Raw genomic sequence first — 54,899 nt, forward strand, 5'->3', positions numbered from 1 at the left:
CCCCAGGTGAGTTTGTGGTTGCCAAAATTGATAACCGCTTCTTTTTCAGAAAGTTCAAAGCCAATGAGTTGGCTGCGGAAAACAGCGGTTCGTTTTCCCTTGTGCCGTTGAATGATGATTATGCGCCGTTGTCATCCAACCAGTATAACATTCAGATTGTAGGGACGTTGGTAGAGCATCGGATTTATCGGCGTAAGAGGTAGATAGGAAAAGCAGCCTACACACCAAATTCGGAAGTGCAGGCTGCTTTTTTGTAAAATTTGCTTGCCAGTTATAACCATTAAGGTTATAATTAAACCTGATTGGTTATATTGGATTTGTCGTGGAAAAGCGTACGCCGCATTGCAAATTGGAAATCGTGAAAGCATTGATTGCGGAAGGACGCGTTGCGGCAACGTTTTCTGCAAGGCGTACCGCACAAGAAGCGGGAATTGATTATGCCGCGATGGTGGAAATCGTAAATAACTTGAACCGTTCGGATTTCTACAAAAGCATGACGACCCATGCCGATCATACCGTTTGGCAGGATGTATACCGCCCGAACGTTGAGCCTTACGGCGGTTTATATATCAAGTTGACTGTGATTGATGATGTGTTAATTGTTTCATTTAAGGAGCGATAAAATGAAATGTCCTGTGTGCGGCGCAGCCGAGTTGGTGCACGATGTGCGCGATGTCCCTTATACCTATAAGGGGCAAACAACCGTCCTGCCCCATGTGGAAGCGGATTATTGCGATGCCTGCGGAGACCATCTGACCGGACCTGCGGAGGGCAAGCGGACAATGGATTTAATGGGTGCGTTTATCAAACAGGTAAACGAGCGGCAAGCCGACCCCAATTTCATCCGCAGCGTCCGTGCCAAACTGAACCTGACCCAGCGCGAAGCGGGGGATTTGTTCGGCGGCGGCGTGAATGCTTTTTCACGTTATGAGAGCGGGAAGGTCGAGCCGCCAAAATCCCTGTCTATCCTGTTTGCTTTGTTGGATGAAAATCCTGCTTTGCTGCAAAGGATAAGGCAGGCAGGCTGATTTGGGCTATGTGGCCGCATTGTTCAAATCAGCCTGCCTGCACGCCGAATTTGGATGTGCAGGCTGCTTTTTGCATTTCCGGTTTGTTTGTGCTATCATGCCAAGCATGATTTTAAAGGACGGATATGCGGATTTTCAAGTATCGGAATTTTGCCAAATTTGCCGATAGGCAGCACATTGACGATGAAGACTTGCTGGATGCAGTTCTCCGTGCCGAGCGCGGATTGATAGATGCCGACTTGGGCGGAGGCGTGATTAAGCAGCGGATCGCACGGCAAGGACAGGGAAAAAGCGGCGGTTTCCGCAGCATTATTTTGTTCAAGCATGAAAGTAGGGCATTTTTTGTGTATGCCTTTGCCAAAAACGAGCGCAGTAATATCAGCGGTAAAGAGCTGGCGGTGTATCGCGATTTGGCAGCGCAACTGCTGCACTTGGACGATGAAATTTTGGCAGAATTACTGGCACAAAACGAATATACGGAGTTAATCAAATGAAATACGAAAGCGATTTATTGGCAACTGCCCACGATATTGCAAGCAGCCTGCACCGTGTCGGTGCAATCGACGACCGCCAAATGCGGAAATATGACAAAGCCTGCCTGACCAAGGTGGAGCCGCTCAGCGGCGAGCAAATCCGCGCCATCCGCGAGAAGGAGGATTTGACGCAGGCGGCCTTTGCCATTCATCTGAACATCAGCAAAAACCAGGTTTCCGACTGGGAACGCGGCGTGAAAAAACCGAGCGGCACGGCATTGAAGCTGCTAACGATAGTGAAAAACAAGGGCATTGGGGCAATTGCCGGATAAGTAGTACGACAACAAAGGCAGCCTGAAAACCAAAAAATCGGTTTTCAGGCTGCCTTTTTTACGGTTATGGATTCGGGCGTTCCAGCGCGGCAATCGCTGCTTTGGCAAGAAAGCCGCTCCGGGTATCGTGGTGGGCGGCAACATATTCGTCCACACGGTTGAGCAGGTATTCGTTCCAACTGACATTGAAACGGACTTGTTTGGTAAATTGGGCTTCGTCCAAGCTGATGACGGCCAAAATGGCGGTGGGATTGTCTTTTTGGATTTGGGCAAGGCTGCTTGGCGTGATGGGTTGGAAGCCTTTATCCGCAATCATGCCGTCAATATGGAATAACGCCGCTTCATGGGCATTGGCGATGGCTTCGTCCAGCGTATCGCCATAGGAAAAGCAGCCTGCCAAATCGGGTACGGTTACGCCGTAGCCCGTATTTTCGTTTTTATGGATGATGATGGGTAAATTCATAGTAAGCCTGCCTGCTGCTTGTATTGTGGGACATATCACGTCCACATACGTTTAAACGGAAGCAGCCGTACCGGCGGCACGGAACGGCACGATATGCGCCAGCGTGGGGGCTAGGGCAATGCGTGCGGTTTCCGCGTCATAATGGCTTTGCAGGTTGAGCCAGCTTTGCGCGTCCGTATTGAAAAACGCACCCAACCGCAAGGCGGTATCGGCAGAAATGCCACGTTTGCCGAGGATGATTTCATTGATGCGGCGCGGCGGAACGTCTATGGCTTTGGCCAGCGCATACTGGCTGATGCCCAACGGTTTGAGCCAGTCTTCTAGCAGGATTTCGCCGGGGTGGATAAGGGGGATTTCTCTTTTGTTCATGGCTTTGTCCTTTTAGTCGTGATAATCGACAATTTCCACGCGGCTTGCGTGTCCGTTTTCCCAAATAAAGCAGATACGCCACTGGTCATTAACGCAGATGCTGTACTGCCCTTCGCGGTCGCCTTTGAGTGCTTCCAAACGGTTTGCCGGCGGGATGCGCAGGAAGTTTAAATCGGCGGCGGCATGGATTTGCTGCAATTTCCTTAATGCCACCCGTTCGATATTGGCAAAACGCTTTACGCGCTTTCCTTCCCACAAGGCTTGCGTGTCTTTGCAATAGAAATCGGTAATCATGTCCTCATAATAACGGAATCCGTTATTATAGTCAAGACAAAGCAGCCTGCACCTTGAATTTTGGGGTGCAGGCTGTTTTTGTGTGGTTATTCTACAAAATTAAATATATTTAAATTCATTTTCTTATCACTTAAATTTAAGATAACTAAAATATATCTTGATAATTTATTTAAGTTTGCTTAAAATTAAACCCAGTTAAGCAACACCGCTCTTTAACAACTTGGCCCACGCAGCAACCGCCCGAAGCAAAGCCGCTTCGGTGAAGGCGTATCAATGGTTGCAGGCAGTATCCGGCCTGCCGAAACACAATGCCGTGCATACGGGTAGCGCGTTCGCGTCCGTGGACAGGCGGCAGCCGGACGTATCTTTTCAATCGGGGCGTATCCCCGATGCGGGGGCGATAATCTGCGGACAAGCCCCCAGCGCAGTTTCCCTGTTGCGTCTTTGGCACAACACAGCCTGCGTGCCGTCTTCGGACGGTTTTCCGCGTTTTCAGGCTGCCGTAATACATCGGCAGCCTGAAAGTGCAAATCTACAAAATCAAGCCTGTTTTGCTTTTGTTGTTTTTTTGAAGGGTGGAGCAGGTTTCTTTGTGTGGGTTTTTTGGAGAGGAAGCAAATTGTTGTCTTTTCTGTTTTTTGCGTTTTTGCGGATGGTCGCGGCTTTGGCCGACTGGCTGGTTTGCGCCTGTTTTTTTGTTTTGTCTGCGGTGTTCAGACGATAGTGCTGTCTTGGTTGAATGCCGGTATTTCATAGCTTGAACGCCAAGGGAAAGATATGCTGAAAAAGGTGATTCTCAACCAAATATGCTGTTTCGACGGTGCGATGACAAACCAAAACCGGCATGATGCCGATGCGGCTAAGTCCGCATTAATCCAATAGGCAGGTTTGACTTTTCTGCTCGGAACCGGGTGTTGCGGTGTATTGGGGTCATAGCATCCCACCCCGTAAGCCAATATTTTCGGCGGCATCCAGCCCAGTGTGGATACGCTGCGGATGCGGTAGCAAAACGGCATCCGGCCAAGTTCGATTTCGATAACGGTATTGCCCCCGTTGTTTTGCACTTTGGTGATTTTAAGACTGGGGCGGATAGCATTTCTTGATTGGATTACAGTCAGGATAACTGCGGCAATGGCAATAATGAGGCCAAAAAATGAAATAATGATTTCCATGGGTATCTCCTTTGGGTGTGCGGATTGTCGGATTGAGAAACCCAATCTTAACACGCACGGCGGGATACCCGCCCCATGGCAAAGGCAGCCTGCAAACATAGTTCTGTTTTCAGGCTGCCGAAATATATCAGGCAGCCTGAAAGTGCAAATCTACAAAATCAAGCCTGTTTTGCTTTTGTTGTTTCTGAATAGTAGAGCAGGTTTCTTTGTGTGGTTTTTTTTGGGAGTTTTTATGAATAATCGTTTTGCCCTGTCGGAAGAGCAGCGGCTTTTGCAGCTATACGGCCTGATGGCGAAAGAAGCGTTTACCGCCATCCGCTATTTGAGTGCGGGACGGTCTTCGCTGTATCACGAAAACCTCAATCCGGTTTTGGACAATTTTACCGATGACCGATTGCGCGAAAATATGACGGCCATCGGGCAGTTGTCGGAAGCGATGCACAATCTGCCCGTCCATGCGGATGACCGCAACGACAGTGCATGTACGCTGCGCTGTATCGAACGGTTCATAGTATTGCAGCCCAGGTTGGCGGAGCGTTTCGGCTTTCCCGGGCTGGTGCGGCAGATTAGGGAATTGGATTCCGGTATTGATAATTTAATATTTGAAGATAAACCGCTATGACTGATTCATCCGATTTATACGAATACCGTTTGGAAACGGCAGATGCCTCTGACGGTTTATTCATGCTGGCAGCCTTAGTTATTTCCGCATTGTTCAGCACAGGCCTGATAACGGTTTTGATACCTTCCAATCTGTATAACAACATGCCGGTAGTGGTGTACGCCATAATATGCGGACTATGTACGATGTTTATATGGTTCGGTTTTATTCCCTTTTTGCCAGCAAGCAATCCGGAACGGTTTTACTTCGGACAACGGGGTTTTCGGTTTGAAAGCAGCCTTTACAGCAGCATAGCTTCGTTTTACCGTCCGGCCGATAAGGTTCGCCGGATTTCGCTGGGTCGGGACAACGTGCTGGAACTGACGGACAGTTTGGGCAACACGTTCCGCCTGCCGAAGGTGCGGTACAGCCTGCACAGCGAACGCGAGCTGGCGGAGTGCTTTCCGCACGCAATGGTTTGGCAGGCCGAACTGGAAACCGAAATACAGACAGAGGAACGGAAGCATTGGATAACCGCATTAGACAGCTATTTTGCCGACGGCACGAAATTTATCCGTCTGTTCCGTGCGCCCGCCTTGTTTGGGATTTTGTTCGTGCTGGCTGATGCGGCTCTCGGTAGGCAGTTTGACCTCCAGAAGTTGGCTGCCGTTTCTGTTCCGATATTTTTCCTTTGGTGGCTGGAATAGTTCAGGTCATGTTCTTTCAGTTTTTTATTTTCCATGGGTATCTCCTTCGGGTGTGCGGATTGTCGGATTAGGAAACCCAATCTTAACACGCACGGCGGGATACCCGCCCCATGGCAAAGGCAGCCTGCAAACAGAACTATGTTTTCAGGCTGCCCTAATTTTATGCGGTGGCAAATCCGTTTCAAATTCACGGCCTTGCCGCCTTTTTCCAACCCTTGTCCACAAAAACTGTGGACAATATCTAACGGAGTATCCTATGGCACATCGTTACACCCGCCGCTGGGATGAAGAGCGGCTGCTCGCGGTATTGGCCTACCGCCCGTTTGTCACGGTATCGCATTTCGCACATGAAGACAAAGCCAAACGGCGTTGTGCCGCTGCCGCTAAAAGGCGCGGTTTGGTGGTGCTGGAAGACGGCGGTACGGGCTACTTCACCGTGCGGCTCGCCAAGCAGCCTGCAACCGCCTATGCGCGGCGGAAGTACGGGTTGCAGGCTGCCTTGCCACCCGTCAAGAAATAAGGCAATATATCGAGCGTTATCCCGCAATCATCAGAAAGAAACAACATGAGCCGTTACCTGATTACCTTTGACATGGATACCAACTGCCTGAAAGACAATTATCACGGGAACAGCTATACCAACGCTTACGGAGATATTAGAAACATCTTTCACAAACACGGGTTTGAGAATATACAGGGCAGCGTTTACCTTGGACGTGAAGGAATCAGCGAAGCGCATGGAACGATTGCCATCCAAGAATTGACCGCCCGGTTTGACTGGTTCTATTCCTGCATTTCAAACATCAGGTTTTACCGGCTTGAAAGCGATTTGAACGCCCAATTTATCGCCGACGGGGTTTACCAAGCCAAACAGGCCTTTCTCCAACGTATCGAACAATTGCGCCTGTCCTTGGTTGAAGCGGGATTGTCTGACGAGCAAATCAAACAAGTTATTGAAAAACAAAAATTCGAATTAGAGCATAATCAGCCCGGCAACAACCTGTTATAAATCGGCAGCCCCCTGCAATGCAGGACAATAATCCAATTTCACGGATACCACCAAACCCGCTTCCCCACCGGCAGGCGGGTTTCCTTATTGACAAACCGCCGCAACGCAGGCATGATGGCCGCACTACTAAATCATCTAGCGGTTCACATCGCACCCGTCAGTTGCGGCTTTTTTACGCCTGCCTTTCAGGCAGCCATAGTCTCTATGGCGGGTCGAGAGAGCCTAATACAATACCCGCAAGGGGAATACGTTCCGCCGTCTAGATGCGGTAGTTGAAGCCCGCCCACCCAAAAACGTGGGCAATCACTAACTAAACATCTAGGAGTTCAGCAATGAACAATCAAAACCTTATCCCCGTCTTTTCAGGCAGCCTTTCCGATTCGGAAACCTTATTATGCGATGCGCGCAAACTGCACGAATTTCTGCAAGTATCCAGCCGTTTTAATGACTGGATTAAAAACCGCATTGAAGAATACGGTTTCGTAGAAAATCAGGATTTTTTGGTTACTAAAAATTTAGTAACCAAAAACGGGCGCGGCGGCAACCGAAAAGCCGTAACCGAATACCACCTCACCCTAGACATGGCCAAAGAACTCGCCATGGTCGAACGCAACGAACAGGGCAAAGCCGCCCGCCGCTACTTCATCGAATGCGAGAAAAAACTGCACGAAGCGCAAAGGCTGCCTGAAAAACGCCAAACCCCGCGCCTGCCCGCCAAAATCAGGCGGCGCATCCGCAGCCGGGACGACCTGTCGTTTACACGGCGCAAACCCAACGGCGATTTAATCAACTGGCAGCCGCCCTTGGACGAAAACGGCATGTACGACTGGTACGATGCCTACGCGGTCGGGCAGGAATGGTTCGGCGAAGTGGCGGAGCTGGCACACAACAATGCGGAAGAAGCCTATTACGCGCTCTACTATGCGCCGCGCCTGATGAGTGCCTATGCGCAGCATACGGAAAAGCAGGGCATGGGCTTTGTGGAAGGCTTCTTCTCCAAACTGGCGCGTTACGCGCTGGCGGCGGTGCTGACGCACACGGGCGGTGTGGTTTTTCCGTTTGCATCGGATTTGGAGCGCAGCGCGGATTTGGAACGCTATCTTGCCCAAGCCGCCCCGCTGCCCGATGACGAACTGCGCTGGCGGGCGTGGGAAGAAAGCGAACCCTGCCGCAGGGCGTGTTACGAAAACCGCCTGCGCGAGCTGATGGCGGCGGTGTGAGTTTTGAATTGGTTTTGATTTTACTTTGATTTTTTTAAACCCCGTTTCATTGTGAAGCGGGGTTTTGCCTTACAGGGTATCCCTGCACAGCGGCAGGGTGGTGGAAACCCAACCATTGTGGCGGCCGTGGAAAGCCGGAAACATTGTGAAATGCAGAAGGATACCCTTTCTTTTCAGGCAGCCTGCACATCAAACCTTCAACGTGCAGGCTGCTTTTTTGCCGCTACGCGCGGTTTAAAGATTTCCCCCCGTGTTTCCATTTTTCCACCAATAAGGAGTTTTTCCATGAAGACCAAAATACTGACTTTGCTGGCCGCCTCACTGCTGGCACCGACCATTGCCGCAGCGGAAGGCGGATTGAGCGGCGACGCCAAACTCGCCTGTGAAGCGATTTTATGCTTGTCTAGCGGTACGCGACCGGGTGAATGCACACCGTCACTCAACCGTTATTTCTCGATCAGCCATGAATATTTGAGCGACACGATTCGCGGCCGGTTGGACTTTTTGAACCTTTGCCCGACCAACAGCGCGGGTATGCCCGAACTGAAACGTGCGATTGCCAACGGGGCGGGCCGTTGCGACGCCAGGGAACTGAACCGTGTAATGAAGCGTACGATTACCGTGCGCCAATGCCATAAGGCTCCCGGCACAATGATGCGCAACAAAGAGCGCGAGGTTTGCGAAGACGTCCAACGGCGCGTCATCCTGAATCAAAAACCGTCCTATTGCAATGACTACCATGGCAATGAGATGTCGCGTTCCGGCGATACGGTGCGCTATCAGGGTGATCCCAAACAGGGGGGCAAATGGGTGGATGTGAAACAATAAAGTTCCACCTACCTCATATAATGACCATTTACTCCCTTATGGTTATCCCGCCATAAGCTTTGCCGTATCTGATGGGCATATCGGATACGGCTTTTTTGTTCCCAGCGTAAAAACCATTTCCGGATCCAAAGTGGTTTTTCTCGTGTGAATAAACATTTTGATACAGAGAGGTTTTTGATATGAAAGAAGTACATTTTGTCGTTCAGGGTAAGGGCGGTGTGGGCAAATCGCTGTGCGCATCTATTTTGGCGCAATATTTGCAGGAACGCAGTCCCTTGCCGCTGCACTGTTTCGATACCGATGCGGTCAATCCTACATTCAGCCGTTGGAAGGCTCTGAACGTGGAAACCGTAAAAATCCTGACCGAGCACAATACGATCGATACGCGCCCGTTTGACGAAATGATCGAGTCTTTGGTGGAACTGGACGGCATCGGCGTGATTGACAACGGCGCGGCCACGTTTGTGCCGCTGATTGCCTACATGAATGAGGGCAATATCGCCGAACTGCTTAAAGACAACGGCGTGCGCGTGGTGATGCACGTTCCCATGAACGGCGGTCAGGCGTTGGGCGATTGTTTGGCAGGTCTGTCGCAGACGCTCAAAAATGTGGATGCCGATGTCGTGGTATGGCTGAACGATTTCAAAGGCGCGGTGCAGGAAGGCGGCAAGGATTTTACCGATTTCAAAATCTATACGCAGAACAAACACCGCATCCTCGGTATCGTCCACCTGCCCAACCGCAATCCCGACACCTTCGGCAAGGATATTTTCCTGATGACGGAAAACAACCTTACCTTCAACGAAGCAAACAATTCTCCCGAACTGTTCAAACTGGCCCCGCGCTCGCGTCTGAAACGGGTGAAAGACGAACTGTTTGCCCAATTGGACAAGCTGGATTTAGATCAAGATGATGAAGCTTAATATGGTTTATCCCAACCGTAAAAGCAGCCTGCAAACTTTCGGCGGCAATGCCGGTGATAGTGCAAACAGCATTGCCGCATGGCAGCCAGAAAGCGAGCTGGCGCAGTTGCAGACGGAAGTGTTTGCCGTAACCGGCGTCAAAGTCAGCGCGGACGATCCGATTATGGCCGTGCTCGTTATCCAAAAACGCGATATGCAGGCCTACACCGCCGAACTCACGCGCAGGCAGGACGAGCAGCAGGAAATCTTTCTTGCCGACTTCAAAATGCAGGCGCAGGAAGTGTGCCAAGCCGCCGAAAACCTGGCCAAACAACAGCAGCAGATTGTGAATACCGTACTCAAAGCGAACAGCGATTATTTGGAAAGTATGGAAAACAAACTATTAGGCTCGGTTGCGGTCAAAATTAGAAATCAAAACCAAAACGAGCAGCAAATGTTTATCAGTAACTTGAAAAAATCCCTACTGCTTTTCGGGTGTGTATTTTTAGTAGTGCAGGTCGTCCTTTTGACCCTATTTGCCGTACTGTTCAAATAAGGTGGCATTCCAATGTTTGCTGACAAAAAAACCATCATTACCACCGTCAAAGTCAATCCCAACTTCGTCCCCAATGTACAGCGGCAGTATCCTCATTTCAGGATGTTTCCGCTGGTAACGGATACAAGCAGGTATTGCTGCCTGTATTTCTTCGTCTCGCCGCAGCACTACCTTTTGCTCGAAGCCAAAGCCAGACGGCACGAAATCATCCGGCGGCTGGAACTTTTGATAGAACACGCACCGTTTACGGTATTTGAAACGGTGCAAAGGTAGGGAAGGGAAAAAATGGAAACCTACACCGTCCCCGAAGCCGCCGCCTATCTCAAACTGCACCCCGAAACGGTGCGGGAAATGATACGTCAAGGCAAAATTACCGCCGCCAAAATCGGGCGGCGTTTCGTTATCCACCGCAGCACGCTTGACGGACTTTTGTCCGACAGTGAAAATAAGGGCGTGCAGGCATCTCCCTTGAACAGGAGTACATTATGCCCAAACAAAACAGTAAAAAACCAAGCAGACGGAGGGAGGGACTCTACCTCCGGAACGGTACTTGGTATATTGACATCCGGACGGCAGGCAGCGGCAGAATTAGACGCTCTACTGGCACCCAAGACCGCCAAAAAGCCGAAATCCTACTCAACCAATTAAAACACGAGTTATGGCAGCAGGAAAGGCTGGGTAAAAAGCCGGAACGGCTGTGGGATGAAGCTGCCGTCAAATGGCTGCACGAGAAATCCGCCAAAAAGAGCATCCGCTCCGACATCGGCCGCCTACGGCAGCTGGCCAAATTCCGAGGCAAACGCCTGAACGAACTGGACAGGCGTTTCATTATGCAGACCGTGGCCGGACTGCCGTGTAACGACAGCACCAAGAACCGTTACCTTGCCCTTATCCGCGCTATTTTGAACAAGGCGGTGCGGGAATGGGAATGGTTGGACAGCGCGCCGAAGCTGACCCTCTACCGCGAGCCGAAAAAGCGTATCCGCTGGCTCAAACCGGAAGAAGCGCAAAAACTGCTGGATGTATTGGCTGCCTATCCGCTATTGCACGATTTGGCGGCCTTCTCATTGGCCACGGGGCTGCGCCAGCGCAATGCACTGGATTTGAAATGGGAGCAGGTGAATTTGATCCGCCGGACCGCATGGATAAACGCCGACCAGGCCAAAGGCGGTCAGGCAATCGCCGTACCGCTCAACCAAACGGCACTCAATGTTTTGTCCGGCCGGCCGCGAAATTCTGTGTATGTGTTTGCCCAAGCCAACGGAAAAAGGTTGCACAGTATCAGCAGCCGGATATGGAAAAACTGCCTGAAAGAGGCGGGCATCGAAAATTTCCGGTGGCATGACCTACGCCATACTTGGGCGAGCTGGCTTATCCAGCGCGGCGTGCCGATAGCGGTGTTGAAGGAAATGGGCGGTTGGGAAAACGCCAAGATGGTAGAGCGCTATGCCCACCTGTCGTCCGAGCATCTGCTGGAACATGCGGATATTTTGGACACAATTTGGACACAACCGAAAGAAGAGAGTAAAAACTCCATAAAAGAAAGCCGCCTAAACGGTTGTTTAGACGGCATAAATGTGGCTCCCCGAGCTGGGCTCGAACCAGCGACCTGCGGATTAACAGTCCGTCGCTCTACCGACTGAGCTATCAGGGAATAAGTGGTGCATTATACAGCACGGCAAAGATTTGTCAATCGGTATTTGTTATGCCACGCCGTAACGTGCGCGATAAGCGTTCATCGGCTCGACAAACCGCGCCAGTTCTGCCGATTGGTTTTCTGCCAACAAAGTAAACAAATCCAGCAAATTGGCAATCGCCACCACCGGCAAGCCGTATTGATGTTCCACTTCCTGCACCGCCGAGAGTTCGCCCGTGCCTTTTTCCATGCGGTCCAGCGCAATGGCGACGGCGGCGGGTGTTGCGCCTTCGTTTTGAATCAGCCGCACCGATTCGCGCACCGAAGTACCGGCGGAAATCACATCGTCGATAATTAGCACGCGCCCTTTGAGCGGCGCACCCACCAACACACCGCCTTCGCCGTGGTCTTTGGCTTCTTTGCGGTTATAGGCAAACGGCACGTTAATGCCTTTTTCCGCCAGCATCATGGCCGTTGCCGCTGCCAGGATAATGCCTTTATAGGCCGGGCCGAACAGCATGTCGAATTCGACTTTGCTGTCGATGATGGCTTGTGCGTAAAAACGTGCCAGTTTGAGCGTGGACAAGCCGTCGTTGAACAGGCCGGCATTGAAGAAATAAGGCGACTGCCGCCCTGCTTTGGTGGTGAATTCTCCGAATTTCAATACGTTTTGCTGCAAGGCGAATTGCAGAAATTCTTGGCGAAACGACATGGGTTTCCCTTTCTGGATAAGGTGGCACAATAAAAAGCAGCCTGCACTTTTGTGCCGTCGGAAACAAAGTGCAGGCTGCTTTCGGGTTGGGATTATTCGGCAGCAGGTGCGGCCGCAGGTGCTTCTGTCAATGCCTTCATCGACAGGCGGACACGGCCGCGTTCATCCACTTCCAAGGCTTTCACCTGAACGGTTTGGCCCACTTGCAGATAATCGCTCACGTTTTTCACGCGCTCGTGCGTAATTTGGCTGATGTGCACCAAGCCGTCTTTGCCCGGCATGATGGTCACGATGGCGCCGACGTTGTTGTCCAGCAGTTTCACCACTGTACCTTCATACACCTTGCCCACTTCCACTTCCGCCGTAATCGTTTCGATACGCGCTTTGGCCGCTTCGCCCGCTTCGGCGGTGGTGGCCGCAATCGTAATCGTGCCGTCTTCGGCAATATTGATTTCGGTGTTGGTTTCGGCGGTAATCGAACGGATGGTTTCGCCGCCTTTGCCAATCACTTCGCGGATTTTGTCCGGATTGATTTTCATGGTGTACAGACGCGGCGCGTGTTGCGACAATTCCTGCGGACCGGACACGGCAGCCTGCATCTGACCCAGGATGTGCAGGCGCGCTTCTTTGGCCTGCGCCAGCGCAATCTGCATGATTTCTTTGGTGATGCCTTGGATTTTGATGTCCATTTGCAGCGCGGTAACGCCGTCGGTCGTGCCCGCCACTTTAAAGTCCATATCGCCCAAGTGGTCTTCGTCGCCCAAGATGTCGGTCAATACGGCAAATTTGTTGTCTTCCAAAATCAAGCCCATGGCGATACCGGCAACGTGCGCCTTCAAAGGCACGCCGGCAGACAGCAGGCTCAAGCAGCCGCCGCACACGCTCGCCATGGAAGACGAACCGTTGGATTCGGTGATTTCGGACACCACGCGCATGGTGTAGTTGAAATCTTCGGGTTTGGGCAGCACGGCAACCAGCGCGCGTTTTGCCAAACGTCCGTGGCCGATTTCACGGCGTTTCGGTGCGCCGACACGGCCCACTTCGCCGGTGGAATACGGTGGGAAGTTGTAGTGCAGCATGAAGCGGTCGGTGTATTCGCCGCTCAACGCATCGATGATTTGCTCGTCGCGCGATGTGCCGAGCGTGGCCACGGCCAAGGCTTGCGTTTCACCGCGTGTGAACAGCGCAGAACCGTGTGTGCGCGGCAATACGTTGGTTTGGATATTGATGGGGCGCACGGTGCGCGTGTCGCGGCCGTCAATGCGCGGCTGGCCGGCCAAAATCTGACTGCGGACCACATCGGCTTCCAACTGTTTGAAGATGCCTTTGATTTCGTTTTTCGCCAGCGTGTCGGTTTCTTCGTTAATCAACGCGGCTTCCACAGCAGCCCATGCTTCGTCTAATTTGGCGGTACGCGCTTGTTTTTGGCGGATTTTGAAGGCTTCGGCAATCAGGCTGCCTGAAATGTCTTTCACTTTCGCCACCAGTTCGGCGTTGGTTTCAGGCGCTTTCCAGTCCCACACTTCGGGATTGACTTCATCGGCCAATTCGTTGATGGCTTGAATCACTGCCTGCATTTGCTCGTGGCCGTACACCACCGCGCCCAGCATCACGTCTTCGGGCAGGATGTCGGCTTCGGATTCCACCATCAGCACGGCCTGTGCCGTACCGGCCACTACCAAATCCAGTTTGGAGCGGTGCAGTTGCTGCTTGGTCGGATTCAATACATAGGTATCGTTCACATAACCCACGCGTGCCGCGCCGATGGGGCCGGCAAAAGGTACGCCGCTCAACACCAGTGCGGCGGACGCGCCAATCATGGCGGGAATATCGCTGTCGATTTCAGGGTCGCAAGACACCACCATCGCCACGATTTGGATGTCGTGATAGAAGCCTTCGGGGAACAGGGGGCGGATGGGGCGGTCAATCAGGCGGCTGGTCAGGATTTCTTTTTCGCTTTGTTTGCCTTCGCGTTTGAAGAAGCCGCCGGGGATTTTGCCCGCTGCGTAAGTGCGTTCGAGATAATCCACGGTGAGCGGGAAGAAGTCTTGGCCTTCTTTCACGTCTTTATTGGCGGTAACGGCCACCAGCACCACGGTATCGCCCATCGATACTTTCACCGCGGCAGCGGCTTGGCGTGCGATTTCGCCGGTTTCCAGCGTAACCGTCTGGTCGCCGTATTGGAATGTTTTAATGTGTTTGTTGAACATATCGTCAGTCCTTATTGAAAAGATACGCCCTGCCCTAAAACACTATTGATGCACACTAAGCCCAATGTGCATGGGTAGTATTCCAGAGCGGCGGACGTGTTGGAAAATCGGGTTATTTTAGCACAATTCGGCAAATAAAAGCAGCCTGCACCATGCAAATTTGGCGGTGCAGGCTGCTTTTGGGTATGTGCCGCATTCTTAATAACGTGTCAGCAGCGTATGGTTTGCATGCCGCTCTTTCAATCCGGCGGCGTATCGGCAAGCGTTTTGTTTTGCCCATTCAAAAAGCAGCCTGCACCCTCTTTCAAAGTGCAGGCTGCTTTTGACACGCCGTGTTCACGCCGCAGAATCACGCCGCTGCCGCAACCGCTCTTCCAGCGACCGCGCGTGGTATTCGCCCAAGCTCTCCAAGCCGCGCAGAAACCGCGACAATTCCGTCAACGCGCCTTCGTACACATGCCGCTTGAACGCAATCACTTCGTCAATCGGCGCCCAGTATTCGTGCCAACGCCAGCCGTCAAATTCCGGCTGGCTGCTGGCGTTCAGATACACGTCGCTGTCCTGCCCCACCAGCCGCAGCAGAAACCAAATCTGTTTTTGCCCGCGGTAAGAGCCGCGCCATTCGCGGCGCACCCAGTTGTTCGGCACGTCATAGCGCAGCCAGTCGCGTGTCCTGCCCAGAATTTTCACATGCTGCGGCAGCAACCCCACCTCTTCCATCAACTCGCGGTACATCGCCGTTTCGGGGCTTTCCCCCGGCTTGATGCCACCCTGCGGAAACTGCCAAGAGTCCTCGCGCACCCGCTTGCCCCAAAACACGCGGTTATCCTGATTGGTCAGGATAATACCGACATTGGGGCGATACCCTTCCCTATCGAGCATTGCCGACTCCCAAAAAACAAAACGCGCAATTTTCCCACAAAACCCCCTAACCTGCCAAATGTAGGCTACAATACGCGCTTTTGTCCGGACGGTGCATTGATGAACTCCGAACTGACCCAGTCCATGCAGACCGAATCCTTCGGCGACATTCAGGAAACACTGCATTTCCTGCTGGAAGAATGCAGCATAGACGAAGCCCCGAGCATTGACGAAATACAGCAGTGGCAGCAAATTTTACAACAGCGCGGCGGCAAATTCGTCCGATTGGCGGAACAATGCCGCCGGTTTGCCGAAGAATATTTTCCGGACTCGCCATAACCCCGTTTTTCAACCCCAAAAGCAGCCTGCACCCTGCCGCGCTGCGCTTAATTTCGGTTTTGCCATTATTCAATTTAGGAAAACAACGTGGAATTGAACATTTTTTCATACGCCGCCATCGGCGTACTTATCGCAGGTATCGCCCTGCTCGTTTTCAGCAGCAAAAAACGCGGCAACAACGGCGAATGGAGCAACGCGCTGCAATGGGGCTACCTGCTGCTGATGATTGGCGTGTTCGGCATTTTGGCGGCCGGCCTGTCGTGGAGCTTCACCGCCGTCCTGCTGCTGTTCACCGTCGTTTCTGGCGCGATTTGGATTTGGCGCAAGGCCACCGTGAAAAAAGACCAAACCGACCACAATCATTTCCGCGACTATATGGCGGGCTTTTTCCCCGTCATCGGCATTGTGTTCGTGCTGCGCACCTTCATTGCCGAGCCGTTCCAGATTCCGTCCAGCTCCATGCGCCCCGGCCTGATTAAGGGCGACTTTATCCTGGTGAACAAATTTTCCTACGGCATCCGCGTACCCGTGCTGAACAACGTGCTGATTGACACCGGCAAAGTGGAACGCGGCGACGTGGTGGTGTTCAACTACCCCGTGCAGCCTGCCACCAACTACATCAAACGCATTGTGGCCGTGGGCGGCGACACCGTTGAATACAAAGACAAAGTCTTGACCGTGAACGGCAATATCGTGGAGCAGGACACCCCCGACGGCTCATATACTTACAACGACGACAATATTCCCGACAAAGTGCTGGAAGCACAACGTTTCCACGCCCAATTCAACGGCCGCCAATTCGACATCCTGCAAAACAGCATGGCACCTTCATTGAGCGCAAACGCACACATTCCCTACCTGACCGCGGAGCGCCATGCCGACTTCCTGACCCATTGCAGCGAATACAGCGAATCCGGCTTCAAATGCACCGTGCCGCAAGGCCAGTATTTCGCCATGGGCGACAACCGCGACAACAGCGCGGACAGCCGCTACTGGGGCTTTGTGGACGATAAATACATGGTCGGCAAAGCATTTATCGTGTGGCTGAACCTGCAAAGCTTCGGCCGCATCGGCACCGTTATCCGTTAAACCACCCGAAAGCAGCCTGCACGCTTCATGAAAACATTGTGCAGGCTGCTTTTTCTGCTAGAATAACATTATTTTACTTAAATTATTTTATTTTAAACCTACGCAAACCATGTCGCAGATTACCGTATCCCCCAGCCAAACCCAATTCGCCGCCGAAGACAGCGAAACCATTTTGTCCGCCGCCATCCGCCAAGGCATCAACCTGCCGCATTCCTGCCAAAGCGGCGTGTGCGGCAGCTGTGCGGCCACCGTGGTATCGGGCGACGTGGTGCAGAGCGCGGAATACGACGATTATGTTTTGACCGAAGAAGAAATCGCGGCCGGCACCGTGTTGTTGTGCTGCACGCAGGCGCGCGGCGACGTGGTTATCGAAATGCCGTCCTATGCAGGCCATAAAGCCTTAACCGTACGCACCCTGCCCGCACGCATTGCCGACATCGAAACCCGCGGCGACATGGCCGTGCTGACCATCGCGCTGCCCAAAGCGCCGCCTTTCGTGTTCCATTCCGGCCAATATATGGAAATCCTGCTCAAAGACGGCAGCCGCAGCTACTCCATCGCCAATGCGCCGCACGAATCGGGCACGCTGGAATTTCACGTCCGCCTGCGCGAAGGCGGCCTGTTTTCGCCGCAGCTGTTTGACGGCCGCCTGAAAAAAGGCAGCATTATCCGCGTGCGCGGCCCGCTCGGCTCGTTCTACCTGAACGAAGACGGCGCGCACAAACCATTGCTGTTATTGGCCACCGGCACGGGATTCGCCCCCATCAAATCCATTTTGCAGCATTTGGCGCACACCCAGCCCAACCGCCGCGTCCATATTTACCACGGCGCGCGCACCGCAGCGGGGCTGTATGACGAAGCCGCCCTGCAACAACTGCTGGCACAACTGCCCAACGCGCGCTACACGCCCGTCCTGTCCAACCCGGACGAAGGCTGGACAGGTGCCACCGGTCGCATTACCGAACATATTTTAAACGATTACAAAGATTTATCTGATTACGAAGTCTATGCTTGCGGCTCGACCGGCATGGTTTTGGATTGCAAAACCGCGCTGACCACCCAAGCCAAACTGCCGACCAACGCCTATTTCAGCGATGCCTTCACCGCACACGTTTAAGCCTATGTCCAAACACATCTTACTTGCCGTTACCGGCGGAATTGCCGCCTATAAAGCCTGTGAAATCGTGCGACTGCTCAAAAAACAAGGGCACACCGTTACCGTTGCCATGTCGGAAGCAGCCTGCAACTTCATTACGCCGCAAACCATGCAGGCATTGAGCGGCAACCCCGTGCTCACGCAAAACGGCGGCGCGGGTAACGGCATGACCCACATTCAGGCCACGCGCGCGGCCGATATCATGTTGATTGCCCCCGCCTCCGCCAACACCATTGCCAAAATCGCGCACGGCTTTGCCGACAACCTGATTACCGAAATGGCGGCGGCACGCAAATGCCCGTTGGCCATTGCCCCCGCCATGAATGTCGAAATGTGGAACAATCCGGCCAATTTGCGCAACATCCAGCAGTTGCAGCGCGACGGCATCCACATCCTCTTCCCTGCCGTCGGCGAACAGGCGTGCGGCGAAACCGGCATCGGCAGAATGCGCGAAGCGGAAGAAATTGCCGAACTCTTGCCGGATTTCTGGTCGCCCAAGCCACTGTACGGCAAAAAAGTGCTGCTCACCATGGGCGCGTGCTACGAAGCCATCGACCCCGTGCGCGGCATCACCAACCGTTCCAGCGGGCAAATGGGTGCGGCTTTGGCGCGTGCCTGCCGCATGGCCGGGGCGGAAGTGTATATCGTCCATGCCCACATGCAGGCTGCTTTGCCGGTGGGCATCCGCCATATCCACGCGGTCGAAAGCGCAAAGGAAATGTACGATGCCGTGATGCAGCACGTTGAAACCGGCATGGATGCGTTCATCAGCGTGGCCGCCGTGGCCGATTACCGCGCCGCCCAAGTTTCGCGGCAAAAGCTGAAAAAAGGCCAATGCAGCGCCGCGCCCGTCATCAAACTAACCGAAAATCCCGACATCCTGCGCAGCGTCGCCATGTTGCCCAATGCGCCGTTCTGTGTCGGCTTTGCGGCCGAAAGCGAAAATGTTTTGGCTAACGCGCGCACCAAACGCCAGAAAAAACACGTTCCGCTTATGGTGGCAAACGACGTTGCCGTGGCGATGGGGCAAAGCAGCAACCAAATCATCCTGCTGGACGACGAGCAAGAACGCGCCCTGCCGCAAATGAGCAAAGAGCAGGCGGCAAAATACATCGTGGTGCGCATGATTACGCTGATGCGCGCGCGTGCCGCCAAAGCCGCTGCCGCCAAGCCCAAAGCGCCTAACGAAACCGTCAAGCCCGTCGAGAAAAAACAACCTTGATTTTGCACCGCCAAAAGCAGCCTGCACTTTGAATAGGGAACAAGTGCAGGCTGCTTTTCGTAGTTGGCACTTTTTTTGCTATAATCATTATTTCCATTCTCAATGACACATTATGCAGACAGCGTTCTGGAAACACGCCCCTTCATGGGCGGCAAAACTGGCTTACGGCATACTCTCCCTGGTATTGGCTTACTTGGGCGCGTATGCCTCACTGTACCGTTTTGCCAACCACGACGTGCTGTCGCAGCGCGCCAACAGTGCCATGCAAAAAACGGGATACCGCGTCACGTTCGACAAAAACATCCAGCGCTCGCTGTTCCCCCGCCCCACCGTTACCATCCGCAATGCGCGCCTGCAAACACCGCAGGGCGAAACCGACCTGACTATCGGCGAAGTGCGCGTCGGCATGGCGTGGAGCAGCATTTTCGGGCAGCCGGAAATTGAAAAACTGGTCTTGAACCACGCGGAAGGCACCGTGTACCGCACGGCCAAAAACGAATGGAACGTGGCTTCGTGGCTGCCGCAGGAAGAAGGCGGCGAACCCATACCCTCGTTCAACCGCATCATGATGAACGAAAGCCGCCTGAACATTACCTACGGAGCGCACCATTTTTCATTGCAAAACATCCAACTGCAAGTGTATCCGGCCAACAACGGCCATGCCTACCGCATTCAGGCCGACACGCCCCATGCCGACTGGCAAAACCTGCATTGGCAGGCACAGGGCACGGCTTTTCTGCAACAAGGCAGTCTGCACCTGCCCGACATCCGTCTGCAATTCAACGGCAAGGCACAGGACTACACGTTCACAGGCAGCCTGCAATCCGCCATCCAGTGGCAGCACGAACAATTATCGGCCAAAAATATCCGCATCACGGCGGACGGCGAGCAATACCAAACCCATTTGAGCGCCACCATCGACCAGCTGACCCACCGCCACAAAGAACAGCAGACCCTGCTCAAAAACCTCACCGCCACCGTCAATACCGCAACGGACAACCGTCAGATTCGCGGCACATTGCGCACCGCGCAGGCACAGTTTGACGAACAGCGCGCCCACAGCGACGAAATCCAGCTCAACCTGAACCACAGCCGCCTGAACAACACCCCGATCGTGCTCACGCTCAACAGCGGTTTCGACTGGCAGCGCGACACCGGCGTGAGCCTGAACAATTTCAAGCTCACCACGTTGCAGGGCAGCGGCCAGGAATCGCGTTTTTCCAGCGAATGGGAAGGCAGCCTGCACTGGCAGGACCAACGCCAATGGCACGTTCAGGCACGCGGTTTGCTCGACAGGCAGCCTGCACAGATTACCCTGTCCCACCAACCCGAACGGCTGGACGGCATCATCAGCATCAACAAACTGGACTTGAACCCCTATGTGGGCCAATCCGACGCGGCAGACAGCCCGCTGGCCAGCTATCCCGAATGGCTCGCACATTCCGCACCGTGGCAAATGCAGTTGAGCATCGGCAACCTGATACTGCCGAAAACCGCGTTCAGCAATGTGCGCGCCACCGTCAAAGCCAACGAACGGCGCATTTCGTTCGACCCGCTCAAAGCCGACTGGTATGACGGCCAAAGCACAGGCAGCCTGCACATCCTGAACCACAACCCCGTGCAATACCAATGGCAACAACACGCCGAAAACGTGCAAATGCAGCCGCTGCTGCAAGACCTGTTTGCACAGAAACACTTGGCGGGAAAAGGCGAAATCACGTTGAAACTGCAAAGCCAAGGCGCACAAAGCGCGGAATGGCTGAAAAACCTTTCCGGCAGCTTGAGCGTGGAAGTGAAGGACGGCGAATGGAGCGGCATCGACTTCTCCAAAATCGTGCAGACTCTGACCCAGCGCCCCACATCGCCCGAAACGGACACCGCATCGAAAGTCATGCCGTTTTCCAACTGGACCCTCAGCGCCAGCATCCGGCAGGGCATCAGCCGGCACCGCCACCAAATCCTGTTCCTGCGGCCGGCCGCCGAAGTGTTTGCCACCGGCGAATTCAACCTTGCCGCGCATACGCTTAAAGAAGATATCGTGATTACCGGCAAAGACAGCACCACGCCGCTGCCCCTGCGCGTCAGCAACGAAACCGACGACGATTGGGACATCAGCCTGAATTACCAGAAAATTACCGAAGGCCTGAAAACGCCCGAAGAAAAACAGCAGGCCATTTCCGATACGCTGAAACAGCAATGGCAATGGCTCAAACAGCAGTCGTCCGCCCAACCGGAACACAACGCCGCACCGAAGCCTTAATGACAACATGCAGGCTGCTTTCCAACGCGGCAGAACCAATTATCCGACCAACCCACACATCCGCAACACCATGTTTACAGGCATTGTACAAGGCACGGGCAAAATCATACGCATCGCCCAACCCGCCGCCGATTTCCGCACCCACACCGTCCTGCTGCCCGAGCATATGGCGCACGATTTGCACATCGGCGCGTCTGTCGCCCACAACGGCTGCTGCCTCACCATCACGCAGATTCGCGACCGCGAAGCGGATTTCGATTTGATGGCGGAAACTTTGGCAAAAACCAATTTGGGCCGCCTTACCGAAGGCAGCGAAGTGAATTTGGAACGCGCCGCCCGCTTCGGCGACGAAATCGGCGGCCATGTGATGAGCGGCCACATCATCACGCAAACGCCTGTCACGCGCATCGAACAGAGCGAACACAACCGCACGCTTTGGTTCGCGCTGCCCGCCGAACTGAAACCATACGTCCTGACCAAAGGCTTTATCGGGCTGGACGGATGCAGCCTCACCATCGGCAGCGTTACCGAGCGCGAATTCAACGTGCACCTGATTCCCGAAACCTTGCAGCGCACCCTGTTCGGCAGCCGCCAAGTCGGCGATTGCGTGAACGTGGAAATCGACGCGCAGACCCAAGCCATCGTGGACACGGTCGAACGCGTGCTGGCGCAACGCTAAAAAGCAGCCTGCACTTTGGCAACCTCCGGAAAGGACATCATGGCTTCATCGGCCTTAAAACGCGCCCTCAGTGGCGTATTGCTTTTGGACAAACCCGTCGGCGTGAGCAGCAACACCGCGTTGCAAAAGGCACGCCGCTTATTTGGCGCGCAAAAAGCGGGGCACACGGGCGTGCTCGACCCGCTCGCCAGCGGCCTGCTGCCGATTTGTTTCGGCGAAGCAACCAAGTTTGCCCAATACCTGCTCGATGCCGACAAAGCCTACATCGCCACCATGAAACTGGGCGAAGCCACCACCACGGGTGATGCCGAAGGCGACATCATCGCCACGTCCGATTGCGCCGTGTCCGCCGAAGCCTTCCAAGCAGCCTGCACCCGCTTCACCGGCCCCGTCCGCCAAGTGCCGCCCATGTTTTCCGCGCTCAAACACGAAGGCAGGCCGCTGTACGAATACGCGCGCAAAGGCATTGTGATTGAACGCAAACCGCGCGATATCTGCATCCACGCCATCGACATTGAAGCATTCGCACCGCCGCTGGCGCGCATTGCCGTGCGTTGCAGCAAAGGCACCTATATCCGTACCTTGAGCGAAGACATCGCCAAACACATCGGCACGTTCGCCCACCTCACCGCCCTGCGCCGCACCGCCACCGCCGGCTTTTCCATCGGCCAAAGCCACACGTTGGAAGCATTGGCGGAAATGAGCGCCGCCGAACGCGATGCCGTGCTGCTGCCGTGCGACGTGCTGGTGCAGCATTTCCCTTCGCTGGTGTTGGACGGCGAATCCATTGCCAAACTGCGTTTCGGGCAGTCGGTCGATGCGGGTGCAGGCTGCTTTGAAGCCGGGCAGCCCGTCCGTATTTATTCCGCGCAACACGATTGGATCGGGCTGGCGCATTACCGTGCCGACACGCGCCGCCTCCACGCCCTCCGTTTAATGAACACCAGCAGTACGCAGCACACCTCATGACTATCCGCACGCACTACGACAACCTGCACGTCGCCCCCGATGCCGACGCGCAAACCATCCGCCAGGCCTACCGCCGTCTGTCCAAACAATACCACCCCGATTTGAACACCGACCCCGATGCCCACCGCATCATGCAGCTCATCAACCAAGCCTACGAAGTCTTGTCCGACCCGCAAAAACGCGCCGAACACGACCAATGGATTGCCCAACAGCGCGCGGCCGAACGGCTCAAGGCACAAGTTCAGGCCATGCAGCAGCAATACGCCGCCGCACAAAAGCAGCCTGCACAATACCCGCCCGTCCCCACCGCGCCCGCCGCCGCACCGCCCGTGCCGCCACACAAAACAGGGCTGGTCATCCTGTTTTCCGGATTATGCCTGCTGCTGATGGTCGGGCTCGGCCTGCTGATTTGGGACCGGCAGGACAACCCCGAAACCGCCAACCGCACCACCGTGCCCGCCGCTTCCGCCCCCGCAGAAACGCCCGTTTTCGGCCATATGGGGCAGCCTGCCGCCGGCACGGCCAACGCATCCGATGCCGCAGCCGCCAGCCTCGCCCAGATGAACTACATCCGCCCCTTCGCCGCACCGAACGGCAACCCCTTCCCCGACCGCGCCGCCTATATTGACGGCTATCCGCAGCACATCGGGCAGGGCAACTACCGCATTTTTGTCGAAAACATCCGCAACTCGTCCGACGTATTCGCCCAGCTGTTCGCCGAAAACGGCACCGAACCGCTGCGCAGCTTCTTCATTCCAGAGCGCGGACAATTCGAACTGCCGCAACTGAACGCAGGCCGCTACCAAATCCGCTACCGCCAACTGGACGGCGGCGAACACGTGAACAGCGAAACCATCGTATTGCAAGGCAAGCAGCAAGAAGTAACCGTTTACCTGCAACGTGGCCGCGCACCCGTCACCTATTAAAAGCAGCCTGCACCCCCAACCCCACCGCCGAGAACACCATGACCGACGCCATCCGCCTGCAACCGCGCACCCTGAAACCGCACAACACCGTCGCCCTGCCCGGCTCCAAAAGCATCAGCAACCGCACGCTGCTGCTGGCCGCCCTGTCCGACAACGAATGCGACATCCATTCCCTGCTCAAATCGGACGACACCGACCGGATGCTCGAAGCATTGACGCAACTGGGCGTGCCGCTGGAACAGCGCGCAGGCAGCCTGCACGTGGTCGGACAGAACGGCCGCTTCCCGCACACCGAAGCCGATTTGTTTTTGGGCAACGCCGGCACAGCGTTCCGCCCGCTCACCGCCGCCTTAGCCGTTTTGGGCGGCGAATACCGGCTGCACGGCGTGGCACGGATGCACGAACGCCCGATTGGCGATTTGGTCGATGCCCTGCGCTTGGTCGGCGCGCACATCGATTATTTGGGCAACGAAGGCTATCCGCCGCTGCACATTCACGCACGGCACAACACGCCCGTCCTCACCATCCCCATCAAAGGCAACGTGTCCAGCCAATTCCTCACCGCACTGCTCATGGCACTGCCGCTCACCGGCGACGCATGGCAAATCCAAGTCGAAGGCGAACTCATTTCCAAGCCGTATATCGACATTACCTTGAATTTAATGAAACAATTTGGTGTGAACGTGGAAAACCGCCAATACCGCACGTTCCACCTTCCCGCCGCCAGCCGTTACCACGCCCCCGCCCAACTGCACGTTGAAGGCGACGCTTCCAGCGCCAGCTATTTTCTGGCCGCTGGCTTGTTGTCCGGCAAACCCGTGCGCGTTACCGGCTTGGGCAAACACGCCATCCAGGGCGACGTTGCCTTTGCCCGCGAATTGGAAAAACTGGGCGCGATCGTGCTGTGGGGCGATGATTTCATTGAAGTTTCCCGCGCCAAAAACCAAGCCGTCCTGCCGTTTGATTTGGACGCGAACCACATCCCCGATGCCGCCATGACCTTGGCCGTGGTGGCGCTGGCCACAGGGCAGACCTGCTCCATCCGCAACATCGGCTCTTGGCGCGTGAAGGAAACCGACCGCATCGCCGCCATGGCCGCCGAACTGCGCAAAGTGGGCGCGACCGTGGTGGAAGAAGCCGAAGCCATCCACATCACGCCGCCCGAACAACTCATTGCCGATGCGCACATCGACACTTATGACGACCACCGCATGGCGATGTGCTTCTCGCTGGTTTCGCTGCTAGACGTGCCCGTCATCATCAACGACCCGCAATGCACGCACAAAACCTTCCCAACTTATTTTGACGTATTTGCAGGACTGGCGGCATGATTTGCCCGTGCAGGCTGCTTTTTGGCCGTGCAGCCCCCCGAAAGCAGCCTGCACGGAAAGCCTATTCTTTCTTAACGCAGATTTACACATTATTTTATCTGTGATACGCTTAGCGCCGCTTATCCACGCCAAAGAACACACAAGGAAAACGCCATGAACACACTACGTTTCACCGCAATCGGCCTGATGGCTGCCGGCCTGCTTGCCGCCTGCCAGCCAGATGCCGCACAAAAGCAGCCTGCACCTGCCGCCAGCGCTGTCTCTGCCGCCACCGGCGCAACCGAAACCAAACGCATCGCCATCACCGCCATTGTGGACCATCCGTCGCTCAACGCCATTCGCCAAGGCGTGCTTGACCAGCTCAAAGCGGAAGGCTTTGAAGAAGGCAAAAACCTGCAAGTCGATTTCCAATCCGCGCAGGGCAACCCCAGCACCGCCACCCAAATCGCCAAAAAATTCGCTGGCGATAATCCAGACGTCATCGTCGCCATCACCACCCCCAGCGCGCAAGCCGTTGCCGCCGCCACCAAAACCATCCCTGTCGTGTTTGCCGGCATCACCGACCCGATTGGCGCAAAACTCATCCAAAACTGGCAGCCATCCGGCACCAACATCACCGGCACGTCCAACCACCGCAGCATGGAACCCGACCTCGCCCTCATGCGCGAACTGCTGCCCAACCTGAAAAACATCGGCTATGTATATAGCCCGGGCGAAGCCAATTCCGTCAGCATGCTCAACGACTTGCGCGAACAGGCACGCAAACAGGGCCTGAACGTGGTGGAAGCCCCCGCACCCACCACCGCGCAGGTGCTCACTGCCGCACGCAGCCTGAAAGGCAAAGCCGACGTGCTGTTCACCGTGCAGGACAACAACGTGGTGGCCGCATACGACTCCATGCATAAGGCCGCCATGGAAATGAAAATCCCGCTCATCGCTTCGGACACCAAATCCGTGGAACGCGGCGCAGCGGCCGCCATCGGCGTGAACGATTACAAAATCGGCTTGGAATCCGGCAAAATGGCCGCACAGATTTTGCGCGGCACGGCAGCCGGCAGCATCGCACCGACCAAACCCACCGAGTTCGAGCTGCACCTCAACGCCAAATTCGCCGCCGAACAAGGCCTGTCGTTCTCTGACGCTATCCGCAAACGCGCCACCCGCGTGATTGAATAAACATACAAATCTTTGCAAACGAAACCGCATTCCGAAGGGTGCGGTTTTTTTCTTTATGCGGGTTTTATGATAAAGTAGCGCACTCTCCAACCATGGCCGATGCCGCAGGGCACGCGCCCCGCCCTATCAAGGAATAAGGACCCGATTCATGTTTACGCGCAAAATCCTATTTGCCGCATTAGCCGCCTGCTTCACACTTTCCGCAGGCAGCCTGCACGCCGCACCGAACACGCCACGCAAAAACACACGACCAGCAACGCAAAAGCAGCCTGCACCCCAACCGTCCGGCCCCATTTTCCACCCCACCCGCCAAGTGCCGGTGAACGCTGCGGAACGCGCTGCCGAAATCGAACGCCGCCGCGGCATTGCCGAGCGCGCGCAAACCCTGTTCGGGTTGATGCTGGCCGAAATCGCCTATCAGCAGTCGCCTTGGCAGACATTGCAGATGTATTTGTACACGCTCAACAAAACACCGTCTGCCGAAGTGGCCGAACGCGCAATGGAACTGGCAATTCAGTTGCGCGCCGATGGCATTGCCGAGCAGATTTACCAAAAATGGCAGGCCATCGAACCACAGCCCAGCCCCGCGCAGCAGCGTTTGCAGTTTGGCCTTGCTTTGGCAACGGGCGATTTCAAAGCGGCACTGGCTTCGCTGGACACCGTGCTGGCCAATGCCAATGACGAGCAGAAAAAACGGATTTTCCTGATGTTGGCGCAAACCAGCATTACACAGCCGCGGCTTGGCGAACAAGGCCGCAACGCCATCCACCGTGCGGCCGTGGCGAACAGCCATCTGACCGAAGCCGCCATGACGGATATTTTTGCCAACGTGGGCAAAGGCGGCGACGAACGCTTGGCCATCGAAGCCTTGCAGCGCGTGGCGGCAAAAGATGCGGAAATCGATACCAACACGCAAGTGATTATGCTGGTGCTGGTGCAGAACCACCCTTCCGTGCTGGCGCGATTTTTCGAGCAAACGCCGACCGATAAACTGGCCACTTCTTGGCGTGAATTGGAAGTGGAAAGCCTGATACGCGCCAAAGAGTTCGACCGCGTCACACCGAAATTGAACGCCTTGTTGAGCGATACGCCGTCCGCACGGCTGTATTTCTGGGCGGCGGCGGTGGAAATGGGCAAAAACCCGAAATCGCCTTTGGCTTTGTCGCATTTTGAAAAAGTGTACCAACTGGGCGATGACGAGCAAAAAACCATGGCATCACTCAGCGCCGCCATGTTCCTGGCCAGCCAGGAAGACGATGGCGAAGGCGAAGCAGCACAGAAATCGTCTGAAGAACGCAACCGCCAAGCATTGGCATGGCTGCAAAAAGCGCCGCTGAATACCCGCCACAATTTCGATGTGCACACGCTGTTTGCCGCGTTATATGCCTCCGAAAAACAATGGGCTCAGGCAGAACGCCATCTGCAACTGGCACAGAAAGAAGACGCGCAGAACGGGCATTTCTTCGATGCCGCATACCTGCAACGGCTGACCGTGCAAATCACGGCGCAAAAGCAGCCTGCACCCCGAGCCGTCGCCCAATTGAGCCGCCTGTTGCAACAGGAACAGCAACGCCACCCGCGCAACAACGAATACATTGCCGAAATCCTTTACCAACGCGCCCTGCTGTACACCGACAAACTGCAACAGCACAATCTTGCCGTGGTCGGATTGCGCCAAGTGTTGAGCCTGCGCCCGAATAATCCGGAAATCCAAAACGCGCTGGGCTACACCCTGCTGATGACGGGCAACAAAACCCACGCTGCCGAAGCCATGGAGCTGATTCAGGCCGCGCACAAACAACAGCCCGACAACCCCGCCATCCTCGACAGCTTGGGCTGGGCGTATTATTTGCAGGGCGATTTGGACAAAGCCTTGGAATATCTGGAATCGGCCTACCAAAAATTCAAAAACGCCGAAGTCGGCGCGCATTTGGGCACGCTGTATTGGCAGAAAGGCCGTCAAGACGAAGCGCGCAAAGTGTGGCGCGAAGGCTGGCAGAAAGAGCCGGACAACCAGATTTTGCAGCAAACCTTGAAACAATTCGGCGTGTCCTTCACCGCCGGCAACACCCGATAAGCGCACCATGAAGATGAAACCGATATTCCCCGCACTGGCCGCCGCGCTGCTGGCAGCCTGCACCTCGATGAACACCCCCGTGCAAACGCAGGCACAGCAAAAATGGCGCGAACAGCAAACCGAGAATCCGTTTGAAGCCAACGGTCGCATCGGCATTAAAATGCAGCAGACAGGCCATAACGCCAGCTTCGACTGGACGCGCCAAAACCAAGTGGAAACCTTGGACATCAACACGCCGCTGGGCAACACGGTGGGGCAGCTTTGCCGCGACAAAACCGGCGTCATCGCCACCGATTACAAAGGGCGGCAATACACCGCCGACACGCCCGAAGCATTGAGCCGTCAGCTGCTGGGTTACCCTCTGCCGCTGCAACACCTGAGCGTGTGGGCCAACGGCGAATGGGTCAAAGGCATACCGCATCGGTTCGGCACGGAAGGCCAGTTGCAGCAGCTTGGCTGGCAAATCCGCCGCGAAGCGAACGAAGACGGCAGCGCACGCATCCTGCAACTGGAAAACGGACAATTAACGCTGCGCATGGTGTTCACGCAATACCAAACATTGGCCGACGATTCCAGCCGTCCGAGCCAATGCGCCGCACGCGCCCAAGCTGCCGCCCAATGAAGCAGCCTGCACGTCTAACCGCAAGGTGCAGGCTGCTTTGACGGCCTATCCAAAGCAGCCTGCACCCTGTTTCCAACTTCCGCCATCATTGAACAAGGATTCCCCATGAAAAAACGCATTGCCGCCTTATGCTGCGCCGTCCTGCTCTCGCAGGCAGCCTGCAACGTCATCGACAGCGCCACCATCAACCAACAGGCCGCGCTGAACTACCGCCAAAATATGGACAAGGCACGCGCCGCACGCGTTGTCGACACCACGTCCGCCACCGCCAAGCGGGTGCAGGCCGTATTCCGCCGCCTCGTCCCCTTTGCCGATGCCGCCAACCAAACCGGCCAGCCCTTCCAATGGGAAATGACCGTCATCCGCTCCAACGAATTGAACGCATGGGCGATGCCGGGCGGCAAAATGGCCGTATACACAGGCATTGTCGAAAAACTGAACCTGACCGATGCCGAAATCGCCGCCATTATCGGCCACGAAATGACCCACGCCCTGCTGGAACACAGCCGCAAAGAAGCCAACCGCAGCGTGGGCATCAGCTTGGGCGCACAACTGGGTTCGCAAATTTTGGCGGCCACCACCGGCATTGATGCCAACACCGCTTCAAAAGGCGTGGGACTGCTGACCGATTTGGGCTTGAACAAACCGTTCAGCCGCGATGCCGAACGCGAAGCCGATTTGGGCGGATTGAAGCTCATGGCGCAGGCGGGCTACAACCCCGAAGCCGCCATCAGCGTGTGGAACAAGATGAACCGCGCCAACGACAACAACAACGCGCTGGAAAAAATCCTCTCCACCCACCCCACCAATAACGACCGCATCGAGCTGATTCGCAAAGAACTGCCCAACGTGATGCCGATTTACCAACGCGCCAGACAGCGGTAAGCATGGAGACACAAACCGCCACGCGCTATGCGCTGACGCTGGCTTATGACGGCAGCCGCTTTTTCGGCTGGCAGAAGCAAGCCGAAGGCGTGGCAACGGTGCAGGCTGCTTTGGAACACGCGCTGTCGCAAATTGCCGGCGAACCCGTCAGCGTGATTGCCGCCGGCCGCACCGACACCGGCGTTCATGCCACCGCGCAAGTCGTCCACTTCGACAGCCGCGCCGACCGGCCGCTCTCCGCATGGGTGCGCGGCGTGAATGCCCACCTGCCGCAAGGCGTTGCCGTGCACAAAGCGCAAATCGCCGACAGCGCGTTCCACGCCCGATTCGACGCTTCCGGGCGGCATTACCGCTACCTGCTCGAATCCGCCCCCGTGCGCTCGCCCCTGCTCTACGGTCGCGCCGGTTGGACGCATTACGCCTTAAACGACGACGCCATGCGCCAAGCCGCGCAATTATTGGTCGGCGAACACGATTTCTCCAGCTTCCGCGCCGCGCAATGCCAGGCCAAATCGCCCGTCAAAACCATGTATGCCGTGCATTTGCAGCGCACCGGCAGCCTGCTCAAACTCGATTTGCACGCCAACGCCTTCCTGCACCACATGGTGCGCAACATCATGGGTGCATTGGTTTATGTCGGCTGCGGGCGCTTGAGCGTTGCCCAATTCGGCGAACTCATCGAAACGCGCAGCCGCCTTTACGCGCCGCCCACCTTCATGCCCGACGGCCTCTACCTGACCGGCGTGGACTACCCCGAACGCTGGCACATCGAACCGGCCGCCCTGCCCGACTGGCTATGAAAAAGCAGCCTGCACCCGTTCAAACCGAAGCAAGGGTGCAGGCTGCCTGTTTATGCAGGGAATGCCGGCCGACTGCAGGCTGCTTTTCCCAACCTGCGCCCTTTTTCGTTTACAATATCCGTTATTTCCCATTTTCATTTTGATGAGGACACGCACCATGCTCGACATCCAATTACTGCGCAACGACATCCAAACCACCGCCCAACGCCTGGCCCAACGCGGCTTCGTGCTGGACACCGAGCGCTTCGGCGAACTGGAAGGCCGCCGCAAACAGCTCCAAATCCGCAGCGAAGAATTGCAGGCGCAGCGCAACAGCCTGTCCAAACAAATCGGCGTGCTGATGGGGCAAGGCAAAAAAGACGAAGCCGAAGCCGCCAAAGCCCAAGTCGCCCAACTGAAAACCGACATGGAAAACATCGAGAGCGAACTGCCGCAAGTGCAGGCTGCTTTGGACGACCTGCTGCTGCGCATCCCCAACCTGCCGCACGAAAGCGTGCCCGTGGGCAAAGACGAAACCGAAAACGTGGAAGTCCGAAAAGTCGGCACGCCGCGCACGTTCGATCTCGACATCAAAGACCACGTGGATTTGGGTGCCGCGCTGGGCTTGGATTTTGAAAAAGCGGCCGAATTGTCCGGCGCGCGCTTCAGCCTGATGAAGGGCAAAATCGCCCGATTGCACCGCGCATTGGCGCAATTCATGCTGGACACGCACACGCAGCAGCACGGCTACACGGAATGCTACACGCCCTATATCGTGAACGACAGCACGCTCTTGGGCACGGGCCAGCTGCCCAAATTCGGCGAAGACCTGTTCCACGTAACGCGCGGCGGCGATGAAACCAAACTGACGCAATACCTGATTCCCACGGCGGAAGTAACGCTGACCAACACCGTGCGCGACACGATTCTGGCGGAAAAAGACCTGCCGCTGAAACTGACCGCACATTCGCCCTGCTTCCGCAGCGAAGCTGGATCGCACGGCAAAGATACGCGCGGCCTGATTCGCCAGCACCAGTTCGACAAAGTGGAAATGGTGCAGATTGTGCAGCCCGAAAAATCCTACGAAGCCTTGGAAGAAATGGTCGGCCACGCGGAAAACATCTTGAAAGCGCTGGAACTGCCCTACCGCGTGATTACACTCTGCACGGGCGACATGGGCTTCGGCGCCACCAAAACCTACGATTTGGAAGTGTGGGTGCCCGCGCAAAACACCTACCGCGAGATTTCCAGCTGCTCCAACTGCGAAGATTTCCAAGCCCGCCGCATGAAGGCGCGCTTCAAAGACGAAAACGGCCGCAACCGGCTGGTGCACACGCTCAACGGCTCCGGTTTGGCGGTGGGCCGCACGCTGGTGGCAGTGCTGGAAAACCACCAAAACGCAGACGGCAGCATCAATATCCCCGCCGCACTGCGCCCCTATTTGGGCGGCTTGGAACGCTTGGAAGCCGACGCATGAGTATTACGCAACTCACGCCGCAGCAAGTGCAGGATTGCCTGAAAGAGCAGCCTGCACCCCTGCTGCTGGACGTGCGCGAAGAAGACGAAGTCCGCCTTTGCGCCCTTGCAGGCAGCCTGCACATCCCCATGAACCTGATTCCGCTGCGCCACAACGAACTGCCCGACGACGTGCCGATAATCGTCTATTGCCACCACGGCATCCGCAGCCTGAACGTGGCGCGTTATTTGACGCACGTCGGTTTCGAGAATGTGGCCAACCTGCAAGGCGGCATCGACGCATGGGCGCGGCAGATTGACCCGTCCCTGCCGCGCTACTGACCCCAAGCAGCCTGCACATCGACTTGTCCCGCTGCAACCGACATCGAAAGGCACACCATGAACCGTATCCTCCTGCCCGTTTTCCTGACCGCGCTGCTTGGCGGCTGCATGTATGCCGAAACGCCCGACGGCCGCTTCGCCGCACTGGACATCGACCTGCCCACGCACAGCACCACCACCGTCAATAAAACCGTGACCGTGAACGCGCCGCCGGGCACCGTGGTCAATATCAGCGAAACCGCACCGCCCACCGTCATCTACCGCGACTACCCGCGCCGCCCGCCCGTGCGCTGCTATTACGACGGCCACCTGCGGCAGCGGATTTGCGGCTATTGAGTTTCAGGCAGCCTGCAACCCCTCACCGAAGAACACCGAAATGACCACCCACACCCTATTCGCCACCTGCCCGCGCGGCTTGGAAACCATTCTGGCGCAAGAATTGCAGCAACAAGGATGCACCGCCGTCACCCCCACCGACGGCGGCGTTTCCTGCCAAGGCACGATGGCACACGTTTACAGCGCCAACCTGCACTCGCGCACCGCCAGCCGCATTTTGCTGCAACTGGCACGCACCGCCTACCGCAGCGAACACGACATCTACCAAGCCGCCAAAAACATCGCGTGGCACAACTGGTTTAATGTGTCCCAAACCTTCAAAGTGAAAGTGGAAGGCAAACGCGCCAACGTGAAAAGCCTCGATTTCACCGCCCTGAAAATCAAAGACGGCGTGTGCGACCGCTTCCGCGAGCATGACGGCGAACGCCCCAGCATCGACAAATCGCGCCCCGACATCCGCATCCACGCCTTTTTGGACGAGCGCAACGTATCTATCTTCATCGACACCAGTGGCGAAGCCCTGTTCAAACGCGGCTACCGCCAAGACACCGGCGAAGCACCCCTGCGCGAAAACCTGGCCGCCGGCCTGCTGCTTTTGGCGGGCTACGACGGCACGCAGCCCTTCCAAGACCCGTTTTGCGGCAGCGGCACCATCGCCATTGAAGCCGCATGGATAGCGCTTGGCCGCGCGCCCGGGCTGAACCGCCGTTTCGGCTTTGAACAACTGGCGCAATTCGACCGCGCCCTGTGGGTGAAACTCAAAGCCAAAGCGCGCCATGCCATCAGAAACCGGCCGTATGCCAACATCGCCGCATCCGACAACGACCGCGCCATGACGCGCATGACCCAAGCCAACGCCGCTGCCGCCGAAGTGGACGGTTTCATTGACATCAACACGTTGGACGCACAAGACACACGCCCGAACGGCGAAGGCGGCATCATCGTCTCCAATCCGCCTTACGGCGTGCGCCTTGCGGAAATCCAAGCCCTGCACGCGCTTTACCCGCAACTCGGCTCGTGGCTCAAACAGCATTACGCAGGCTGGACGGCCGGCCTGTTTTCGGGCGACATGGACATGCCCAAACTCATGCGCCTAAAACCGAAGCGCAAAATCCCGCTGTTCAACGGCAATTTGGACTGCCGCCTGTTCCTGCTGGATATGGTGGCGGGCAGCAACCGCGAAAAATAGGCTGGCGGATGGCCGAATCTGGTGCAGGCTGCTTTTGAACGGCGGGAAAGCTCCAAAAGCAGCCTGCACATATATAAATATTTGTTTTCAAATAGTTGCCATGAAACCCTATATCAAATCACTCTTTCTCATAATGGTGCTGCCGCCGCTGCTGGCCGCGGTACTGATGCTCCTGACCGCCATGCTTTCGGGCGATTTGGCCGTGAGTTTCACGCCGAACGCGCTGCAATGGTATGGCAGCATGATTGTCTGGCTGTGGATATACAGCCTGCCCGCCATGCTGGTCTATGCGCTACTGGCGGTGAAACTGAAACTGCGGCGCAACTGGCGCGGTGCAGCGGTGTCGGCCGGTTTGGGCGCAGCGCTGGCGGTGGTTTCGATTGTGCTGGGCGAGCTGTTCATGGGCGACGGATTTGTGGAATGGGGGCTGACGTTTGTCGTGGCGGCATGCGCGGCGGCGACCATGGCGGTGATGTCGGTGTGCCTGCCCAAGCCTGAAGCGGCGGATTAAGGCTGCAGGCTGCTTTTGAACGGCCTGAAACCGCCAAAAGCAGCCTGCATTTTGAATTGCCGAGATTTATAGTGAATTAAAATCGCAATGATACGGCGTTGGATCGCCGCCTTGTCTCATTTTTATTTTAATCCACTATATGCCACGGGCGGCAAACCCAAGCGTGGTGCGCGGCAAGACGCGCGAAAAAGCAGCCTGCACACTGAAAACAAATGTGCAGGCTGCTTTTTTTGCCGAACATCCGCGGGCTACATCCAACCCAGCAGCCGCAGCACCGTCATGCCCAATCCGGCCGACAGCATCGCGCCCACGGTGGTAATGCCCATAATGTTGGCGGCGGCCACATCGTTGCCGCCCATCGCCTTCGCCATCACATAGCTGGCCGCGGCGACGGGTGTGGCCGTCATCAAAAACAAAATGCCCATGTCCATGCCCTGCAAGCCGAAGCATTTGCCCACCAGCACGGCCATCAGCGGCGCCACCACCAGCCGCCCGATGCTGGACAGCACCGACACGTCCGACCATTTTTTCGCCGTCTGCCAATGAAACGTCGCGCCGGCGCACAACAGAGCCAGAGGCAGCGCCAAATGCCCCAGATAACGCGCGGTTTGCAGCAGCGGTTCGGGCACGGACCACGGCAATTCGTTCAGGCACATGGCCAGCACGATGGCGGCAATCAGCGGATTGGTGACGATTTTGCGCGCCGTGTCGGCCAGTTTCTGCCGCCAAGAAGCCTGCTTGGTACGGCTGAGCGTCAAAACCGCCAAAATATTCAATTCGATGGTGACGATGCCCATATACACCGCGCTGTTCGCCAAGCCGTCGCCGCCATAAGCATTCTGCACGAACGCCAGGCCGATAATCCCCAAATTGCTGCGGAAAACGCCCTGCACGAACACGCCTTTGTCGGCAGGTTGCGGAATATGGAAATGGGCAAACGCCTCCGCCAGCGCATACAGCAAAAACGTGGTCAGCAGCCCGGCCAGCACCAGCTTGCCCTGCGCGGCAAAATGCACCGGCTTGCCGATGATATTGGACAAAAGCAGCATGGGCAGGCTCCATTGAAACACCACCTGCGAGGCTTTTTGGCAAAATGCTTCATCGACCTTGCCCGTGCGGCGCAGCCATCTGCCCAAGCCCAGCAGCAGGATGTTGGGCAGGGTCACGCCGACGGCAAACAGCAACGCAATAAACACTTCCATACACAAACCATTCGTTCCAAAAAAACGGGACGATATTGTAAATTTCGGCAAATTTATAGTAAACATGTTTTACAAATCATTGTACTATCGACATATTTTATCGTTGCGATTACAAATTTTCATTTTCGTGCATCAAAAAGCGTGGCATAATGGCCGCCGTTTTTCAACACTGACAAGAGGACTTTTACGATGAAAAACCTGTTCAAAACCTTGCTGGTGGCCAGTGCTTTGGTTCTGCCCGTGGCCGCACAAGCCGCGCAGCCTGCCGCGCCTGCCGCCACACAAACCAAACGCGCTGCCGGTGTGTGGATTGACGTGCGCACGCCTGAAGAGTTTAAAGAAGGCCATTTGCAAGGCGCGGTGAACATTCCCGTGGACCAAATCACGGCCAATATCGCACGCGTTGCACCGAACAAAAACGCGCCCGTGAACCTGTATTGCCGCTCCGGCCGCCGCGCCGAAGTTGCGTTGCAGGAATTGCGCAAAATGGGCTACACCAATGTGACCAACCACGGCGGCTATCAAGATTTGCTTAAAGCCGGCATCCGCTAACCGAACGGCATTCAAAAGCAGCCTGCACACTGAACGATGATGTGCAGGCTGCTTTTTTTCATTGGCGGCGCAACGCGATGAAGCCGTTAAGACACGGTTTTGTTGTGCAACAAGCAGCCTGCACTTTTTACGGAATTGGACCGGTGGGGTGCAGACTGCTTTTTGAACGGGTTTTATCGGCGGTATAATTGCCATTTTGCTTGCAACGGGAACACATCATGGAGATTTATTTGGTCGGCGGCGCGGTGCGCGATGCTTTGCTGAACCTGCCGGTGAAAGACCGCGACTGGGTGGTGGTGGGCGCGACGGCGGAACAATTGCTGGCGCAGGGCTATCAGCCGGTGGGCAAGGATTTCCCCGTGTTCCTGCATCCGCAAAGCCACGAAGAATACGCATTGGCGCGCACCGAACGCAAAACGGGGCGCGGCTACACGGCGTTTCAGGTGTTCGCCGACCCGAATGTGACGCTGGAAGAAGATTTGCAGCGGCGCGATTTGACCATCAATGCGATGGCGCAAGACCAAGACGGGCGGATTATCGACCCGTTTGGCGGGCAACAGGATTTGCAGCGCGGGATTCTGCGCCATGTATCGCCCGCATTTGCCGAAGACCCGGTGCGGATTTTGCGTGTGGCGCGTTTTGCGGCGCGGTACGGCTTTTCGGTGGCGGAAGAAACCATGCGGCTGATGCGCGGCATGGTGGAAAACGGCGAGGCACACGCTTTGGTGGCGGAGCGCGTGTGGCAGGAATTGGCGAAAGGCCTGATGGAGCGGCAGCCGCGACGCATGGTGGAAGTGCTGCGCGAATGCGGCGCACTGGCGGTGCTGCTGCCCGAAGTGGACGCACTGTTCGGCGTGCCGCAGCGGGCGGATTACCATCCCGAAATCGATTCGGGCGAACACACGCTGCTGGTTTTGCAACGGGCGGCGGATATGGATTTGCCGTTGGCGGAGCGTTATGCCGCGCTGCTGCACGATTTGGGCAAAGCGCTCACGCCGGCGGACATCCTGCCCAAACACATCGGGCATGACGAACGCGGCATTGCGCCCATCCGTGCGGTGAATGCGCGCTGGCGCGTGCCGAAACAATGCGCCGAACTGGCGGAACTGGTGTGCGCCTTCCATATCCGCTTCCACCAAGTCGGCCAAATCAAAAGCGCGGGCAAAATCGTGAAATTGCTGAAAGAATGCGATGCCTTCCGCCGCCCCGAACGGGTGCAGGCTGCTTTGAACGTCTGCCTGGCCGACCGCCAAGGACGTTTGGGCTTGGAAAACAGCGAATATCCGCAACGCGAATACATCATGGCGTGCATCCGTGCGGCGCTGCAGGTCGATGCGGGTGCAATTGCCCAACAATTCGCCGGCAGCCCGGAGAAAATCGCGCTGCATATCAACCAGGCGCGCGCAGAAAAAATCAAAGAAGTGCAGGCTGCCTTCGGACAGAACCTGTGAGCGGCTACCTAATGCACGCGCCCATGTGCAATACGGCCGCCTTTTAAAATTTCATCGAAGATTCAACACACAAAAAGTGCAGGCTGCTTTTTCACACTTCAAAAGCAGCCTGCACTCTCATCAACACATCATTTCTCCAAATGTGCCAGCGGCAACGCAGTCGTATGCTTGATTTCCTTCAGCACGAAGCTGGATTTCGCGTCCTGCACGCCCTCGTGCGAGAGCAACACATCCAACACAAAATGCGAAAACGCATTCATATCAGTAAAAAACGCGTGCAGCAGATAATCCGCCTCGCCCGTCAGCGCAAAACAATACAGCACCTCGTGCCACGTATGCACCGCCGATTCGAAATCCTGCCGCGACTGTGCCGACTTATCCGTACTCACACGGATAATGACCTGCAAACCCAAGCGCAGGGACACGGGCGAAAGCAACGCGGCATAACGCCGGATAATGCCCATATCCTCTAACTGCTTCAGGCGGCGCAAGCACGGCGAGGGCGACAAAGCCACGCGCTCGGACAATTCCACATTGCTCAAACGCCCGTTTTCCTGCAACACCTGTAAAATTTTCAAGTCAATCCTGTCCAATGTGATCTCGGACTGCGACATACTACTGCCTCCATTTCCCTTTTTTATATCTTAAAACTGCTAAATATGTATTCGATAGACGGCCAATTAAAATCGCAATGATGATACGGTGTTGCCCATTCCTGTTCCAACCAACCGTACCGAGTACAACCAAACGGGATTTTTACAATTCCCGCTACAAATATTACGCTGACTACGCAATATACGCGACAAAAATTTCAGAAACCGCTAAAATTTCTTCTTTTTATGCACTTTTCCCCACAGGATAGCCAAAAATGACCCCGAATATCCCTCCCGTTAACGAAGAAATGAAAAAATTCATCCACGGCCTGCTCACCCACATGGTCAAAAATAAAGGCTCGGATTTATTCATCACCGCCGGTTATCCGCCCGCCATGAAATTGGACGGCAAACTCACCAAAATCACCGACAAACCCCTCACCGCCGAACACACGCAGCAAATCGCCCGTTCGATTATGGACGACAAGCAGGCGGAAGAATTCTTCACCACCAACGAATGCAACTTCGCCATCAGCCTGGCCGGCGTATCGCGCTTCCGCATCAACGCCATGGTGCAGCGCGGCGCCACCGCCTTGGTGTGCCGCGTGATTACCAGCGAAATCCCCAAATTTGAAAACATGCACCTGCCGCCCGTTTTGAAACAAGTGGTGATGGAAAAACGCGGCCTGGTAATTTTTGTCGGCGGCACAGGCTCGGGCAAATCCACCTCGCTCGCCGCCATGATTGGCTACCGCAACGCCAACAGCTACGGTCACATTATCACCATCGAAGACCCGATCGAATTCGTCCATCCGCACCAAAACTGCATCATCACGCAGCGCGAAGTGGGCGTGGACACGCAAGACTGGTTTGCCGCGCTGAAAAACACCCTGCGCCAAGCCCCCGACGTAATTTTGATTGGCGAAATCCGTGACCGCGAAACCATGGACTACGCGCTGGCGTTTGCCGAAACCGGCCACTTGTGCATGGCCACGCTGCACGCCAACAACTCCAACCAAGCGCTCGACCGCATCATCAACTTCTTCCCTGAAGAGCGCCGTACCCAACTGCTGAACGATTTGTCTTTGAACCTGAAAGGCTTCATCTCGCAGCGTCTGATTCCGCGCAAAGGCGAAAAAGGCCGCGTGGCCGCCGTGGAAATCCTGCTCAATTCGCCGCTCATCTCCGAGCTGATTTTGAAGGGCGATATTCACGGCGTAAAGGAAATCATGGCCAAATCGCGCGACATCGGCATGCAGACCTTCGACCAAGCCCTGTTCGATTTGTATGAAGAAGATTTGATTACCTACGACGACGCGCTAAAAAATGCCGATTCGGTCAACGACCTGCGCCTGCAAATTCAATTAAACAGCAAAAAAACCGCCACCGCAGGTTCCGGCAGCGCGCTGGACAATCTGGCATTGACCGATTATTCATCGGACGAATAAACGCTTGTTTCAACGATTGAAAAAGCAGCCTGCACTTTGAACACCCAAAAGGAAGTTTGGTATGGAATTGATTTGGTGGCAATATCTGGCCATTGTCCTCTTGGGCACGCTGGCAGGCATTATCAACATCATGGCGGGCGGCGGCAGCAACCTTATCCTGCCCGTGCTGATGATGTTCGGTATTCCGCCCGACATCGCCAACGGCAGCAACCGTGTCGGTATTTTCCTGCAAACCATTACCGGCATACGCGGTTTTGCCAAAGCCGGAAAAATCCCGCCACGCCGCCAATGGCAGGCAGTGCTGGTGCCGACCCTGCTCGGCGGCATTGCCGGTGCGGTGGCGGCCTCCGTGCTGCCGAACTGGATATTGAAACCCACGCTGCTGCTCAGCATGCTGACGGTGGCCACCATCGTGCTGGTCAAGCCGCGCCTGTTTGAAGTGCAGGCTGCTTCGATACCGCAGCCGCTGCGGCCGCATTCTTGGATATTGCTGTTTTTCATCGGTATTTACGGCGGCTTTGTCCAAGCGGGCGTGGGCTTGTTGATGCTGCCCGTGTTTGCAGGCCTGTTGGGTTACGATATGATACGCAGCAACGCACTCAAACTGCTTTGCACCATGGGCTTCACCACCGCCGCCTTTCTGATTTTCATCGTGCAGAGGCAAATTTGGTGGGGCGTGGGCATTGCATTAGCGGCGGGAAACACGCTGGGCGCGATGATCGGCGTGCGTTTGGCGTTAAAGCTGCCCGTCCGCACCGTGCGCTGGCTGATTTTTGTGATGACGCTGGTGGCCGTAATGCTGGCATTGTTCAAATAACACAAGGATAAAAAATGAAAATGAAATGGATGACACTCCCACTGCTGACATTGCTGCTTAGCGCATGCGGCAAAAACACCGACTCTATCGGCGAAGCCTCCACCGTGTTCAACCTGCTGGGTAAAAACGACCGTATCGAAATCGAAGCATTCGACGACCCTGACGTACACGGCGTATCGTGCTTTTTGTCGTACGCCAAAAAAGGCGGCCTGCGCGAAACCGTGAACCTGGAAGAAGATGCGTCCGATGCCAGCGTATCGTGCGTGCAAACCGCGCCGCTGGTCACGTTTGACGAGCGCGTGGTGGCCAAGCCACGCCAAGTGTTCAAACGCAATGCCAGCTTTGCCTTCAAAAGCCTGCAAATCATGCGTTATTACGATGCCAAACGCAAAGCCTTCGCCTATATGGTGTATAGCGACAAGATTATCCAAGGCTCGCCCAAAAACTCGCTCTCCGCGTTTTCGTGTTACAGCGCGCCGGCCACCCAGCCTGCCGTTACCGCCAGCGAACCGGGCCGTCAAACCTTCGGCGGCTGCGTGATTGAAACGGCGCAGTAACCTGCCGCCAAAAGCAGCCTGCACTTGCCGTGCCGTTCGTAAAACTTCAGCACGCAATGTTAAAATCCATTAAAATAGCGCTTTTTGCGGCGCATAGAGAAGGAAACCGTCATGACCGACTGCATTTTCTGCAAAATCAAAGATAAACAGATTCCTGCCGACGTGGTGTACGAAGACGAACACATGCTCTGTTTTAAAGACATCCAGCCGTCCGCGCCCGTGCACCTGCTGCTGATTCCGAAAACACATTTGGATTCGCTGGCGCACGCGGAAGCAAAATACGAAGCCTTATTGGGCAAGATGATGCTGAAAGTGCCGCAAATCGCCGCCGATGCAGGCCTGACCAACGGCTTTAAAACGCAAATCAACACAGGCAAAGGCGGCGGGCAGGAAGTGTTCCACCTGCATATCCATATTTTAGGGCAGCCTGCACATTAACAAAAACAAAGGCGTCTGCCGTGTGCAGGCTGCCTGCATGATTTTTTAAATACCATTTTGAAAGGAATGTTCCATGGGTTTGAGTTCTATTTGGCACTGGATTATCGTGCTGGTGATTGTGGTGCTGATATTCGGCACGAAAAAATTGCGCAATGTCGGCAAAGACTTGGGCGGCGCTGTGCACGACTTCAAAGAAGGCTTGGACAAAGGCAGCCATCCCGAATCGGCCAAAAAAGACGATGTGATCGAACATGAGTCCGACCAAAACAAGTCTTAAAAAATGTTTGATTTCAGTTTAACCGAAATGATGTTGGCAGGCGTTGTGGCTCTGGTGGTTTTGGGGCCGGAACGCTTGCCGGTCGTTGCGCGCAAAGCGGGTCAGTGGATGGCCAAAATCCAAAGCCTGGCCGCCGGTGTGCGCTCGGAATTGGCGGCGCATGCCGAAGTGGCGGAATTAATCAAGGTCAAACAGGAACTGGAAGAAACATCTGCCGAAATCCAGCAGGATTTGCAGAATTTGAGCAAGCAGGTGGAGCAGAATTCACAGGAAATCGCCGAACATCTGCACGACAGCGTCCCCGCATGGGAGCGGCTGCCCGAACAGAAAACGCCGGCGGATTTCGGCTTGGAAGACAGCACTGCTGCGTACAGCGCCCCTGCGCCCGCCCTATCCTCCGCCATCACGCCCAGCCGTTCCATCGGCACGGCACACACGCCCACTTTGCGTAAACGGGCTTTGTCGCGCAAACGGGATATGCGCCCGCGCCACCGTCCGACACCGAAATTAAGGATCCGCCGATGAGCGAAGAATTGCAGCCTGCAGGCGGCCAGGCACAGCCGCTGATCGAACATTTGCTGGAATTGCGCCGCCGTTTGGTTTGGGCGGTTTTGGGCATTGCCGTGTGCTTTTTCGCCATCGTGCCTTTTGCCCAAACGTTATATTCGTTTGTGGCGCAGCCGCTGATGAGCGTGCTGCCGAACAACACCAGCATGATTGCCACCGATGTGATTGCGCCGTTTTTCGTGCCGATTAAAGTGGCCTTGATGGCGGCATTTCTGGCCGCGTTGCCCAACACGCTCTATCAGATTTGGGCGTTTGTCGCCCCCGCGCTCTATCAAAACGAAAAGCGGCTCATCGTTCCGCTGATTTTGTCCAGCATCATTCTGTTCGCCGCCGGGATGGCGTTTTGCTATTTCCTGGTCTTCCCGATGGTGTTCAAATTTTTTGCCGGAATGACACCGCTGGGCGTGAGCATGGCCACCGACATCGACAAATATTTGTCGTTTGTGCTGGGTATGTTTGTGGCGTTCGGGCTGACGTTTGAAATCCCTGTGGCCGTGGTGCTGCTGTACCGCATGGGCGTGATTACTTATCATCAACTCACCGCCGCGCGGCCGTATCTGATTGTGGCGTCGTTCATCATTGCCGCCGTGGTCACGCCGCCCGATGTATTGTCGCAAATCATGTTGGCCGTGCCGATGATTTTGCTGTACGAAATGGGGATTTTGGTATGCCGCATCGTGAAACCGCGCGCGGTTGGCGGGGCGGACGATGATTCGGAAGAACCCCAATCATAAAACCGTTCGTAATATGAAGTGCAGGCTGCTTTTGAAGGCGTATCCAAAAGCAGCCTGCACTTTTTCGGCGTGATGGTTAGGAATGTTCTGCTTCCAATTGGTTGTAAATCTCCACCAAAGAGCCAATCAGCAAATCGGGCTTGGTGGTTTCATGTTCGGACAACGCCGCCATATCGCCATAGCCGAATGTAACGCCCGCTACCGGGCAGCCTGCATCTTTGGCCGCCAGCATATCGTTGCGCGAATCGCCCACCATCAGCATATTCTGCGTTTGAATGCCCAGCACGCCGGCCACATGGCGCAGCGGCTCGCCGCTCGGTTTGCGCACGTTCAGCGTGTCGCCGCCCACCACGATGCTGAAATATTGCTCCAATTTCAAGGCTTTCAGCAGTTTTATTGCCAGCAAATCGCTTTTGTTAGTGACCACCGCCAAGGGAATGCCCAAAGATTTCAGCAAACCCAATCCGGCTTCGGTTTCGGGATACGGCCGCGTCTGGTCGGCAATATGGTCGGCATAATACCGCAGGAACACTTCGCTGCCGCGCTCGAACAGAGACAGGTCCGCCTGACCGTGCTCATCATCGGTCAGAGTGCGGTTCACCAAAACGGCAATGCCGTCGCCCACATAACTGCGCACCGTTGCTTCGGGCAGCCTTTCCATACCCAAAACCGCGCGCATTTCGTTGGCGGCGGCAGCCAAATCGGGCACGGAATCCACCAAAGTGCCGTCCAAATCAAAAGCTACGGCCTGAACGTGCGGAATATGAATCATACTGTCTCTCCTAATGGTTAAACACGGCGTCGGATAACGTGCAGGCTGCTTTTCAAAGCCCGAAAGCAGCCTGCACTTTTCAAGATTACGGCTGCTCCGTCAAAGCGCAGCCGCTTTTCGGCTTATTGCCCAGAATATTGATAACTTTGCGTGCAGGCTGCTTTTCTTCTTCATCGCGCGGCGCGGCAAACGACACCGTTTCGCTGTCGAACGCCAAATCGCCGCCGTGCTTCAATTCTTGGCCGCGCTGCAAACCGGCAAAATCAAACAGTTCCGTGTCCGCCAAATGCGAAGGCACCACGTTTTGCAATGCCGAAAACATGCTCTCAATCCGGCCGGGGAAACGCTTGTCCCAGTCTTTCAGCATATCGCCGATGACCTGCCGCTGCAAATTCGGCTGCGAGCCGCACAGGTTGCACGGAATAATCGGAAACTGCTTCAATTCCGCATATTTAATCAAATCTTTTTCTTTCACATACGCCAGCGGGCGGATGACGATATGCTCGCCATTGTCGCTCACCAGCTTGGGCGGCATGGCCTTGAGTTTGCCGCCGTAAAACATATTCAGAAACAGCGTGGCCAAAATATCGTCACGGTGGTGTCCCAGCGCGATTTTGGTACAGCCCAATTCCTTGGCCGTGCGGTACAGGATGCCGCGCCGCAGACGGCTGCACAGCGAACAAGTGGTTTTACCCTCGTCCAATACCCGCTTCACCGTGGAATAAGTATCCTCTTCCACGATTTTGAACGGCACACCGATGGACGTCAGGTATTCCGGCAACACGTGTTCGGGAAAGCCCGGCTGCTTTTGGTCAAGGTTCACGGCCACCAGCTCGAAATCAATCGGCGCAGAGGCCTGCAACTGGCGCAGAATATCCAATAGCGCATAGCTGTCCTTGCCGCCGGAAAGGCAGACCATGATTTTGTCGCCGTTTTCAATCATCTGGAAATCGTTGATCGCATCGCCCACCGCGTGGCGAAGGCGTTTGTTCAATTTATTGTTTTCTAATTCTGTTTTGGTTTTTTTCGACATAATTTCAAATACGGGGAGAATCACTCTGAATCGGCAGATTATAGTACAAAAGCAGCCTGCACATTGAGAAAATTCTGCCCCGCACCGCCGGCGGTATATTTCAAACTACATCAGACTACATTTTTTGCAGAAATTTCGCTTTTTATGCTGACACAGGCAAGGTATCAAGAGTAGAATAGCGCAAAATGCTGCAATATTCCTGCGCATAAGCACCGTTTGTGCAGAAACACATTCCTTCCAACTAAATTAAAAGGCATCGCCATGATGAATGAAAAAAACCGCTTTTCTTATTTATTCGGCTCAAACGCTCCTTATATTGAAGAACTTTACGAAGCCTATTTAAGCGATCCCGATTCCGTCAGCCCTGAATGGCAGGGCTATTTTCGCGAATTGGCGGCACTGCCCGGCGCAGTCGAGCGCGACGTGGCGCACCGCCCCATCCAAGAATCGTTCGCCAACCTGGCAAAACGCCACAATATTGCCGCGACTGCCGGCGCGATTGACGAAGACCTGCTGCAAAAACAAATTGCCGTATTGCGCCTGATTTCCGCCTACCGCATTCAAGGTTCCGGCGCGGCCAAACTCGACCCGTTGGGCTTGAAAGCGCCGCGCAACGTGGAAGGCCTGCAACCGGAAACACACGGTTTGACCAATGCGGACATGGCGGTGCAATTCAGCCTGGGCGAAGGCGATTTCGGCGGTGCCACCAAACTTACCCTGGCCGACATCATCAGCAAACTGAAACAGACGTATTGCGAACATATCGGCGTCGAATACATGCACATCGAAAACCGTGAAGAACGCCAATGGGTTCGCGATTATTTTGAAAGCCGCCTGTCCACACCGCTCTTCAGTAAAGATGAAAAACGCTACATTCTCAAACAATTAACTGCTTCCGAAACATTGGAGCGCTATCTGCACACCAAATATGTCGGCCAAAAACGCTTCTCCGTGGAAGGCGGCGAAAGCGCGATTGCCGGTTTGAATTACCTGGTGCAAAACGCAGGCAAATACGGTGTCGAAGAAATCATTATCGGCATGGCGCACCGCGGCCGTTTGAACGTCTTGGTCAATACATTAGGAAAGCAGCCTGCAGATTTGTTTGCCGAATTTGAAGGCCGCCAAGAAGCCAAACTGCCCAGCGGCGACGTGAAATACCACAACGGTTTCAATTCCGACATCGCCACGCCTTTCGGCCCCATGCACGTCACATTGGCCTTCAACCCGTCGCATCTGGAAATCGTCAATCCCGTCGTGCAAGGTTCCACACGCGCCAAACAGCGCCGTCGCGGTTCTGACGGGCGCAAACAGGTTCTGCCCGTGCTGATTCACGGCGACTCTGCATTTATCGGCCTGGGCGTGAACCAAGCCACCTTCAATCTGTCCCACACGCGCGGCTACACCACCGGCGGCACAATCCATTTGGTCATCAACAACCAAATCGGCTTCACCACGTCCGACACCCGCGACACCCGCTCCACCGTGTATTGCACCGACATTGCCAAAATGGTGGCCGCACCCGTGATTCACGTGAACGGCGACGACCCTGAGGCCGTGTGTTTCGCCGTGCAGGCTGCTTTGGACTACCGCAACACCTTCCAGAAAGACGTGGTTATTGATGTGGTGTGCTTCCGCAAACTGGGCCACAACGAAGGCGACGATCCAACTTTGACCCAACCGATGATGTACCGCGCCATCCACAAACATCCCGGCACACGCGCACTGTATGCCGAAAAACTGGTGAAAGAAGGCGTATTGACCGAGAAAGAAGCCGAAGGCTATGTAGATGCCTACCGCGCTGCACTGGACAAAGGCGAACATGTCGAAAAAACCCGCCTGACCGACTACGAAAGCAAACACCGTGTCGATTGGAGCAAATACCAAGGGCAAGATTGGCGCGAACAAGTGGAAAGCGGCCTGCCTGCTACCGACATCCAACGCCTGACGGAAAAATTCACCCAAGTCCCCGAAGGATTTGGCTTGCACAATACCGCCAAACGCGTGCTGGAGCAGCGCAAAGAAATGGCGGAAGGCAAACAGCCGATTGATTGGGGCATGGCGGAAACCCTTGCCTATGCCAGCATGGTAACCAACGGCACCGGCGTGCGCATTTCGGGCGAAGACTCCGGACGCGGCACGTTCTCGCATCGCCACGCCGTGCTGCACGACACCAACCGCAGCACGTCCGACACCGGCATTTACACGCCGCTGCAACACATGGCGGACAACCAAGCCCACTTCACCGTCATCGACTCCATCCTGAACGAAGAAGCCGTCATGGCCTACGAATACGGCTATGCCTGCTCCGCACCGAACAACTTGGTGATTTGGGAAGCGCAGTTCGGCGACTTTGCCAACGGCGCGCAAGTGGCCATCGACCAATTCATTTCATCGGGCGAAACCAAATGGGGACGCTTGTGTGGCCTGACCGTCATCCTGCCGCACGGTTATGACGGACAAGGCCCGGAACACTCTTCCGGCCGTCTGGAACGCTGGCTGCAACTGTGTTCTGAGCACAATATGCAGGTCGTGATGCCGTCTGAAGCATCGCAAATGTTCCACATCTTGCGCCGCCAAGCCCTGCGCTCATACCGCAAACCTTTGATTATTTTCATGTCCAAACGCCTGCTGCGCTTCAAAGAATCCATGAGCCCGCTGGAAAACTTCTTGGAAGGCACTACCTTCCGTCCGGTGATTGGCGATACGGTTCAACGCGCAGACAACAAATCCGTACAACGCGTGATTATGTGTGCCGGCCAAGTGTATTACGATTTGGCCAAAGCGCGCGAAGATGCAGGCTTGCAAGACAAAGTGGCGATTATCCGCACAGAGCAGCTTTATCCGTTCCCTTATGCCGAAGCCGAAGCCGAGTTGGCAAAATTCCCGAATGCAACGGAAATTTTGTGGGCTCAGGAAGAGCCGAAAAACCAAGGCGCTTGGTATCAAACACGCCACCGTTTGGAAGCATTGGTAAAAGACGGCCAAAAAGTCCGCTTTGCTGGTCGCCCAGCCAGCGCATCGCCAGCCGTGGGTTACGCCAGCAAACACAAAGCGCAGTTGGAACAACTACTGGCTGATGCCTTGGCATTCGAATAAAATCTGCAGGCTGCTTTTTGCCCCGCCGAAAAGCAGCCACACATTCCACCGACACTACCCTATTGGAGACCATTATGATTATTGAAGTAAAAGTACCTGTTTTTGCAGAAAGTATTACCGAAGGAACGCTGCTGTCTTGGCATAAAAAAGTGGGCGATGCCGTGACCCGCGACGAGACATTGGTCGATATTGAAACCGACAAAGTCGTTTTGGAAGTGCCTGCGCCGCAATCCGGCGTATTGGTTGAAATCGTGGTGCAAGACGGCGAAACCGTTACCTCCGAACAATTCCTGGCCAAAATCGATACCGAAGCCGCTGCCGCTACCGCCGCGCCTGCCGCACAACCAGCTCCGGCTACCGCACAACCAGCTCCGGCTACCGCACCTGCCGCCGAAGCAGCGCCAAGCGCCAACACACAAGCCGGCGTTGCCCTGCCTGCCGCTGCGAAACTGGCCGCAGAAACCGGCGTGGACGTTGCTTCTATTCAAGGTTCTGGCCGCGACGGCCGCGTATTGAAAGAAGACGTGAAAAATGCCGCTGCCAAAGTGCAGGCTGCTTCTGCCGCGCCCGCACTGACCGGCCCACGCCCAGAACAACGCGTACCGATGAGCCGCCTGCGTACCCGCGTTGCCGAACGCCTGCTGGCTTCGCAACAAGAAAACGCCATTTTGACCACGTTTAACGAAGTCAATATGAAACCGGTAATGGATTTGCGCGCCAAATACAAAGAAAAATTTGAAAAAGAACACGGCGTGAAATTGGGCTTTATGTCGTTCTTCGTGAAAGCGGCGGTGGCTGCGTTGAAAAAATTCCCCGTTGTGAATGCTTCGGTGGACGGCAAAGACATTGTGTACCACGGCTACTTCGACATCGGTATCGCCATCGGTTCTCCGCGCGGCCTGGTTGTGCCCATCCTGCGCGATGCAGACCAAATGAGCATTGCCGAAATCGAAAAAGCGATTGTGGATTACGCCGTGAAAGCCAAAGACGGTAAAATCGCCATTGAAGATTTGACCGGCGGCACCTTCTCCATCACCAACGGCGGCACATTCGGCTCGATGATGTCCACCCCAATCATCAATCCGCCGCAATCCGCCATTTTGGGCATGCACGCCACCAAAGAGCGCGCCGTGGTGGAAAACGGCCAAGTTGTCGTGCGTCCGATGATGTACCTGGCATTGTCCTACGACCACCGCATCATCGACGGCCGCGAAGCCGTGCTGACTTTGGTCACCATCAAAGAGCTGTTGGAAGACCCCGCTCGTTTATTGCTGGATTTATAATCTGACAAGCAAAAAAGCAGCCTGCACCCCTCTCCAAAGTGCAGGCTGCTTTCAACCGTTTCATTATTTTGTATTTCCGAAAGAACCCTATGCACACCTCCCGCCTTTCCACACTGGCCCTATGCACCCTGTTGGCCGCACTTGCCGCCTGCAAACCAGAGCCCAAAGAAACCGCCGCACGCACGGAAGTTTCCCAATCGGCCGCCTCGCAGGAATTTGTGCGCCAAACCGAAGCACCGAAGGCGGACGGCACCGTGGGCATGCTGCTGCCCGATTTCGCCCAACTGGTGGCGCGTGAAGGCGGCTCGGTGGTCAATATTCAGGCACTGCGCGACACCAGCAGCAAACGCAGCGCGCAGGAAAGTGCCGACATCGATGCCTTTTCCGATTTTTTCAAACGCATCATTCCCGATGATTCGGACGGATTGGACAGCGATAACGAAGCCAACTTCGGCTCCGGCGTGATTATCAGCGAAGACGGCTATATCCTGACCAACACCCACGTCGTCAAAGACATGGACAACATCAAAATCACGCTGAACGACAAGCGCGAATACCCTGCCAAACTCATCGGCGCGGACGAAAAATCCGACATTGCCCTGCTGAAAATCGATGCCGCCGATTTGCCCGTGGCCAAGCTGGGCAATCCGAGCGAGCTGAAATCCGGCGAATGGGTGGCCGCCATCGGTGCGCCCTTCGGTTTCGACAACAGCGTTACCGCAGGCATCGTGTCGGCCAAAAACCGCACCCTGCCCAATGAAAACTACACGCCATTCATTCAAACCGACGTCGCCATCAACCCCGGCAATTCGGGCGGCCCGCTGTTCAACCTGCGCGGCCAAGTGGTCGGCATCAACTCACAGATTTACAGCCGCAGCGGCGGATTCATGGGCATTTCCTTCGCTATCCCGATTGACGTGGCCATGAATGTGGCCGATCAGCTCAAAGCCACCGGCCGTGTGCAGCGCGGACAACTGGGCGTGATGATTCAGGAAGTCAGCTACAATCTGGCAAAATCGTTCGGCCTGGACAAGCCCACCGGCGCGCTGATTTCCAAAGTCATGCCCGACAGCCCTGCGGCCAAAGCCGGTTTGCAGGTGGGCGACATTATCCGCAGCGTGAACGGCGAAGAAGTCCGTTCGTCCGGCGACCTGCCTTTGACCATCGGCTCGATTGCGCCGGGCAAAGACGTGCAGCTGGGCATTTGGCGCAAAGGCGAACAGCTGAACCTGACCGTTACCTTGGCACAGCAGGACAACACTGTGGCGGAGAACGAGCACAACCGGGCAGACAGCGCGGAAGCGGATAACGACGCCAGCTTCACGCTGCCCGATGCAGGTTTGGGCTTGGTGCTGCAAACAGGCGCTTCGGGCGAATCGTCGCTGGTCGTGACCCGTGCGACAGGTGCGGCGGCGCGTGCAGGCTTGCGGCGCGGCGATGTGATTGTCGAAGTGGGCGGCGTGCGCGTGAACAGTCAGGAAAGTTTGGCGGCGGCATTCAAGCAGGCCGGCAACCAGATTCCCCTGTTGGTGCAGCGCGGCGGCAATTCGCTGTTTTTGGCGTTAATGCTGCCTTAGCATTTCCATGAGCAGCATTTCGGGCTAAAATAAGAACATGATTTGAATGTTACAAAAGCAGCCTGCATTTTCTTTCAGCAGGAAAGTGCAGGCTGCTTTTAGCATTGATTTAATTAAAAAATATGACAAGGACAACCACTATGAAAAAACTCTGCTCCGCCGACCATCCCGTCTGGGCGATGGCATTCCGTCCGTTTTATTTGTTGTGCGCGCTATACGGCGCATTTTCGGTGTTGCTATGGGGCTTCGGCTTCACGGGCACGCGCGCCATCTCGGGCTATCTGTGGCACGCGCACGAAATGGTGTGGGGCTATGCGGGCGGCATCGTCGTGGCATTCCTGCTCACGGCGGTGGCCACTTGGACGCAGCAGCCGCCCATCCGCGGCAAGTTTTTGATGTGGCTGGTGGGCTTGTGGCTGGCGGCGCGGCTCACGGCGTTCCTGCCTTGGGGTCTCCCGACCGGTCTGCTGGGTACGGCATTTTTCTGGCTGGGCGCATACGGCATGTGGCAGTCGGTTTGGGCCAGCCGCAACACGCGCAACTATATCGCCGTTGCCGCCATCGTATTGCTGGGTTGCAGCCATCTGGCGTTCCACTATTACGCATGGGCCGGCGAAACCGAAACCTTGCGCACGGGGCTGTCGGCAGGCATTGTGATGGTGGCAGGCTTTATCGGCTTAATCGGCAACCGCATTATCCCGTTCTTCACCGCGCGCCGTTTGAACACGCCGCAAGTGCAAACCCCGATGAATGCCATGTTGGCCGCATTGGTGCTGCCGATGGCCGCCACCGCGCTGATGATGACACACACCGCCGTCGCACTGGCCGCATGGTTGATTCTGGGTGCAGGCTGCTTGGGCTGTATCCAAAGCTACCGCTGGTTTAACCGCGGCATTTTGGGCGAACCCATGCTGTGGACGCTGCATTTGGGCTATGCCGCTTCATCGCTCGGCATGGTGGTGCTGGCCGTTTCCTTTGCCGCCCCTTCGCTGCAAAGTTTGGGCGTGCACTTGCTGGCCGTCGGCGGCATCGGCTTGCTGACCATCAGCATGATGGTGCGTACCGCGCTGGGACACACCGCCCGCCCGCTCTACCCCGCACCCGCCGGCATGGGCACCGCGTTCTGGCTGATGGTCGCCGCCACCGCCGTGCGCGCATTGGCCGCCGTCATGGCCTTTGTCAATGCCACGGCATACACCCACAGCATCCGCCTGTCCGCCTCCTTGTTCGCCGCATCGCTGCTGCTGTATTTCTGGCGTTACCGCCCATGGCTGACGCAACCGCGCCTTGACGGTAAAGCAGGGTAAAGATAAGTGCAGGCTGCTTGAATATCCGCCAAGCAGCCTGCAGTTTTTATCCATCACACCATTCATAACGGGCACACTCATGACAGCACTCATCCTCCTCGCCATCCTCCTCATCCTTATCGGCGTATCCGGCACCCTGCTCCCCGCGCTGCCCGGCCTGCCCTTTCTGTTTGCCGGCACATGGCTGCTGGCCTACAGCCAAGATTATTCGGTCATCGGCTCGTTTTCCGTGCTAATTGTCGGCGTGATTTGCGCCTTCGGCATGGCGATGGACTTTATGGCCGGCGTGCTGGGTGCCAAATACACCGGCGCCAGCAAAGAAGCGCTTTGGGGTGCGGCCATCGGCGGCGTGGCGGGCATATTCTTCAGCATTCCCGGCATGATTTTCGGGCCCCTTTTGGGCGCGGCTCTCGGCGAATTTCTGGACAAACGCAACCTGCTGCTGGCCGGCAAAGTCGGTATCGGCACGCTGATTGGCTTCATCTTGGGCACGATTGCCAAAATCGGCGCCGCGCTGGTGGTGCTGCTTATTATTTTGGCGCAATATATCGGCCATTGGGTAGCATAAATACAGTGTCTGCCAATCAAAAAGCAGCCTGCACTGTCCTGAAACGGGGTGCAGGCTGCGTTTGTATTGAAGATATTGCACCCAAACGGCTATCCGTTCGGATCGTTTTGTTTGCAGCCTTTAGAAAAACATTAACGGGAACTAACCGTTCAAATATTGGAATTATTCCTAGTGAGATACGAAATAAAATGGAGGTAACATGATATTTGGGAACAAAGATAAATTTGCGATCGAAATAAAAAAACCAACTATCCCATATGATAAGGTACTGATGCCATTAATTATCTGGTTAAATGCCAATCCCGTTGGGACTTTTGAGGATTGGACTTACATTCCAGTATTTATCGGCAGATTAAAACGAGCTATCAATACTCCATTAAAATTACCAGAGAAAATAAAGAAATGTAAAGTACCTAAGATATTTAATTATCTGAACGACTCCGATATAGCCAGTCAGTATTCACTAGGACTGGGTGATTCTTTTGATGATTACCATATGTATTTTTACCATATAGAGGATGATATTTTTCTTATTGCTAAGCTCAAAAAAATTACTGTATTTAAATATAAAGACAAAGATAAAAGCAATATATATTTTTTATGTATTAATAAATATGTTCTGGAAAAAATCGTGCTTGAATTTGAGAGGGGGTTACATATGGATTAAATAGTGCAATTTCATGAATAGGATAATGATTTACAAGAGTTGGTTAATACTGATCATTCATTGCCAAAGAGTGTGCGCATGGATAATAACACCAATACAGTGCCACCAAGGGGCGGAAAGATGGAAGCGAGAATGGCCCGGTTCAAAGACCGCAACACCCAGCTCATTCCAACAACATCGGTAGAAACAACTTAAACTACAATGTGGGGCTGCAACAAAGGGTTAGTAATAATAATGGTACGCCTACGCGATCTCCGAATCCATTGGATAATCCGAATGCTAGACAAGTATCGATAAGAAAGTTTCCTAAAACAGGCGAAAAGTCTGATGCGATTCTTTATCGTGCGGATCATGATGGCAGCATTACCAGCTATGCTACGTATGATAATAAAGGCATGATTGTCAAGAGAGTAGATATGAAGAGGAAAGCGCATAATGATATTACAACTCCACATGTTGTTGAATGGGGTAGGAATACCAAAGCTTCTGATGGTGTCGAGAGAGTAACCTCTCCAAGGGAAAACCCAAGAAAACCTCGCCCTAATGAATTACAATACTAAAAACCAAAAGGAAATAACTGATGAACTTAAATTGGAAATACAAACAATGGAGAGATTCTCAACTTCCAGGTTCTGAGTATCTAGGAATAGATGACTATATTGGCCAAGAAATATATATGGAAGATATTGAAATAATTGGAAATATTTTATATCCATATACTATTGAACATAATGGCGGGGTTATTTTTGCAGGATTAGCTTTAACAGAACAAGATTTTGAGTTAAAGAAACACAGGTTTGATAAGTTTCTTTCGCATAGCCACTCTGTTTCTGATGCCGAAAAAATTATCAATGAATTCCGGTTATACGATATTTTCTTTGGAACTTCAGACAATTCTAGCGATGAAACTTATCAAAATGTGGCTGAAATGATTAAAAAATGCTGGGAGTACCATTTGTTAAGGACATATCCAGATAAAAAATTCATTGTTGAAATTAGTGGAGAATATGAACAGTTTGGTATTACGTTTTATCAAGAACCCTAAGCAAACGTAGGATAGGTACTTGCTGCTCACGCGTTCCATTCCCTAAAGCAGTAGCAACCACGGTAAGTCAAGTCTTTACCGAGTGGAAGCAATCATATATTGTCGGGTCTAGAAACAGAGTTACGACAATTGAACGTTTCTTGGTTGAACGCAATCCCGGCCCGGAAAACAAAGAACCGTGGGCGGGCAAACGCAATCC

Annotated in this window: 62 protein-coding genes, 1 tRNA gene and 1 pseudogene (1 of these 64 running past the window's edge); 51 read left to right on the top strand and 13 right to left on the bottom strand. The window is 55.0% G+C overall.

Going from position 1 to position 54,899, the window contains the following annotated elements; genetic code table 11:
• The 5 genes from HMPREF9098_RS03795 to HMPREF9098_RS03815 all read left to right on the top strand — a co-directional run.
• On the top strand, positions 1-203 hold the 3' end of the coding sequence (locus tag HMPREF9098_RS03795) for a helix-turn-helix domain-containing protein (protein ID WP_003782190.1). It extends 451 nt beyond the left edge of the window; only the last 203 of its 654 coding nucleotides appear in the window; its start codon lies off the left edge, out of view; it ends in the stop codon at positions 201-203.
• A 119-nt stretch (positions 204-322) separates the two neighbouring features.
• Positions 323-622, top strand: coding sequence for a type II toxin-antitoxin system MqsR family toxin (locus HMPREF9098_RS03800; RefSeq protein WP_003782192.1), 300 nt, complete (start codon positions 323-325; stop codon positions 620-622).
• 1 nt (position 623) lies between these two features.
• A complete protein-coding gene (locus tag HMPREF9098_RS03805) occupies positions 624-1,028 on the top strand; it encodes a type II TA system antitoxin MqsA family protein (protein WP_003782194.1) in 405 nt (134 codons plus the stop codon).
• A gap of 125 nt (positions 1,029-1,153) precedes the next feature.
• Positions 1,154-1,522 carry a type II toxin-antitoxin system RelE/ParE family toxin gene (locus HMPREF9098_RS03810; RefSeq protein ID WP_003782197.1) on the top strand — a complete coding sequence of 123 codons (369 nt, stop codon included), beginning with the start codon at positions 1,154-1,156 and terminating at the stop codon, positions 1,520-1,522.
• The gene (locus HMPREF9098_RS03815) at positions 1,519-1,833 is read left to right on the top strand and encodes a helix-turn-helix domain-containing protein (protein WP_003782198.1); all 315 of its coding nucleotides are present in this window, start codon (positions 1,519-1,521) and stop codon (positions 1,831-1,833) included. The genes HMPREF9098_RS03810 and HMPREF9098_RS03815 overlap by 4 nt, the downstream gene beginning before the upstream one ends.
• 64 nt (positions 1,834-1,897) lie before the next feature.
• Here the strand turns inward: HMPREF9098_RS03815 and HMPREF9098_RS03820 are convergent, their stop codons facing one another.
• From HMPREF9098_RS03820 to HMPREF9098_RS03840, 4 genes are all read right to left on the bottom strand, one after another.
• Positions 1,898-2,296 carry a type II toxin-antitoxin system HicB family antitoxin gene (locus HMPREF9098_RS03820; protein WP_003782200.1) on the bottom strand — a complete coding sequence of 133 codons (399 nt, stop codon included), beginning with the start codon at positions 2,294-2,296 and terminating at the stop codon, positions 1,898-1,900.
• Between the two features lie 51 nt (positions 2,297-2,347).
• Positions 2,348-2,665: a HigA family addiction module antitoxin gene (locus tag HMPREF9098_RS03825; protein ID WP_003782201.1), complete on the bottom strand. Its 318-nt coding sequence runs from the start codon at positions 2,663-2,665 to the stop codon at positions 2,348-2,350.
• A gap of 12 nt (positions 2,666-2,677) precedes the next feature.
• A complete protein-coding gene (locus HMPREF9098_RS03830; RefSeq protein ID WP_003782203.1) occupies positions 2,678-2,959 on the bottom strand; it encodes a type II toxin-antitoxin system RelE/ParE family toxin in 282 nt (93 codons plus the stop codon).
• A 713-nt stretch (positions 2,960-3,672) separates the two neighbouring features.
• Entirely contained in the window at positions 3,673-4,131 is a 459-nt protein-coding gene (locus HMPREF9098_RS03840) for a hypothetical protein (protein WP_003782207.1), read from the bottom strand.
• 232 nt (positions 4,132-4,363) lie between these two features.
• Here HMPREF9098_RS03840 and HMPREF9098_RS03845 point away from each other — a divergent pair, with 232 nt between their 5' ends.
• From HMPREF9098_RS03845 to HMPREF9098_RS03880, 8 genes are all read left to right on the top strand, one after another.
• Positions 4,364-4,753 carry a hypothetical protein gene (locus HMPREF9098_RS03845; RefSeq protein ID WP_040564241.1) on the top strand — a complete coding sequence of 130 codons (390 nt, stop codon included), beginning with the start codon at positions 4,364-4,366 and terminating at the stop codon, positions 4,751-4,753.
• A complete protein-coding gene (locus HMPREF9098_RS03850; RefSeq protein WP_003782210.1) occupies positions 4,750-5,439 on the top strand; it encodes a hypothetical protein in 690 nt (229 codons plus the stop codon). Before HMPREF9098_RS03845 ends, HMPREF9098_RS03850 begins: the two co-directional genes overlap by 4 nt.
• Before the next feature lie 256 nt (positions 5,440-5,695).
• Entirely contained in the window at positions 5,696-5,959 is a 264-nt protein-coding gene (locus HMPREF9098_RS03855) for a hypothetical protein (protein ID WP_003782212.1), read from the top strand.
• A 45-nt stretch (positions 5,960-6,004) separates the two neighbouring features.
• On the top strand, positions 6,005-6,448 hold the full coding sequence (locus HMPREF9098_RS03860; RefSeq protein WP_003782213.1) for a virulence-associated protein VapD: 444 nt from the start codon (positions 6,005-6,007) through the stop codon (positions 6,446-6,448).
• Positions 6,449-6,780: 332 nt separating this feature from the next.
• Positions 6,781-7,668: an antA/AntB antirepressor family protein gene (locus HMPREF9098_RS11155; RefSeq protein WP_003782214.1), complete on the top strand. Its 888-nt coding sequence runs from the start codon at positions 6,781-6,783 to the stop codon at positions 7,666-7,668.
• A 285-nt stretch (positions 7,669-7,953) separates the two neighbouring features.
• Positions 7,954-8,496 carry a TrbM/KikA/MpfK family conjugal transfer protein gene (locus HMPREF9098_RS03870; RefSeq protein WP_003782215.1) on the top strand — a complete coding sequence of 181 codons (543 nt, stop codon included), beginning with the start codon at positions 7,954-7,956 and terminating at the stop codon, positions 8,494-8,496.
• A gap of 179 nt (positions 8,497-8,675) precedes the next feature.
• On the top strand, positions 8,676-9,419 hold the full coding sequence (locus tag HMPREF9098_RS03875) for a P-loop NTPase family protein (protein ID WP_003782218.1): 744 nt from the start codon (positions 8,676-8,678) through the stop codon (positions 9,417-9,419).
• Positions 9,406-9,954 carry a hypothetical protein gene (locus tag HMPREF9098_RS03880; RefSeq protein ID WP_003782222.1) on the top strand — a complete coding sequence of 183 codons (549 nt, stop codon included), beginning with the start codon at positions 9,406-9,408 and terminating at the stop codon, positions 9,952-9,954. The genes HMPREF9098_RS03875 and HMPREF9098_RS03880 overlap by 14 nt, the downstream gene beginning before the upstream one ends.
• On the opposite strand, the gene HMPREF9098_RS11935 is transcribed toward HMPREF9098_RS03880, so the two are convergent.
• Positions 9,931-10,362 carry a hypothetical protein gene (locus HMPREF9098_RS11935; protein WP_003782223.1) on the bottom strand — a complete coding sequence of 144 codons (432 nt, stop codon included), beginning with the start codon at positions 10,360-10,362 and terminating at the stop codon, positions 9,931-9,933. The genes HMPREF9098_RS03880 and HMPREF9098_RS11935 overlap by 24 nt on opposite strands.
• On the opposite strand from HMPREF9098_RS11935, the gene HMPREF9098_RS12440 reads away from it, so the two are divergent.
• The gene (locus HMPREF9098_RS12440) at positions 10,306-10,602 is read left to right on the top strand and encodes a helix-turn-helix domain-containing protein (protein ID WP_370889895.1); all 297 of its coding nucleotides are present in this window, start codon (positions 10,306-10,308) and stop codon (positions 10,600-10,602) included. The two genes, HMPREF9098_RS11935 and HMPREF9098_RS12440, sit on opposite strands and share 57 nt — an antisense overlap.
• Positions 10,542-11,360: pseudogene (locus tag HMPREF9098_RS12445) on the top strand (tyrosine-type recombinase/integrase); the annotation flags it as partial. The gene HMPREF9098_RS12440 and the pseudogene HMPREF9098_RS12445, both read left to right, overlap by 61 nt.
• A gap of 172 nt (positions 11,361-11,532) precedes the next feature.
• On the opposite strand, the gene HMPREF9098_RS03900 reads toward HMPREF9098_RS12445, so the two are convergent.
• From HMPREF9098_RS03900 to HMPREF9098_RS03915, 4 genes are all read right to left on the bottom strand, one after another.
• A tRNA-Asn gene (locus HMPREF9098_RS03900) sits at positions 11,533-11,608 on the bottom strand.
• A 49-nt stretch (positions 11,609-11,657) separates the two neighbouring features.
• Positions 11,658-12,302, bottom strand: coding sequence for an orotate phosphoribosyltransferase (gene pyrE, locus HMPREF9098_RS03905; RefSeq protein ID WP_003782225.1), 645 nt, complete (start codon positions 12,300-12,302; stop codon positions 11,658-11,660).
• A gap of 92 nt (positions 12,303-12,394) precedes the next feature.
• Positions 12,395-14,512 (bottom strand): polyribonucleotide nucleotidyltransferase, encoded by a 2,118-nt coding sequence (pnp, locus tag HMPREF9098_RS03910; RefSeq protein ID WP_003782228.1) that lies wholly within the window; start codon positions 14,510-14,512, stop codon positions 12,395-12,397.
• 336 nt (positions 14,513-14,848) lie between these two features.
• Positions 14,849-15,394: an RNA pyrophosphohydrolase gene (locus HMPREF9098_RS03915; protein ID WP_003782231.1), complete on the bottom strand. Its 546-nt coding sequence runs from the start codon at positions 15,392-15,394 to the stop codon at positions 14,849-14,851.
• Positions 15,395-15,493: 99 nt separating this feature from the next.
• Here HMPREF9098_RS03915 and HMPREF9098_RS03920 point away from each other — a divergent pair, with 99 nt between their 5' ends.
• From HMPREF9098_RS03920 to HMPREF9098_RS04010, 19 genes are all read left to right on the top strand, one after another.
• Positions 15,494-15,712, top strand: a complete 219-nt coding sequence (locus tag HMPREF9098_RS03920; RefSeq protein WP_003782232.1) for a hypothetical protein — start codon at positions 15,494-15,496, stop codon at positions 15,710-15,712.
• 87 nt (positions 15,713-15,799) lie between these two features.
• Positions 15,800-16,801 (top strand): signal peptidase I, encoded by a 1,002-nt coding sequence (gene lepB / locus HMPREF9098_RS03925; protein WP_003782234.1) that lies wholly within the window; start codon positions 15,800-15,802, stop codon positions 16,799-16,801.
• Between the two features lie 109 nt (positions 16,802-16,910).
• Entirely contained in the window at positions 16,911-17,918 is a 1,008-nt protein-coding gene (locus HMPREF9098_RS03930; RefSeq protein WP_003782235.1) for a 2Fe-2S iron-sulfur cluster-binding protein, read from the top strand.
• A 4-nt stretch (positions 17,919-17,922) separates the two neighbouring features.
• Positions 17,923-19,179 (top strand): bifunctional phosphopantothenoylcysteine decarboxylase/phosphopantothenate--cysteine ligase CoaBC, encoded by a 1,257-nt coding sequence (coaBC, locus tag HMPREF9098_RS03935; protein WP_003782236.1) that lies wholly within the window; start codon positions 17,923-17,925, stop codon positions 19,177-19,179.
• Positions 19,180-19,291: 112 nt separating this feature from the next.
• A complete protein-coding gene (locus HMPREF9098_RS03940; RefSeq protein WP_003782237.1) occupies positions 19,292-21,439 on the top strand; it encodes an AsmA family protein in 2,148 nt (715 codons plus the stop codon).
• Between the two features lie 70 nt (positions 21,440-21,509).
• Positions 21,510-22,118: a riboflavin synthase gene (locus HMPREF9098_RS03945; RefSeq protein WP_040564703.1), complete on the top strand. Its 609-nt coding sequence runs from the start codon at positions 21,510-21,512 to the stop codon at positions 22,116-22,118.
• Between the two features lie 39 nt (positions 22,119-22,157).
• The gene (gene truB, locus HMPREF9098_RS03950) at positions 22,158-23,087 is read left to right on the top strand and encodes a tRNA pseudouridine(55) synthase TruB (protein ID WP_003782240.1); all 930 of its coding nucleotides are present in this window, start codon (positions 22,158-22,160) and stop codon (positions 23,085-23,087) included.
• Positions 23,084-24,013 (top strand): J domain-containing protein, encoded by a 930-nt coding sequence (locus tag HMPREF9098_RS03955; protein ID WP_003782241.1) that lies wholly within the window; start codon positions 23,084-23,086, stop codon positions 24,011-24,013. The genes truB and HMPREF9098_RS03955 overlap by 4 nt, the downstream gene beginning before the upstream one ends.
• 38 nt (positions 24,014-24,051) lie before the next feature.
• Complete coding sequence (aroA, locus tag HMPREF9098_RS03960) at positions 24,052-25,344, top strand: 3-phosphoshikimate 1-carboxyvinyltransferase (RefSeq protein WP_003782243.1); 1,293 nt, start codon at positions 24,052-24,054, stop codon at positions 25,342-25,344.
• A gap of 153 nt (positions 25,345-25,497) precedes the next feature.
• Entirely contained in the window at positions 25,498-26,520 is a 1,023-nt protein-coding gene (locus tag HMPREF9098_RS03965; RefSeq protein WP_003782249.1) for an ABC transporter substrate-binding protein, read from the top strand.
• A 148-nt stretch (positions 26,521-26,668) separates the two neighbouring features.
• On the top strand, positions 26,669-28,597 hold the full coding sequence (locus tag HMPREF9098_RS03970; protein WP_003782250.1) for a tetratricopeptide repeat protein: 1,929 nt from the start codon (positions 26,669-26,671) through the stop codon (positions 28,595-28,597).
• A 7-nt stretch (positions 28,598-28,604) separates the two neighbouring features.
• The gene (lolB, locus tag HMPREF9098_RS03975; protein ID WP_003782251.1) at positions 28,605-29,219 is read left to right on the top strand and encodes a lipoprotein insertase outer membrane protein LolB; all 615 of its coding nucleotides are present in this window, start codon (positions 28,605-28,607) and stop codon (positions 29,217-29,219) included.
• A gap of 105 nt (positions 29,220-29,324) precedes the next feature.
• Positions 29,325-30,104 (top strand): M48 family metallopeptidase, encoded by a 780-nt coding sequence (locus HMPREF9098_RS03980; protein ID WP_003782254.1) that lies wholly within the window; start codon positions 29,325-29,327, stop codon positions 30,102-30,104.
• A gap of 2 nt (positions 30,105-30,106) precedes the next feature.
• Entirely contained in the window at positions 30,107-30,904 is a 798-nt protein-coding gene (gene truA, locus HMPREF9098_RS03985) for a tRNA pseudouridine(38-40) synthase TruA (protein WP_003782257.1), read from the top strand.
• Between the two features lie 157 nt (positions 30,905-31,061).
• Positions 31,062-32,360, top strand: a complete 1,299-nt coding sequence (gene serS / locus HMPREF9098_RS03990; RefSeq protein ID WP_050781265.1) for a serine--tRNA ligase — start codon at positions 31,062-31,064, stop codon at positions 32,358-32,360.
• Positions 32,357-32,680: a rhodanese-like domain-containing protein gene (locus HMPREF9098_RS03995; RefSeq protein ID WP_003782261.1), complete on the top strand. Its 324-nt coding sequence runs from the start codon at positions 32,357-32,359 to the stop codon at positions 32,678-32,680. The genes serS and HMPREF9098_RS03995 overlap by 4 nt, the downstream gene beginning before the upstream one ends.
• Positions 32,681-32,737: 57 nt before the next feature.
• Positions 32,738-33,016 carry a hypothetical protein gene (locus HMPREF9098_RS04000; protein WP_003782262.1) on the top strand — a complete coding sequence of 93 codons (279 nt, stop codon included), beginning with the start codon at positions 32,738-32,740 and terminating at the stop codon, positions 33,014-33,016.
• A 40-nt stretch (positions 33,017-33,056) separates the two neighbouring features.
• Positions 33,057-34,205: a THUMP domain-containing class I SAM-dependent RNA methyltransferase gene (locus HMPREF9098_RS04005; protein ID WP_003782263.1), complete on the top strand. Its 1,149-nt coding sequence runs from the start codon at positions 33,057-33,059 to the stop codon at positions 34,203-34,205.
• A gap of 100 nt (positions 34,206-34,305) precedes the next feature.
• Positions 34,306-34,716 carry a hypothetical protein gene (locus HMPREF9098_RS04010; RefSeq protein ID WP_003782264.1) on the top strand — a complete coding sequence of 137 codons (411 nt, stop codon included), beginning with the start codon at positions 34,306-34,308 and terminating at the stop codon, positions 34,714-34,716.
• A 248-nt stretch (positions 34,717-34,964) separates the two neighbouring features.
• On the opposite strand, the gene HMPREF9098_RS04015 is transcribed toward HMPREF9098_RS04010, so the two are convergent.
• Positions 34,965-35,918, bottom strand: coding sequence for an AEC family transporter (locus tag HMPREF9098_RS04015; RefSeq protein ID WP_003782266.1), 954 nt, complete (start codon positions 35,916-35,918; stop codon positions 34,965-34,967).
• A gap of 189 nt (positions 35,919-36,107) precedes the next feature.
• Between HMPREF9098_RS04015 and HMPREF9098_RS04020 the strand changes: the two genes are divergently transcribed.
• Both HMPREF9098_RS04020 and HMPREF9098_RS04025 read left to right on the top strand, forming a co-directional pair.
• Entirely contained in the window at positions 36,108-36,470 is a 363-nt protein-coding gene (locus HMPREF9098_RS04020) for a rhodanese-like domain-containing protein (protein WP_003782267.1), read from the top strand.
• A 218-nt stretch (positions 36,471-36,688) separates the two neighbouring features.
• Positions 36,689-37,921 carry a multifunctional CCA addition/repair protein gene (locus tag HMPREF9098_RS04025; protein ID WP_003782268.1) on the top strand — a complete coding sequence of 411 codons (1,233 nt, stop codon included), beginning with the start codon at positions 36,689-36,691 and terminating at the stop codon, positions 37,919-37,921.
• Positions 37,922-38,049: 128 nt separating this feature from the next.
• On the opposite strand, the gene HMPREF9098_RS04030 is transcribed toward HMPREF9098_RS04025, so the two are convergent.
• On the bottom strand, positions 38,050-38,535 hold the full coding sequence (locus HMPREF9098_RS04030) for an Lrp/AsnC family transcriptional regulator (protein WP_003782272.1): 486 nt from the start codon (positions 38,533-38,535) through the stop codon (positions 38,050-38,052).
• A 254-nt stretch (positions 38,536-38,789) separates the two neighbouring features.
• On the opposite strand from HMPREF9098_RS04030, the gene HMPREF9098_RS04035 reads away from it, so the two are divergent.
• The 7 genes from HMPREF9098_RS04035 (at position 38,790) to tatC (ending at position 43,352) form a co-directional block, all read left to right on the top strand.
• On the top strand, positions 38,790-39,962 hold the full coding sequence (locus HMPREF9098_RS04035; protein ID WP_003782274.1) for a PilT/PilU family type 4a pilus ATPase: 1,173 nt from the start codon (positions 38,790-38,792) through the stop codon (positions 39,960-39,962).
• 61 nt (positions 39,963-40,023) lie between these two features.
• The gene (locus HMPREF9098_RS04040; RefSeq protein ID WP_003782275.1) at positions 40,024-40,779 is read left to right on the top strand and encodes a sulfite exporter TauE/SafE family protein; all 756 of its coding nucleotides are present in this window, start codon (positions 40,024-40,026) and stop codon (positions 40,777-40,779) included.
• A gap of 20 nt (positions 40,780-40,799) precedes the next feature.
• The gene (locus HMPREF9098_RS04045) at positions 40,800-41,336 is read left to right on the top strand and encodes a CreA family protein (RefSeq protein WP_040564709.1); all 537 of its coding nucleotides are present in this window, start codon (positions 40,800-40,802) and stop codon (positions 41,334-41,336) included.
• A gap of 111 nt (positions 41,337-41,447) precedes the next feature.
• Positions 41,448-41,774 carry a histidine triad nucleotide-binding protein gene (locus tag HMPREF9098_RS04050; protein WP_003782277.1) on the top strand — a complete coding sequence of 109 codons (327 nt, stop codon included), beginning with the start codon at positions 41,448-41,450 and terminating at the stop codon, positions 41,772-41,774.
• Positions 41,775-41,847: 73 nt separating this feature from the next.
• A complete protein-coding gene (tatA, locus tag HMPREF9098_RS04055) occupies positions 41,848-42,051 on the top strand; it encodes a Sec-independent protein translocase subunit TatA (RefSeq protein WP_003782278.1) in 204 nt (67 codons plus the stop codon).
• 3 nt (positions 42,052-42,054) lie between these two features.
• Complete coding sequence (gene tatB / locus HMPREF9098_RS04060) at positions 42,055-42,576, top strand: Sec-independent protein translocase protein TatB (RefSeq protein ID WP_003782279.1); 522 nt, start codon at positions 42,055-42,057, stop codon at positions 42,574-42,576.
• Positions 42,573-43,352: a twin-arginine translocase subunit TatC gene (gene tatC, locus HMPREF9098_RS04065; protein WP_003782280.1), complete on the top strand. Its 780-nt coding sequence runs from the start codon at positions 42,573-42,575 to the stop codon at positions 43,350-43,352. Before tatB ends, tatC begins: the two co-directional genes overlap by 4 nt.
• A gap of 76 nt (positions 43,353-43,428) precedes the next feature.
• On the opposite strand, the gene HMPREF9098_RS04070 is transcribed toward tatC, so the two are convergent.
• The gene (locus tag HMPREF9098_RS04070; protein WP_003782281.1) at positions 43,429-44,124 is read right to left on the bottom strand and encodes a phosphoglycolate phosphatase; all 696 of its coding nucleotides are present in this window, start codon (positions 44,122-44,124) and stop codon (positions 43,429-43,431) included.
• A gap of 85 nt (positions 44,125-44,209) precedes the next feature.
• Positions 44,210-45,157, bottom strand: coding sequence for a tRNA 2-thiocytidine(32) synthetase TtcA (gene ttcA, locus HMPREF9098_RS04075; protein WP_040564247.1), 948 nt, complete (start codon positions 45,155-45,157; stop codon positions 44,210-44,212).
• A 261-nt stretch (positions 45,158-45,418) separates the two neighbouring features.
• On the opposite strand from ttcA, the gene HMPREF9098_RS04080 reads away from it, so the two are divergent.
• The 8 genes from HMPREF9098_RS04080 (at position 45,419) to HMPREF9098_RS04110 (ending at position 54,700) form a co-directional block, all read left to right on the top strand.
• Positions 45,419-48,253, top strand: coding sequence for a 2-oxoglutarate dehydrogenase E1 component (locus HMPREF9098_RS04080; RefSeq protein WP_040564248.1), 2,835 nt, complete (start codon positions 45,419-45,421; stop codon positions 48,251-48,253).
• A gap of 74 nt (positions 48,254-48,327) precedes the next feature.
• Positions 48,328-49,536 carry a 2-oxoglutarate dehydrogenase complex dihydrolipoyllysine-residue succinyltransferase gene (gene odhB / locus HMPREF9098_RS04085; protein WP_003782290.1) on the top strand — a complete coding sequence of 403 codons (1,209 nt, stop codon included), beginning with the start codon at positions 48,328-48,330 and terminating at the stop codon, positions 49,534-49,536.
• Positions 49,537-49,625: 89 nt separating this feature from the next.
• The gene (locus HMPREF9098_RS04090; protein WP_040564249.1) at positions 49,626-51,113 is read left to right on the top strand and encodes a DegQ family serine endoprotease; all 1,488 of its coding nucleotides are present in this window, start codon (positions 49,626-49,628) and stop codon (positions 51,111-51,113) included.
• A gap of 140 nt (positions 51,114-51,253) precedes the next feature.
• Positions 51,254-52,420 (top strand): NnrS family protein, encoded by a 1,167-nt coding sequence (locus HMPREF9098_RS04095; protein WP_003782294.1) that lies wholly within the window; start codon positions 51,254-51,256, stop codon positions 52,418-52,420.
• Positions 52,421-52,499: 79 nt separating this feature from the next.
• Complete coding sequence (locus HMPREF9098_RS04100; protein ID WP_040564250.1) at positions 52,500-52,988, top strand: DUF456 domain-containing protein; 489 nt, start codon at positions 52,500-52,502, stop codon at positions 52,986-52,988.
• 199 nt (positions 52,989-53,187) lie between these two features.
• A complete protein-coding gene (locus tag HMPREF9098_RS04105) occupies positions 53,188-53,655 on the top strand; it encodes an Imm42 family immunity protein (RefSeq protein ID WP_003782297.1) in 468 nt (155 codons plus the stop codon).
• A 263-nt stretch (positions 53,656-53,918) separates the two neighbouring features.
• On the top strand, positions 53,919-54,215 hold the full coding sequence (locus tag HMPREF9098_RS11370; protein ID WP_169309621.1) for a polymorphic toxin type 24 domain-containing protein: 297 nt from the start codon (positions 53,919-53,921) through the stop codon (positions 54,213-54,215).
• A gap of 20 nt (positions 54,216-54,235) precedes the next feature.
• Positions 54,236-54,700, top strand: a complete 465-nt coding sequence (locus HMPREF9098_RS04110; protein WP_003782299.1) for a hypothetical protein — start codon at positions 54,236-54,238, stop codon at positions 54,698-54,700.
• The last annotated feature ends 199 nt before the right edge of the window (positions 54,701-54,899 follow it).

Source organism: Kingella denitrificans ATCC 33394 (assembly GCF_000190695.1).
GTDB lineage: Bacteria > Pseudomonadota > Gammaproteobacteria > Burkholderiales > Neisseriaceae > Kingella_A > Kingella_A denitrificans.

Excerpts from the sequence above, each read along its gene's own strand:
- HMPREF9098_RS04025 (WP_003782268.1), top strand. The coding sequence starts at position 36,689 with ATGGAGATTTATTTGGTCGGCGGCGCGGTGCGCGATGCTTTGCTGAAC.
- HMPREF9098_RS04110 (WP_003782299.1), top strand. The coding sequence starts at position 54,236 with ATGAACTTAAATTGGAAATACAAACAATGGAGAGATTCTCAACTTCCA.
- HMPREF9098_RS03810 (WP_003782197.1), top strand. The coding sequence starts at position 1,154 with ATGCGGATTTTCAAGTATCGGAATTTTGCCAAATTTGCCGATAGGCAG.
- pnp (WP_003782228.1), bottom strand. The coding sequence starts at position 14,512 with ATGTTCAACAAACACATTAAAACATTCCAATACGGCGACCAGACGGTT.
- HMPREF9098_RS04090 (WP_040564249.1), top strand. The coding sequence starts at position 49,626 with ATGCACACCTCCCGCCTTTCCACACTGGCCCTATGCACCCTGTTGGCC.
- HMPREF9098_RS03870 (WP_003782215.1), top strand. The coding sequence starts at position 7,954 with ATGAAGACCAAAATACTGACTTTGCTGGCCGCCTCACTGCTGGCACCG.
- HMPREF9098_RS04045 (WP_040564709.1), top strand. The coding sequence starts at position 40,800 with ATGAAATGGATGACACTCCCACTGCTGACATTGCTGCTTAGCGCATGC.
- tatC (WP_003782280.1), top strand. The coding sequence starts at position 42,573 with ATGAGCGAAGAATTGCAGCCTGCAGGCGGCCAGGCACAGCCGCTGATC.
- HMPREF9098_RS03875 (WP_003782218.1), top strand. The coding sequence starts at position 8,676 with ATGAAAGAAGTACATTTTGTCGTTCAGGGTAAGGGCGGTGTGGGCAAA.
- HMPREF9098_RS03880 (WP_003782222.1), top strand. The coding sequence starts at position 9,406 with ATGATGAAGCTTAATATGGTTTATCCCAACCGTAAAAGCAGCCTGCAA.
- HMPREF9098_RS03805 (WP_003782194.1), top strand. The coding sequence starts at position 624 with ATGAAATGTCCTGTGTGCGGCGCAGCCGAGTTGGTGCACGATGTGCGC.
- HMPREF9098_RS03820 (WP_003782200.1), bottom strand. The coding sequence starts at position 2,296 with ATGAATTTACCCATCATCATCCATAAAAACGAAAATACGGGCTACGGC.
- HMPREF9098_RS03850 (WP_003782210.1), top strand. The coding sequence starts at position 4,750 with ATGACTGATTCATCCGATTTATACGAATACCGTTTGGAAACGGCAGAT.
- HMPREF9098_RS03860 (WP_003782213.1), top strand. The coding sequence starts at position 6,005 with ATGAGCCGTTACCTGATTACCTTTGACATGGATACCAACTGCCTGAAA.
- HMPREF9098_RS03965 (WP_003782249.1), top strand. The coding sequence starts at position 25,498 with ATGAACACACTACGTTTCACCGCAATCGGCCTGATGGCTGCCGGCCTG.
- odhB (WP_003782290.1), top strand. The coding sequence starts at position 48,328 with ATGATTATTGAAGTAAAAGTACCTGTTTTTGCAGAAAGTATTACCGAA.
- tatA (WP_003782278.1), top strand. The coding sequence starts at position 41,848 with ATGGGTTTGAGTTCTATTTGGCACTGGATTATCGTGCTGGTGATTGTG.
- HMPREF9098_RS11155 (WP_003782214.1), top strand. The coding sequence starts at position 6,781 with ATGAACAATCAAAACCTTATCCCCGTCTTTTCAGGCAGCCTTTCCGAT.
- HMPREF9098_RS04035 (WP_003782274.1), top strand. The coding sequence starts at position 38,790 with ATGACCCCGAATATCCCTCCCGTTAACGAAGAAATGAAAAAATTCATC.
- HMPREF9098_RS03940 (WP_003782237.1), top strand. The coding sequence starts at position 19,292 with ATGCAGACAGCGTTCTGGAAACACGCCCCTTCATGGGCGGCAAAACTG.
- HMPREF9098_RS04080 (WP_040564248.1), top strand. The coding sequence starts at position 45,419 with ATGATGAATGAAAAAAACCGCTTTTCTTATTTATTCGGCTCAAACGCT.
- HMPREF9098_RS12440 (WP_370889895.1), top strand. The coding sequence starts at position 10,306 with ATGATACGTCAAGGCAAAATTACCGCCGCCAAAATCGGGCGGCGTTTC.
- HMPREF9098_RS04015 (WP_003782266.1), bottom strand. The coding sequence starts at position 35,918 with ATGGAAGTGTTTATTGCGTTGCTGTTTGCCGTCGGCGTGACCCTGCCC.
- HMPREF9098_RS04105 (WP_003782297.1), top strand. The coding sequence starts at position 53,188 with ATGATATTTGGGAACAAAGATAAATTTGCGATCGAAATAAAAAAACCA.
- HMPREF9098_RS04040 (WP_003782275.1), top strand. The coding sequence starts at position 40,024 with ATGGAATTGATTTGGTGGCAATATCTGGCCATTGTCCTCTTGGGCACG.
- HMPREF9098_RS03920 (WP_003782232.1), top strand. The coding sequence starts at position 15,494 with ATGAACTCCGAACTGACCCAGTCCATGCAGACCGAATCCTTCGGCGAC.
- HMPREF9098_RS04050 (WP_003782277.1), top strand. The coding sequence starts at position 41,448 with ATGACCGACTGCATTTTCTGCAAAATCAAAGATAAACAGATTCCTGCC.
- HMPREF9098_RS04030 (WP_003782272.1), bottom strand. The coding sequence starts at position 38,535 with ATGTCGCAGTCCGAGATCACATTGGACAGGATTGACTTGAAAATTTTA.
- ttcA (WP_040564247.1), bottom strand. The coding sequence starts at position 45,157 with ATGTCGAAAAAAACCAAAACAGAATTAGAAAACAATAAATTGAACAAA.
- serS (WP_050781265.1), top strand. The coding sequence starts at position 31,062 with ATGCTCGACATCCAATTACTGCGCAACGACATCCAAACCACCGCCCAA.
- HMPREF9098_RS03815 (WP_003782198.1), top strand. The coding sequence starts at position 1,519 with ATGAAATACGAAAGCGATTTATTGGCAACTGCCCACGATATTGCAAGC.
- truB (WP_003782240.1), top strand. The coding sequence starts at position 22,158 with ATGGCTTCATCGGCCTTAAAACGCGCCCTCAGTGGCGTATTGCTTTTG.
- HMPREF9098_RS03825 (WP_003782201.1), bottom strand. The coding sequence starts at position 2,665 with ATGAACAAAAGAGAAATCCCCCTTATCCACCCCGGCGAAATCCTGCTA.
- HMPREF9098_RS04100 (WP_040564250.1), top strand. The coding sequence starts at position 52,500 with ATGACAGCACTCATCCTCCTCGCCATCCTCCTCATCCTTATCGGCGTA.
- truA (WP_003782257.1), top strand. The coding sequence starts at position 30,107 with ATGGAGACACAAACCGCCACGCGCTATGCGCTGACGCTGGCTTATGAC.
- HMPREF9098_RS03840 (WP_003782207.1), bottom strand. The coding sequence starts at position 4,131 with ATGGAAATCATTATTTCATTTTTTGGCCTCATTATTGCCATTGCCGCA.
- HMPREF9098_RS04005 (WP_003782263.1), top strand. The coding sequence starts at position 33,057 with ATGACCACCCACACCCTATTCGCCACCTGCCCGCGCGGCTTGGAAACC.
- HMPREF9098_RS04095 (WP_003782294.1), top strand. The coding sequence starts at position 51,254 with ATGAAAAAACTCTGCTCCGCCGACCATCCCGTCTGGGCGATGGCATTC.
- pyrE (WP_003782225.1), bottom strand. The coding sequence starts at position 12,302 with ATGTCGTTTCGCCAAGAATTTCTGCAATTCGCCTTGCAGCAAAACGTA.
- HMPREF9098_RS03980 (WP_003782254.1), top strand. The coding sequence starts at position 29,325 with ATGAAAAAACGCATTGCCGCCTTATGCTGCGCCGTCCTGCTCTCGCAG.
- HMPREF9098_RS03945 (WP_040564703.1), top strand. The coding sequence starts at position 21,510 with ATGTTTACAGGCATTGTACAAGGCACGGGCAAAATCATACGCATCGCC.
- HMPREF9098_RS03970 (WP_003782250.1), top strand. The coding sequence starts at position 26,669 with ATGTTTACGCGCAAAATCCTATTTGCCGCATTAGCCGCCTGCTTCACA.
- HMPREF9098_RS04010 (WP_003782264.1), top strand. The coding sequence starts at position 34,306 with ATGAAACCCTATATCAAATCACTCTTTCTCATAATGGTGCTGCCGCCG.
- HMPREF9098_RS04020 (WP_003782267.1), top strand. The coding sequence starts at position 36,108 with ATGAAAAACCTGTTCAAAACCTTGCTGGTGGCCAGTGCTTTGGTTCTG.
- HMPREF9098_RS03855 (WP_003782212.1), top strand. The coding sequence starts at position 5,696 with ATGGCACATCGTTACACCCGCCGCTGGGATGAAGAGCGGCTGCTCGCG.
- HMPREF9098_RS04000 (WP_003782262.1), top strand. The coding sequence starts at position 32,738 with ATGAACCGTATCCTCCTGCCCGTTTTCCTGACCGCGCTGCTTGGCGGC.
- HMPREF9098_RS03845 (WP_040564241.1), top strand. The coding sequence starts at position 4,364 with ATGAATAATCGTTTTGCCCTGTCGGAAGAGCAGCGGCTTTTGCAGCTA.
- HMPREF9098_RS03995 (WP_003782261.1), top strand. The coding sequence starts at position 32,357 with ATGAGTATTACGCAACTCACGCCGCAGCAAGTGCAGGATTGCCTGAAA.
- aroA (WP_003782243.1), top strand. The coding sequence starts at position 24,052 with ATGACCGACGCCATCCGCCTGCAACCGCGCACCCTGAAACCGCACAAC.
- HMPREF9098_RS03915 (WP_003782231.1), bottom strand. The coding sequence starts at position 15,394 with ATGCTCGATAGGGAAGGGTATCGCCCCAATGTCGGTATTATCCTGACC.
- HMPREF9098_RS03930 (WP_003782235.1), top strand. The coding sequence starts at position 16,911 with ATGTCGCAGATTACCGTATCCCCCAGCCAAACCCAATTCGCCGCCGAA.
- tatB (WP_003782279.1), top strand. The coding sequence starts at position 42,055 with ATGTTTGATTTCAGTTTAACCGAAATGATGTTGGCAGGCGTTGTGGCT.
- HMPREF9098_RS03830 (WP_003782203.1), bottom strand. The coding sequence starts at position 2,959 with ATGATTACCGATTTCTATTGCAAAGACACGCAAGCCTTGTGGGAAGGA.
- coaBC (WP_003782236.1), top strand. The coding sequence starts at position 17,923 with ATGTCCAAACACATCTTACTTGCCGTTACCGGCGGAATTGCCGCCTAT.
- HMPREF9098_RS03955 (WP_003782241.1), top strand. The coding sequence starts at position 23,084 with ATGACTATCCGCACGCACTACGACAACCTGCACGTCGCCCCCGATGCC.
- HMPREF9098_RS04070 (WP_003782281.1), bottom strand. The coding sequence starts at position 44,124 with ATGATTCATATTCCGCACGTTCAGGCCGTAGCTTTTGATTTGGACGGC.
- lolB (WP_003782251.1), top strand. The coding sequence starts at position 28,605 with ATGAAGATGAAACCGATATTCCCCGCACTGGCCGCCGCGCTGCTGGCA.